49 protein-coding genes and 1 tRNA gene (1 of these 50 running past the window's edge) are annotated in these 57,671 nt (G+C 61.8%); 20 read left to right on the top strand and 30 right to left on the bottom strand.

Annotated elements, in window-relative coordinates; genetic code table 11:
• Nucleotides 1-424: 424 nt before the first annotated feature.
• Complete coding sequence (gene ilvD, locus JWR51_RS22790) at nt 425-2,275, top strand: dihydroxy-acid dehydratase (RefSeq protein WP_299753221.1); 1,851 nt, start codon at nt 425-427, stop codon at nt 2,273-2,275.
• A 330-nt stretch (nt 2,276-2,605) separates the two neighbouring features.
• Here ilvD and JWR51_RS22795 read toward each other — a convergent pair whose 3' ends face one another.
• The 6 genes from JWR51_RS22795 to JWR51_RS22820 form a co-directional block, all read right to left on the bottom strand.
• Complete coding sequence (locus JWR51_RS22795) at nt 2,606-3,043, bottom strand: hypothetical protein (protein WP_299753223.1); 438 nt, start codon at nt 3,041-3,043, stop codon at nt 2,606-2,608.
• Nucleotides 3,044-3,138: 95 nt separating this feature from the next.
• Nucleotides 3,139-4,008 carry an aldo/keto reductase gene (locus JWR51_RS22800; protein WP_299753225.1) on the bottom strand — a complete coding sequence of 290 codons (870 nt, stop codon included), beginning with the start codon at nt 4,006-4,008 and terminating at the stop codon, nt 3,139-3,141.
• Nucleotides 4,009-4,045: 37 nt separating this feature from the next.
• Nucleotides 4,046-4,471, bottom strand: coding sequence for a DUF1178 family protein (locus tag JWR51_RS22805; protein WP_299753227.1), 426 nt, complete (start codon nt 4,469-4,471; stop codon nt 4,046-4,048).
• Nucleotides 4,472-4,526: 55 nt separating this feature from the next.
• On the bottom strand, nt 4,527-5,357 hold the full coding sequence (locus JWR51_RS22810) for a carbon-nitrogen hydrolase family protein (protein WP_299753229.1): 831 nt from the start codon (nt 5,355-5,357) through the stop codon (nt 4,527-4,529).
• 135 nt (nt 5,358-5,492) lie between these two features.
• Nucleotides 5,493-5,747, bottom strand: a complete 255-nt coding sequence (gene grxC / locus JWR51_RS22815; RefSeq protein WP_299753231.1) for a glutaredoxin 3 — start codon at nt 5,745-5,747, stop codon at nt 5,493-5,495.
• Nucleotides 5,748-5,780: 33 nt separating this feature from the next.
• Nucleotides 5,781-6,578 (bottom strand): ComF family protein, encoded by a 798-nt coding sequence (locus JWR51_RS22820; protein ID WP_299753233.1) that lies wholly within the window; start codon nt 6,576-6,578, stop codon nt 5,781-5,783.
• Nucleotides 6,579-6,623: 45 nt separating this feature from the next.
• Between JWR51_RS22820 and JWR51_RS22825 the strand changes: the two genes are divergently transcribed.
• From JWR51_RS22825 to JWR51_RS22840, 4 genes are all read left to right on the top strand, one after another.
• Nucleotides 6,624-7,460 carry a methyltransferase domain-containing protein gene (locus JWR51_RS22825; RefSeq protein WP_299753235.1) on the top strand — a complete coding sequence of 279 codons (837 nt, stop codon included), beginning with the start codon at nt 6,624-6,626 and terminating at the stop codon, nt 7,458-7,460.
• A 73-nt stretch (nt 7,461-7,533) separates the two neighbouring features.
• A complete protein-coding gene (locus tag JWR51_RS22830) occupies nt 7,534-8,202 on the top strand; it encodes a GntR family transcriptional regulator (protein ID WP_299753237.1) in 669 nt (222 codons plus the stop codon).
• An 86-nt stretch (nt 8,203-8,288) separates the two neighbouring features.
• A complete protein-coding gene (locus JWR51_RS22835; RefSeq protein WP_299753239.1) occupies nt 8,289-8,879 on the top strand; it encodes a biotin transporter BioY in 591 nt (196 codons plus the stop codon).
• Entirely contained in the window at nt 8,879-9,313 is a 435-nt protein-coding gene (locus JWR51_RS22840; protein WP_299753241.1) for a DUF1284 domain-containing protein, read from the top strand. Before JWR51_RS22835 ends, JWR51_RS22840 begins: the two co-directional genes overlap by 1 nt.
• Nucleotides 9,314-9,386: 73 nt before the next feature.
• On the opposite strand, the gene JWR51_RS22845 is transcribed toward JWR51_RS22840, so the two are convergent.
• The 5 genes from JWR51_RS22845 to JWR51_RS22865 all read right to left on the bottom strand — a co-directional run bounded on the left by JWR51_RS22845 (nt 9,387) and on the right by JWR51_RS22865 (nt 16,477).
• Nucleotides 9,387-9,962 (bottom strand): CarD family transcriptional regulator, encoded by a 576-nt coding sequence (locus JWR51_RS22845; RefSeq protein WP_299753243.1) that lies wholly within the window; start codon nt 9,960-9,962, stop codon nt 9,387-9,389.
• Between the two features lie 457 nt (nt 9,963-10,419).
• Complete coding sequence (gene fdxA, locus JWR51_RS22850) at nt 10,420-10,758, bottom strand: ferredoxin FdxA (protein ID WP_299753245.1); 339 nt, start codon at nt 10,756-10,758, stop codon at nt 10,420-10,422.
• A gap of 214 nt (nt 10,759-10,972) precedes the next feature.
• Nucleotides 10,973-11,380, bottom strand: coding sequence for an RNA-binding S4 domain-containing protein (locus JWR51_RS22855; RefSeq protein WP_299753247.1), 408 nt, complete (start codon nt 11,378-11,380; stop codon nt 10,973-10,975).
• Nucleotides 11,381-11,383: 3 nt separating this feature from the next.
• On the bottom strand, nt 11,384-14,473 hold the full coding sequence (locus JWR51_RS22860; RefSeq protein ID WP_299753249.1) for a helicase-related protein: 3,090 nt from the start codon (nt 14,471-14,473) through the stop codon (nt 11,384-11,386).
• 1,224 nt (nt 14,474-15,697) lie between these two features.
• Nucleotides 15,698-16,477 (bottom strand): DUF3108 domain-containing protein, encoded by a 780-nt coding sequence (locus JWR51_RS22865; RefSeq protein ID WP_299753251.1) that lies wholly within the window; start codon nt 16,475-16,477, stop codon nt 15,698-15,700.
• Between the two features lie 223 nt (nt 16,478-16,700).
• Here JWR51_RS22865 and rpmB point away from each other — a divergent pair, with 223 nt between their 5' ends.
• Together rpmB and JWR51_RS22875 are read left to right on the top strand one after the other, a co-directional pair.
• Entirely contained in the window at nt 16,701-16,988 is a 288-nt protein-coding gene (gene rpmB / locus JWR51_RS22870; RefSeq protein ID WP_299753253.1) for a 50S ribosomal protein L28, read from the top strand.
• Between the two features lie 271 nt (nt 16,989-17,259).
• Nucleotides 17,260-17,946, top strand: a complete 687-nt coding sequence (locus JWR51_RS22875; protein WP_299753255.1) for a queuosine precursor transporter — start codon at nt 17,260-17,262, stop codon at nt 17,944-17,946.
• 154 nt (nt 17,947-18,100) lie between these two features.
• Here the strand turns inward: JWR51_RS22875 and JWR51_RS22880 are convergent, their stop codons facing one another.
• The 5 genes from JWR51_RS22880 to JWR51_RS22900 all read right to left on the bottom strand — a co-directional run bounded on the left by JWR51_RS22880 (nt 18,101) and on the right by JWR51_RS22900 (nt 23,720).
• Nucleotides 18,101-19,090 carry an esterase-like activity of phytase family protein gene (locus tag JWR51_RS22880; protein WP_299753257.1) on the bottom strand — a complete coding sequence of 330 codons (990 nt, stop codon included), beginning with the start codon at nt 19,088-19,090 and terminating at the stop codon, nt 18,101-18,103.
• Entirely contained in the window at nt 19,087-20,976 is a 1,890-nt protein-coding gene (gene cobT, locus JWR51_RS22885; protein WP_299753259.1) for a cobaltochelatase subunit CobT, read from the bottom strand. The genes JWR51_RS22880 and cobT overlap by 4 nt, the downstream gene beginning before the upstream one ends.
• A 14-nt stretch (nt 20,977-20,990) precedes the next feature.
• Nucleotides 20,991-21,731 carry a class I SAM-dependent methyltransferase gene (locus tag JWR51_RS22890; RefSeq protein WP_299753261.1) on the bottom strand — a complete coding sequence of 247 codons (741 nt, stop codon included), beginning with the start codon at nt 21,729-21,731 and terminating at the stop codon, nt 20,991-20,993.
• Between the two features lie 132 nt (nt 21,732-21,863).
• Nucleotides 21,864-22,844, bottom strand: a complete 981-nt coding sequence (gene cobS, locus JWR51_RS22895; protein WP_299753263.1) for a cobaltochelatase subunit CobS — start codon at nt 22,842-22,844, stop codon at nt 21,864-21,866.
• 246 nt (nt 22,845-23,090) lie between these two features.
• Nucleotides 23,091-23,720: a DnaJ domain-containing protein gene (locus JWR51_RS22900; RefSeq protein WP_299753265.1), complete on the bottom strand. Its 630-nt coding sequence runs from the start codon at nt 23,718-23,720 to the stop codon at nt 23,091-23,093.
• A 45-nt stretch (nt 23,721-23,765) separates the two neighbouring features.
• Here JWR51_RS22900 and JWR51_RS22905 point away from each other — a divergent pair, with 45 nt between their 5' ends.
• Nucleotides 23,766-24,056, top strand: a complete 291-nt coding sequence (locus tag JWR51_RS22905) for a BolA family protein (RefSeq protein ID WP_299753267.1) — start codon at nt 23,766-23,768, stop codon at nt 24,054-24,056.
• A 166-nt stretch (nt 24,057-24,222) separates the two neighbouring features.
• Here the strand turns inward: JWR51_RS22905 and aroB are convergent, their stop codons facing one another.
• Together aroB and JWR51_RS22915 are read right to left on the bottom strand one after the other, a co-directional pair.
• Nucleotides 24,223-25,335, bottom strand: coding sequence for a 3-dehydroquinate synthase (aroB, locus tag JWR51_RS22910; protein WP_299753269.1), 1,113 nt, complete (start codon nt 25,333-25,335; stop codon nt 24,223-24,225).
• A gap of 10 nt (nt 25,336-25,345) precedes the next feature.
• On the bottom strand, nt 25,346-25,924 hold the full coding sequence (locus JWR51_RS22915; RefSeq protein ID WP_299753271.1) for a shikimate kinase: 579 nt from the start codon (nt 25,922-25,924) through the stop codon (nt 25,346-25,348).
• A gap of 288 nt (nt 25,925-26,212) precedes the next feature.
• On the opposite strand from JWR51_RS22915, the gene JWR51_RS24080 reads away from it, so the two are divergent.
• From JWR51_RS24080 to JWR51_RS22935, 4 genes are all read left to right on the top strand, one after another.
• Nucleotides 26,213-26,473 (top strand): hypothetical protein, encoded by a 261-nt coding sequence (locus JWR51_RS24080; RefSeq protein ID WP_366525642.1) that lies wholly within the window; start codon nt 26,213-26,215, stop codon nt 26,471-26,473.
• Complete coding sequence (locus tag JWR51_RS22925; protein ID WP_299753273.1) at nt 26,470-27,375, top strand: site-specific tyrosine recombinase XerD; 906 nt, start codon at nt 26,470-26,472, stop codon at nt 27,373-27,375. Before JWR51_RS24080 ends, JWR51_RS22925 begins: the two co-directional genes overlap by 4 nt.
• 5 nt (nt 27,376-27,380) lie before the next feature.
• Complete coding sequence (locus tag JWR51_RS22930; protein ID WP_299753275.1) at nt 27,381-27,623, top strand: hypothetical protein; 243 nt, start codon at nt 27,381-27,383, stop codon at nt 27,621-27,623.
• A 104-nt stretch (nt 27,624-27,727) separates the two neighbouring features.
• Nucleotides 27,728-28,681 carry an acetyl-CoA carboxylase carboxyltransferase subunit alpha gene (locus JWR51_RS22935; RefSeq protein ID WP_299753277.1) on the top strand — a complete coding sequence of 318 codons (954 nt, stop codon included), beginning with the start codon at nt 27,728-27,730 and terminating at the stop codon, nt 28,679-28,681.
• 272 nt (nt 28,682-28,953) lie between these two features.
• Here JWR51_RS22935 and JWR51_RS22940 read toward each other — a convergent pair whose 3' ends face one another.
• Nucleotides 28,954-29,922: a peptidylprolyl isomerase gene (locus JWR51_RS22940; protein ID WP_299753279.1), complete on the bottom strand. Its 969-nt coding sequence runs from the start codon at nt 29,920-29,922 to the stop codon at nt 28,954-28,956.
• A 456-nt stretch (nt 29,923-30,378) separates the two neighbouring features.
• Between JWR51_RS22940 and secA the strand changes: the two genes are divergently transcribed.
• Nucleotides 30,379-33,147 carry a preprotein translocase subunit SecA gene (gene secA / locus JWR51_RS22945; RefSeq protein ID WP_299753281.1) on the top strand — a complete coding sequence of 923 codons (2,769 nt, stop codon included), beginning with the start codon at nt 30,379-30,381 and terminating at the stop codon, nt 33,145-33,147.
• A 74-nt stretch (nt 33,148-33,221) separates the two neighbouring features.
• Here the strand turns inward: secA and JWR51_RS22950 are convergent, their stop codons facing one another.
• Nucleotides 33,222-34,088, bottom strand: coding sequence for an aldo/keto reductase family oxidoreductase (locus JWR51_RS22950; RefSeq protein ID WP_299753283.1), 867 nt, complete (start codon nt 34,086-34,088; stop codon nt 33,222-33,224).
• Nucleotides 34,089-34,181: 93 nt separating this feature from the next.
• Between JWR51_RS22950 and JWR51_RS22955 the strand changes: the two genes are divergently transcribed.
• Nucleotides 34,182-35,087: a LysR family transcriptional regulator gene (locus tag JWR51_RS22955; protein WP_299753285.1), complete on the top strand. Its 906-nt coding sequence runs from the start codon at nt 34,182-34,184 to the stop codon at nt 35,085-35,087.
• 18 nt (nt 35,088-35,105) lie between these two features.
• Here the strand turns inward: JWR51_RS22955 and JWR51_RS22960 are convergent, their stop codons facing one another.
• The 3 genes from JWR51_RS22960 to JWR51_RS22970 form a co-directional block, all read right to left on the bottom strand.
• The gene (locus tag JWR51_RS22960) at nt 35,106-35,747 is read right to left on the bottom strand and encodes a hypothetical protein (RefSeq protein ID WP_299753287.1); all 642 of its coding nucleotides are present in this window, start codon (nt 35,745-35,747) and stop codon (nt 35,106-35,108) included.
• Complete coding sequence (locus JWR51_RS22965; RefSeq protein ID WP_299753289.1) at nt 35,692-36,492, bottom strand: murein L,D-transpeptidase family protein; 801 nt, start codon at nt 36,490-36,492, stop codon at nt 35,692-35,694. Before JWR51_RS22965 ends, JWR51_RS22960 begins: the two co-directional genes overlap by 56 nt.
• Nucleotides 36,493-36,719: 227 nt before the next feature.
• Nucleotides 36,720-37,715, bottom strand: a complete 996-nt coding sequence (locus tag JWR51_RS22970) for a murein L,D-transpeptidase family protein (RefSeq protein WP_299753291.1) — start codon at nt 37,713-37,715, stop codon at nt 36,720-36,722.
• A 983-nt stretch (nt 37,716-38,698) separates the two neighbouring features.
• On the opposite strand from JWR51_RS22970, the gene argJ reads away from it, so the two are divergent.
• The 4 genes from argJ to JWR51_RS22990 are packed head-to-tail and all read left to right on the top strand — an operon-like array spanning nt 38,699 to nt 41,315.
• Nucleotides 38,699-39,934, top strand: coding sequence for a bifunctional glutamate N-acetyltransferase/amino-acid acetyltransferase ArgJ (gene argJ / locus JWR51_RS22975; protein ID WP_299753293.1), 1,236 nt, complete (start codon nt 38,699-38,701; stop codon nt 39,932-39,934).
• Nucleotide 39,935: 1 nt separating this feature from the next.
• A complete protein-coding gene (locus JWR51_RS22980) occupies nt 39,936-40,685 on the top strand; it encodes a GNAT family N-acetyltransferase (RefSeq protein WP_299753295.1) in 750 nt (249 codons plus the stop codon).
• Nucleotides 40,682-41,089, top strand: coding sequence for a (deoxy)nucleoside triphosphate pyrophosphohydrolase (locus tag JWR51_RS22985; protein WP_299753297.1), 408 nt, complete (start codon nt 40,682-40,684; stop codon nt 41,087-41,089). The genes JWR51_RS22980 and JWR51_RS22985 overlap by 4 nt, the downstream gene beginning before the upstream one ends.
• 25 nt (nt 41,090-41,114) lie before the next feature.
• Nucleotides 41,115-41,315, top strand: coding sequence for a Flp family type IVb pilin (locus JWR51_RS22990; protein WP_366525643.1), 201 nt, complete (start codon nt 41,115-41,117; stop codon nt 41,313-41,315).
• Between the two features lie 8 nt (nt 41,316-41,323).
• On the opposite strand, the gene JWR51_RS22995 is transcribed toward JWR51_RS22990, so the two are convergent.
• Together JWR51_RS22995 and JWR51_RS23000 are read right to left on the bottom strand one after the other, a co-directional pair.
• Nucleotides 41,324-42,805 carry a M48 family metalloprotease gene (locus tag JWR51_RS22995; protein WP_299753299.1) on the bottom strand — a complete coding sequence of 494 codons (1,482 nt, stop codon included), beginning with the start codon at nt 42,803-42,805 and terminating at the stop codon, nt 41,324-41,326.
• On the bottom strand, nt 42,802-43,587 hold the full coding sequence (locus JWR51_RS23000) for a thermonuclease family protein (RefSeq protein ID WP_299753301.1): 786 nt from the start codon (nt 43,585-43,587) through the stop codon (nt 42,802-42,804). The genes JWR51_RS22995 and JWR51_RS23000 overlap by 4 nt, the downstream gene beginning before the upstream one ends.
• A 219-nt stretch (nt 43,588-43,806) precedes the next feature.
• Between JWR51_RS23000 and JWR51_RS23005 the strand changes: the two genes are divergently transcribed.
• Nucleotides 43,807-43,883 (top strand) — tRNA-Arg (locus tag JWR51_RS23005).
• 304 nt (nt 43,884-44,187) lie between these two features.
• A complete protein-coding gene (locus JWR51_RS23010) occupies nt 44,188-46,446 on the top strand; it encodes a hypothetical protein (protein ID WP_299753303.1) in 2,259 nt (752 codons plus the stop codon).
• 612 nt (nt 46,447-47,058) lie between these two features.
• Here JWR51_RS23010 and JWR51_RS23015 read toward each other — a convergent pair.
• The 5 genes in view from JWR51_RS23015 to brxC are tightly spaced (at most 17 nt apart) and all read right to left on the bottom strand, a layout consistent with a single transcriptional unit that may run on beyond the window.
• Entirely contained in the window at nt 47,059-48,018 is a 960-nt protein-coding gene (locus tag JWR51_RS23015) for a hypothetical protein (protein ID WP_299753305.1), read from the bottom strand.
• Nucleotides 48,018-50,084, bottom strand: coding sequence for a protease Lon-related BREX system protein BrxL (gene brxL, locus JWR51_RS23020; protein ID WP_299753307.1), 2,067 nt, complete (start codon nt 50,082-50,084; stop codon nt 48,018-48,020). The genes JWR51_RS23015 and brxL overlap by 1 nt, the downstream gene beginning before the upstream one ends.
• Complete coding sequence (pglZ, locus tag JWR51_RS23025) at nt 50,047-52,650, bottom strand: BREX-1 system phosphatase PglZ type A (RefSeq protein WP_299753309.1); 2,604 nt, start codon at nt 52,648-52,650, stop codon at nt 50,047-50,049. The genes brxL and pglZ overlap by 38 nt, the downstream gene beginning before the upstream one ends.
• The gene (pglX, locus tag JWR51_RS23030; protein WP_299753311.1) at nt 52,647-56,192 is read right to left on the bottom strand and encodes a BREX-1 system adenine-specific DNA-methyltransferase PglX; all 3,546 of its coding nucleotides are present in this window, start codon (nt 56,190-56,192) and stop codon (nt 52,647-52,649) included. The genes pglZ and pglX overlap by 4 nt, the downstream gene beginning before the upstream one ends.
• A gap of 17 nt (nt 56,193-56,209) precedes the next feature.
• Nucleotides 56,210-57,671 carry the 3' end of a BREX system P-loop protein BrxC gene (gene brxC, locus JWR51_RS23035; protein WP_299753313.1) on the bottom strand. 2,165 nt of this gene lie beyond the right edge of the window, so only the last 1,462 of its 3,627 coding nucleotides appear in the window; its start codon lies beyond the right edge, outside the window — the gene reads right to left on this strand; its stop codon occupies nt 56,210-56,212.

Genomic DNA, 57,671 nt, shown 5'->3' on the forward strand with positions numbered 1-57,671 from the left:
CTTCGACGTGATTTCGGAAGGCGCAATCTTCGGCGGGTGGTAGACGGCCATGGCTGTTCCTCATGCGATTTGGTGCTTTGAAAGCATTACGCAGCAATATGATGTTTAGTTACACATACATCGCGACTTTCCTCGGCAAGAAGGCAATTTTTTGTGTTTGGGGAGATGGAATAAACGGCGAAGGCAGATGCCTTGGGCAATCCTGCTGTTCTCTCTTGCCTTTTGTTGATTGGAATCCCGCGCCACCTTAACGCATGAACCGCCGCAAACCCCTTGCAGCGTACCGGATTCGGCTTACCTGATAGTGACAGTCCGCAGCGTTTGATTTAGGACCATTCCAAAAAGCAGGGCATTGCCCGTCCGTCTGGCGGAATGGGTCCGCCGCAGACATTGCCGCAAACTGCAGGACGTCGAGGATAACACCATGCCAGCCTACCGTTCGAGAACCACCACCCACGGCCGCAACATGGCCGGCGCCCGCGGCCTTTGGCGCGCGACAGGCATGAAGGATTCGGATTTCGGCAAGCCGATCATTGCCGTCGTCAATTCGTTCACGCAGTTCGTGCCCGGCCACGTCCACCTCAAGGACCTCGGCCAGCTGGTGGCGCGTGAAATCGAAGCGGCCGGCGGCGTCGCCAAGGAATTCAACACGATTGCCGTCGACGACGGCATCGCCATGGGCCATGACGGCATGCTCTACTCGCTGCCGTCGCGCGAACTGATCGCCGACAGCGTCGAATACATGGTCAATGCCCATTGCGCCGATGCCATGGTCTGCATCTCCAATTGCGACAAGATCACCCCCGGCATGCTGATGGCCGCCATGCGGCTGAATATCCCGGTGGTCTTCGTCTCCGGCGGCCCGATGGAAGCCGGCAAGGCCATGCTCAAGGGCAAGCTGCAGGCACTCGATCTCGTCGACGCCATGGTGATGGCCGCCGACGAGAAATATTCCGATGCCGAAATCGCCACCGTCGAGGAAGCCGCCTGCCCCACTTGCGGCTCCTGCTCGGGCATGTTCACCGCCAATTCGATGAACTGCCTCACCGAAGCGCTCGGCCTTAGCCTGCCCGGCAACGGCTCGACCCTGGCTACCCATTCGGATCGCAAGCGCCTGTTCCAGGAAGCCGGCCACCTGATCGTCGACTTGGCCAAGCGCTGGTACGAGCAGGACGACGCCACCGCCCTGCCCCGCACCATCGCCACCAAGGCCGCCTTCGAAAACGCCATGGCGCTCGATATCGCCATGGGCGGCTCGACCAACACCGTGCTGCACATCCTGGCCGCCGCCCATGAGGGCAAGGTCGATTTCACCATGGAAGATATCGACAAGCTCAGCCGCAAGGTGCCGGTCCTGTGCAAGGTCGCGCCCGCCAAGAACGACGTGCACATGGAAGACGTGCATCGCGCCGGCGGCATCATGTCGATCCTGGGCCAGCTCGACCGCGCCAACCTGATCAACCGCAGCGAGCCCACCATCCACTCGGCCACCATGGGCGACGCGCTCGACAAGTGGGACATCTCCCGCACCAATTCCGACAGCGTGCGCAATTTCTTCATGGCCGCCCCCGGCGGCGTGCGCACCACCGAGGCCTTTTCGCAATCCAATCGCTGGGCCGAACTCGACCTCGATCGCAAGGACGGCGCAATCCGCTCTGCCGAATACGCCTTCTCCAAGGATGGCGGCCTCGCGGTGCTGTCCGGCAATATCGCCATCGACGGCTGCATCGTGAAAACCGCTGGTGTCGATGACTCGATCCTCAAGTTCACCGGCCCGGCCCGTGTGTTCGAAAGCCAGGACGCCATCGTCAAGGCACTGCTCTCCAACGAGATCAAGGCCGGCGACGTCATTGTCATCCGCTACGAAGGCCCGCGCGGCGGCCCCGGCATGCAGGAGATGCTCTATCCGACGAGCTATCTCAAATCCAAGGGCCTGGGCAAAGCCTGCGCCCTGATCACCGACGGCCGCTTCTCCGGCGGCACTTCGGGCCTCTCCATCGGCCACGTTTCTCCGGAAGCTGCCGAAGGCGGCACTATCGGCCTCGTGCGCGAAAACGACACCATCGAGATCGATATCCCCAACCGCACCATCACGCTCTTGGTCAGCGATGACGAACTCGTGCAGCGCCGCCACGACCAGGACCGCCTCGGCTGGAAACCTGCCCATCCCCGCAAGCGCAACGTCACGCAGGCGCTCAAGGCCTACGCCGCTTTTGCGACATCAGCGGCCCGCGGCGCGGTGCGCGATCTGGGCGAGTTCGAGGACTTGTTCTAGGCGCCGGCAGTTCTAGCGACCGAGCGATACCGCAACCGAACAGTCAGTCGGACACAACTGACTCCACAACCACAGCCCTTCCCCCGGACTTGATCCGGGGGCCTCTCCCCACTCACGCCATGCTGATAGCGCCCCGCGGATCAAGTCGGCGGGAAGTCGCGGAGAATGCGGAGGCAACCTCACGACACTTTCGTGACAATCCCTCTCGCCACCCCGACCATCCCATGCTAAACGCCCCTCAGCCGAAGGTGGTCTGCCAAGATTACCCGCTGGTTAGGTTCGATGGCGGGGATTCCACCCTCCCCATCGAACCGACCTAAAATCCAAAAATCAGCACGGATTGAGCAGGAACACCCGGTCGTCGCTGTCGGCGAGATTGGGCGAAAAATCCTCGTCGCCTTCCAGCGCCAGGAAATCTCCGACCGTCAGCCTTATGGCCTTTCCCTCGGCCCGCAAGGTGAACTCACCGCCATCTGCTTCGAGCGAGCAGCGGTCATTGGCCGTGCAATAGGCATCGGCGCTATAGCGCGATCCCTGCCGCAGGGTGAATTCGAAGGCCAGCACCGTCCGCTTGCGCTCGACCTGGTCTGGCGACAATTCCAGATTGATCTGACTCACCACCTGATCCGGATGCGCCCGCATGTGGGCGGCGTCATATTTCCGCACATAGCAGCCACCTCCGTTCTCGAAGCTGTCGGAAACCACGCCCGCCATGGCCGGGGCCACGCCGGCCATCATGACTGCTGCAATGCCTATGATCGCCCGCAAAAAAGCCTCCCTCGATGATCGAGAGAGGCTTGCACGGCCTGAAAAGCGAGGCAAGGCGCCCCTTCACCTCCGTTCAGGAATGAGGTCAGGCGATTTTAGCCCTTGCGCCCCACCGCATCCAGCGTCCTGAACTCCGCGTCCGTCAACACAATGCTTGCGGCGGCCACATTCTCTTCCAGGTGCTTCACGCTCCCCGTGCCCGGGATCGGCAACATCACCGGCGAACGCTTCAGCATCCAGGCCAGCGCGATCTGGCTGGCCGATGCATTGTGCTTTTCCATGATGGTCTTGAATTCGACGCTAGTGGCCTCAAGGTTGCCCCCATCGATCGGCCGCCACGGAATGAAGCCGATACCATTGGCCTCGCAATAATCCAGCACATCCTCGGCCTTGCGGCTGACCAGGTTGTACATGTTCTGAACCGTGGTCACCTTGAAGTACTTTTGCGCTTCCTTGATGTCCTCGACGCTGACTTCGCTCAGCCCCACATGACGGATCAGGCCATTGGCCTGCATATCGGCAATCGCGCCGAACTGGTCGGCCCGCGGCGTCACGCTCTCGATCCGGTGCAACTGCCACAGGTCGAGCACGTCCAGCTTCAGCCGACGCAAGCTCTGCGTCACCGCCTGGCGCAAGAATTCCGGCCGCGCCAACTGGTGCCACTGGTCCGGCCCGGTGCGTGTCAGCCCGCTCTTTGTGGCGATGATCGTGCCCTTCGAATAGGGCGCCAACACCTCCCCGATCAGCTCTTCGCTGATATAGGGCCCATAGCTTTCCGCCGTATCGACGAAATCGACATTGAGCTCCGGCAGCCGCGCCAGCGTACGCTTGGCCTCCTCAACGTCGGCCGGCGGGCCCCAAATGCCCTTGCCCGTAATGCGCATGGCGCCAAAGCCCAGCCGATTGACCTTAAGGTCCCCGCCAATGGAAAAAGTCCCCGAACGGGACGCGTCGAGATTTGTCATGATGATCTCCGGGATTTTCGCGCCGAACTGGCGCGGCTTAATTGCTTTCTTCAGGCAGGTCCGGAAGAGGCGCGAATTCGATGCCCTCTTCGGCTAGCGCAATGACTTCGTCCCGCGTTGCCTCGCCATAGATGCCTCGCGCTTCGACTTCCTCGAAATGGATTTTCCGCGCCTCTTCGGCGAACTTGTCGCCGACATAGTCAGCTTCGCTGGTGACCTTCTGGCGATAGGCGCGCAGCAATTCGCGGAATTTGGCCACATCGGGATGCCCTGAACTCAGCGACATCTTTTCGGACCCCGAGCGGGCCACCGCAGGCGCCATCAGCGCCTTGTTCACCGCGTTGGAGGCACAAACCGGGCACTGAACAATGCCGCGCGCCTGCTGCTCATCGAACGCCGCAGCGTTCTTGAACCAGGCGTCAAAATCATGCGCATTGGCGCAGTGGAGCGAATATTGAATCACGAAACCAGGCCCTTGCGGGCCACGAGGGCCCCACCCCATAGATAGGCCTCGCCCATCATACCGGCAAGACCGGCGCCACGCTAAAAGCCCGCGCATTGGCCAGCGCCGGAATCCGGCCCCGCGCCTCCTCCACCGCCGCCAGATCAATCTCCGCCAGCAACACGCCCGGCTCGTCATGATCCAGCTCGGCAATCACCAGCCCCCACGGGTCGATCACCAGCGAATGCCCATAGGTCGCGCGGCCATTAATATGCTGCCCGCCCTGCGCTGCCGCGATCACATAGCTGCCGGTCTCGATCGCCCGCGCCCGCAACAGCACATGCCAATGCGCCTGCCCTGTCGGCACGGTGAACGCCGCCGGCACCGCCAGCACCTGCGCCCCGGCATTGGCCAGTGCATTGAACAAAGCTGGAAACCGCATGTCGTAGCAGATCGCCAGCCCTAGGGTGATCTCGTCGACCTGCGCCGTCACCGCCGCCTCGCCGCCCCGATAGGTCGCGCTTTCCTTGTAGGCATTGAGCCCCGCTATGGTCGCGTCGAATAGATGGATCTTGTCATAGGTGCTGACCACCGCGCCATCCGGCCCGAACAGCACGCTGCGATTGGCAAACCGCCCATCCTCCAGCGCCACCGCCAACGACCCGATATGCAGGAAAATCTGGTGCTCCCGCGCCAGCGATGAAAGCTGCGCCAAGTACGGATTATTCTCGAACGGCCCCGCTACCCGCGCCAGCCCCTCGCGGTTTTCCGCAAAGGCCATGGTGACTTCCGGCGTTAGCACATACCGCGCGCCCGCTTTTGCTGCCTCCGCCACCATCGGCCGCAAAGCCGCAAGATTGGCCTCCGGCTCCGGCCCCGACCGCATCTGAATGGCAGCGATTTTCATAAACGGATGCTTCTCATCTGACGCTGGACGCCCCACCCTCACCGGGTCATCCCCGCGAAGGCGGGGACCTCCGTTTCCGAGCCACACTCACCAAACAGGGGTTCCCGCCTTCGCGGGAATGACCCTGTATATACGTTATGCCTGCAAGAGTTCATCCAGCCCGCCAGCTCGGTCCAACGCCGCCATATCGTCATACCCACCCACATGGGTCTCGCCGATGAAAATCTGGGGCACGGTCCGCCGTCCATGCGCGCGCTCGGTCATCGCGGCGCGCAGATCGGGGTCCAGAACGGTAATTTCGGTATAGTCGGCGCCCTTGTCCGTCAACAGCGACTTGGCCGCGTGGCAATAGGGACAGGTCGGGGTGGTATAGATCTCGATCTTGGCCATGTTACTCTCCGAAAGTAAGCCTTGTTGATCCATCTATATGGGCATTTCTGCGCCAATGACAACGCGGGCAAAAGAGATGACGTCAACTTCACTGGCCCCGCCCTTGAGCAACGTCCGCGTCACCGCCTTGACGGTCGAGCCCGTCGTATAGACATCGTCCACCAGCACCACCCGCCGGCCACGCAGCCGCGCCAGCAGGTCCGGATGCACGGCAAATGCCCCGGCGACATTCCGCGCCCGCCCATCGCTGCTCAACCCCACCTGCTGCCGCGTCCGCTTCACCCGCCGCATCAGGTGCAGGTCCACCGCTACCCCCGTCAATTTGCCGATGGCGGCCGCCAGTTCTCCCGATTGATTATAGCGCCGCTCGCGCTGCCGGCTCGGATGCAGCGGCACCGGCACCAGCAGGGCATCATCGCCCCACAATTCATGCCCCGCCCCCACCATCAGCCGCGCACAAAACCGCGCCAGCTCCGGCCGGTCCCCATATTTCAGTCGCGAGACGATCGTCCGCGCCACCTCATTATAGATCACCGCCGCCCGCGCCCGCCCGAACGGCGGCGGCTCCGCAATCGCCTCCGCCGACAAGGCATCCGGGCCGAGCGACACCTCGAAGGGCAGCCCGAGAACGCGGCATAGCGGCGCGGTGATCGGCCGCAATTTGGCAAAACACGCCCCGCACAGCCCGTCGCTGGCAGCAATCGGCGCCTCGCAACTCAGGCATACCGGCGGATAGAGCTGATCGAGCACAAAGCCGCCCACCAGCCGCATCCCACCGATCACGCGGCGGTGCAGCGCCTCGGTTTTGACAACCTCGTCCGCTCTCTCCATAAGCTGCCATACTGCCACCGCAACCCAACGCTGTCGCCCCCGCCCATGGCCCTGCCACCGAAAATCTTCGATCCCGCGCTGATCGCCCGCCACCTGGCGCGCCGCAGCGGCGACGACTTCGTCATGGACTTGGTGCTGAGCGATCTCGAGGAGCGCCTGCTCGCCCTGATCCGCGATTTTCCCCGCGCCCTCATCATCGGCCCCGACGTGTCGCGCCTCCCCGCCAGCGGCCGCACCGCCAAGGCAGAGTTCCCTTTCACTCGCCTCGCGGCTTTCACCCCCGATAGCGACCTACCGCCCCTCCCCAAGGGCGAATTCGATCTGATCGTCTCGCTGCTGCACCTGCAGGCCGTCAACGACGTGCCCGGCTATCTGGCCCAGCTCCGTGCCCGCCTTGCCCCCGATGGCCTGCTGATGGCCGCCGCCCTGGGTGGCAATACGCTGACCGAACTACGCGAGGCTTTCCTCTCCGCCGATGCCGAAATCTCCGGCGGCGCCAGCGCCCGCGTCGCCCCCTTCATCCAGGTCCGCGACGCCGGCGCCCTGCTGCAACGCGCGGGTCTGGCCCTGCCGGTCGCCGATGTCGAAACCCACATCGTGCGCTATTCCAGCCCCTTCGCCCTGATGGCCGAGCTCAAATCCCTCGGCGCCGCCAATCCCCTGGTCGACCGCTCTCGCTGCGCCGCCACCCGCGCCCTGCTGAGCGCCGCCGCCGAGGCCTATGCCCGAAAAGACGCCGATCCCGATGGCCGCGTCCGCGCCACGCTCGAACTCATCTGGCTGTCCGGCTGGCTCCCCCACGAAAGCCAGCAGCAACCCCTCAAGCCCGGCAGCGCCACTGTGAGCATGACCAAAGTTCTGGGCAACAAGGCCAAATCCTGATCGCCTTCGAATCGGCTGGGTGAAACGCCATTCGAACCTCGACGGCATGGACTTGCTGAATTATCTATAAAATATGACCACTGCAAAAGACGAAACCATCTCCGCTCGCATCAGCAAGGCTCTGGCCGACCGCATTGTGGCGGGGACCATCGCCGCAGGGTCCCGTCTTCGCCAGGATCATATTGCCGAAGAGTTTGGGACCAGCCATGTGCCGGTCCGCGAAGCATTTCGCCGCCTCGAAGCACAAGGGCTGGTCGTCAGCGAGCCGCGACGGGGCGCCAGGGTCGCCGGTTTCAGTCTCGATGAGGTCAAGGAGGTCGCCGAGATGCGCGCCGCCCTTGAAGTGTTGGCGCTACGTCAGGCCGCGCCCCACCTGACGAGGGCCATTCTCGACACTGCCGAGGACGCCATCAAGGCGGGCGACAAGGCAGCCGACGCGCAGGCCTGGGAGGCAGCCAATCGCGCTTTCCACCGTATAATCCTGACGCCGTGCGCCATGCCCCGCCTGCTCGGATCCATCGATGACCTGCACACCGCAAGCGCGCGGTTCCTCTTCTCGGGATGGCGCGCCGAGTGGGAGACCCCAACGGATCGGGATCATCGCGCAATTCTCGACGCCCTCCGATCCGGACAGCTCGACCTGGCGGCGGCGGTGTTGGGCCGTCACGTCCAATGGACCGGGCAGAAGGGCGGAAATACCGCTGTTTCCCGGCCTGCCACCGCACCACGCCGCGCCTTTTAGGCAGCGCAGTTGCCAAGCCGGCTCAAATGTGAAATCCATTTAGCGATAGAACCGACAAATTATCTATAATTTTATCAGGATACGTCATGAGCCATCAGCCTGCCGCTCCAAACTACACGCCAGCCTTCAGTCCCCTAAATATCCACAGCCGCTCGCTTGCCTGGCAGCTCGGGGCGGTCGTCGCCGGCACGGTGTTCCTCGCGGCGTCCTCCTATGTCGAAGTGCCGATGATCCCGGTGCCGATGACCATGCAGACATTCGCCGTCGCCCTCGTGGGCGCGCTCTACGGCTGGCGTCTTGGCGCAATCACCATCATCGCCTGGCTACTCGAAGGTGCGCTTGGCTTGCCGGTCCTGGCGGGCGGCGCTGCAGGCTTTCAACATTTCCTGGGCGCGACCGGCGGCTATCTGTTTGCCTTCCCGATTGCCGGTGCCGTGGCCGGTTGCCTGGCCGAGCGCGGCTGGAACGGCAAACGGCCAGTTCTGGCCTTTGTCGGCATGCTAGCGTCCAACGCAACCTGCCTTGCTCTTGGCGGGACCTGGCTCGCCGTCATGATCGGCGCTGAGCAGGCCTTGACCTTCGGCGTTACGCCGTTCCTCGTCGGCGCCGTGTTGAAGTCGGTGCTCGGTGCGGCCGCGCTGATGGCGCTCGATCGCAGCGCGTCCCGCTCGGCCTGATGACCGTTCGTCTGCGGCCGCATCACCTGCTGTGCCTGCTGACCTATGTGGGGAAAGGCTATACGCCCGCATTCGTCGTCAATTACGACCGCATCGCCAAGCGCCTCTCCGCCGGGGAGGCAATTGAAATCGTTGCGGGGCCTGACGACGTCTGCGCTCCCTTATTGTGTGAGCCGGAACAGCACTGCTGGAACGACAGCGTCACCGAGCGGGACCGGCTGGCCGCGCGCGATGTCGGCGAACTGCTGCGGCGTGAGGAGCCAATCGCCGCAGGAACCAGGCTTGTGCTGGATGAGGATGCGATTGTGCAGATGCGGCAAGGCTTTGCCACCGGCGCCATTCGGCAAGCGTGTGCGGGCTGCGAATGGTCTGAGTTCTGCACCGCCATTGCCGCGGGCAGCTTCGAGGACGTACGGGTCACGATGCATTGCTAGCGAATGGCTCACAGATACAAACAAAAAGGCCGGCGTTTCCGCCGGCCTTTTCAATTCCAAATTCTGGCGAAATTTACGCCGCGGCTTCTTCGTCCGTGGCCGTATCGGCTTCCACGGCATCGGCCTTGGTGCGCTTGGGCGACTTGGCCAGGTTCCGCTGGATCAGCTGAATCGCCTCGGTCAGCGTCAGCTTGTTGACGGCGCTGATTTCGCGGCTCATGCGGTCCATCGCCTGCTCGAACAGCTGGCGTTCCGAATAGGACTGCTCGGGCTGCTCTTCGGAGCGATAGAGATCGCGCACGACTTCGGAAATGGCGATCAGGTCGCCGGAGTTGATCTTGGCTTCATATTCCTGGGCACGACGGCTCCACATGGTGCGCTTGACGCGCGCGCGGCCGGTGACGGTGGTCAGCGCCTGGGTAACCATGTCTTCTTCGGCGAGATGACGCATGCCGACGGACTTGATCTTGGCGACAGGAACGCGCAGGGTCAGCTTGTCCTGCTCGAAGCTGATGACGAACAGCTCAAGCGTCAGGCCCGCAACTTCCTGCTCTTCGATCGCGACGATCATCCCGACACCATGGGCGGGATACACGACGAATTCGCCGGTCTTGAACCCAAGACGCTGCGTGGTCTTCTTGGCTACCATGAGATAACTCCTTGTTGACGCCCCGATGGACAGTTCCTGGCGGGAAGGACCGTCCACTCCGTACTGTTCAATCCCCGTTTCCGGGGCACTGGACGCAGTCAAGCACTCTGGCCGCCCCGGTCCGCTTTCCGGCGCGCTCAGCATCTGGTGATGTTTGTCAAAAAAAATGTGCCTGATGGCACTCTGGTGACGGGCTTGGCTGCATGTAGACAGACCATAGCACAAAATTTCAGCAGAATCAAAAGGAACGAATCAACACCTAGTGTGTCCCGTTCCTGAACAATCGCGTCCTTGCTCGGACCGATCCCACAGTCGGCATTAGGGCGAAGAGTTTCGGGTCAGGCCGAGCCGAGAATGGTGCTTCGGGAGAACCGGAGCGGAGCGTACGTTCTGTACGTGAGCACCGGAAGCGGACCGGAGCGCCATTCGCAGGCCGGCATCACCCGAAAATCGAGCCCTAATCGCCTTCGCCGGGGGTTTCCGAGAAATACTTTTCGAACTTGCCGTCTTCGCCGTCAAACGCCTTGGCGTCGGCCGGGGGATCGCGGCGTTCACTCAGGTTGGGCCAGACCGAGGCAAACTTCGTGTTGATCTCGAGCCATTTATCCAGCCCGCTCTCGGTGTCGGGCTTGATCGCCTCGGCCGGGCACTCGGGCTCGCAGACGCCGCAATCGATACACTCGTCCGGATGGATGACGAGCATGTTCTCGCCTTCGTAAAAGCAGTCGACCGGGCACACTTCGACGCAGTCGGTATATTTGCACTTAATGCAATTGTCGGTGACGATATAGGTCATCTGGCGGGCGGTTCCCGAGCGGAACATGAGGACTGGGGCTTGCTGGTCCGGTTGCTAAACCCTTTTGGCCTCTGCTGCAAGGCTCAGACCGGGTCGCTTTTGTCGCGGTTCGGGCCGCCGGCGCAACAGTGTTTCAAGCCGGCTTTGTTTGACGCCATCAGGCTCACGCCCGCGCCCCCGACAAGCCTCATGGCCAGTCAACCGCCCCTATTCATTATTCATCGTCCTTCAATCGATCCGTCTCTCGACGCTCTTTCTTCGTGGGTCGTCCCGCCCCATCATCGCGCTGGGCAATCGCCGCCCCGTACGGCGACCGCTCGGCCTTGGGCAGCACCGGCGGCGACAGGTCCTCGTACAATCCCTGCGCTTCGCTCGCTGGGCCCCGCCGCATGCCGGCGTCCAGAATCTTCCACACCACGATGCGGTTATGGATCGCCATGGTCAGCACGTCGCCGGCGCCCACCTTATGGTCGCTATCGACGGTCTTTTCGGAGTTGACCCGAATCGCCCCGGTTTCGATGATCTTTTGCGCTAGCGTGCGCGATTTGATGGCGCGCGAAAAGAACAGGAACCTGTCCAGCCGCTCCTTGCGGATAGGCGGTGTGGTTCCTGTCCCTGCCAATCGCTACTCGGGCTTCTTGTTGCGCAGGGCCGCCAGCGCCGCGAACGGGCTGTCGGGATCGTAGACCACCTTGCGCTCGTCGCGCACGGGCCGGTTATTGTCCTGCTTTGGCGCATCGCCCCGCGGCTTGTCGAACTTCGGCCGTGCCTCGGCCTTAGCGCGATTCTCGAACCGCGCCTTGCCGTTGAGATGCTGGGCCTTGGAAAGATCCTGCACTTCGCCCTCGGGCCGCCGATTGACCACCCGCTGCGGCGGGGCATCAGCCGGGCGGGTCCGGTCGGGACGCGGACGTTGCGGCCGCACAACCTGCACTTCGCCTTCTGGCCGCGTCGGGCCACGACGGGGGCCACCATGACGCTTGGCATTGTCCTGCGTGCGCTTGCCGCCCGGGAACCATACTTCGTCGAATTCCGGCTCGGCCGGCTTGGTATCCACAGGCGCCGGCTCTGCCACAACGGCTTCAACAGGCGCCGCCTCGATAATCGTCGTTGCCGGAATATCGGCCTCGACCACAACCACATCAGCCGGAACCGCCTCGACTTCGGCCGCGCCCGATGGCTCGACTTCGCTCGGATTGTCGACCAGCGTTTCTTCCAGCGCCGGCGCTTCCGCGCTGGCCTCAGCCGGAGCCGCCACAGCCTCGACGGGCTTTGCAACCTTGGGCGTCTTGCGCAGGCGATAGCCCAGCGACGTCAAAATGGACGCAAAGTCTTCGCCCGAGCAGCCCAGCAGCGAGGTCATCTCGACCGTCACCCGGAACCCATTGCCCTCCGCGGCGCCGGCTGGCGGCTCGCCCTGGAACCGGCTCGGATCGACCGCGATCAGCGGCCGGATGATATCGGCCAGCCGCTCCAAAATGTCGACGCGCACCGCTCGCTTACCGGCCACCTTGAAGCCCGCAACCTCATAGAGGCGCTGGTCGACTTCCGGATCGATCAGGAACGACGTCCGTCCGCTCAAAACGATATGCGGCAGGTCGGTCACGCCCGGCTGGCGGATGCCGCCATTTTTCAGCGCGAACAGAATCAGCGCCAGCTCTCGCGGCGCCGGCTTCAGGCTCAGCGGCAGGTAGATGTGATAGGCGCCGAACTTGATGCCCAGCTTGCGCATCTTGCCGCGCACGTCCTGGTCGAGGTTCTTGACCTCGTCGCCCACTTGCCCGCGGGGAATTAGCCCCAGGTTCTCGAACAGCTGGAACGCGATGCCGCGCGCCGGCCCTTCGATATCGGCGGGAGCCTCCAGGCTCATCACCTGTTCCAGCACCGTATTGATATGATGGCGCAGCCACAGATTGAGGCGGTCCTGCACCGCGATCAAGTCCGGCCCCGTCAGCGACTCGTCCGCCAGGATCAACAAGCGCGGCCGCAACAGCGCATCGCCCTCGACCAGCTCGGCGACGATATCGCCCTTCCAGCGCATGCGCCCATCGGTCGCCAGAACGAATTCCTCGTTCGGCGCCCCCGCCAGCCGGTCGGCCCGGTGGTGGATTTCGGGGGCCACGACGTGGTCCGCTGCCGTCCTTATGCCCTTGACGTCGACGTCGCCGTCATTGCGCGCCAGGGTAAAGCGGAAGCCTTCGAGCGTGCCGATGAGATGGCCTTCCAGCCGCACTTCGCCACGTTCATTGATCTCGGGAGATGCCATGCGTTTGTCTTTCAGGTGTCGGAGCAGCACGCTGGTGCGGCGGTCGACGAAGCGCTGGGTCAACCGCTCATGAAGAGCATCGCTCAGCCGATCTTCGATATCCCGGGTCTTTTCGCGCCAATGCAGCGGGTCCGCAAGCCAGTTTTTACGGTTCGCCACAAACGTCCATGTCCGGATCTGCTTGATCCGGTTGCTCAACGTGTCGATATCGCCGCTCGAATTGTCACAAAACCGGATTTGCTCGGCCATCCAGTCGGGGCTAACCGCCTGCTTTCGCATCAAATCAGAATAAATTCGCGTGATGATTTCGCCGTGCGCCGCCGGTGAAATCCCCAGGTAATCCGGGGTCTGGCACACTTCCCACAGCAGCTTTGCACCCGTCATGCCTCGCGCTAGTGCCCCCGCCTCATTGCGCGAAACGAACTCCAGCGCCCGCTGATCGGTCGCTATGGGCACCCGTGTCAGGCTGCGCTGGTCGGGGGACCGCTCCAGGGAATTGAGCAAAGCGGGGATAGACGAAAAATCCAGCTCATTGTTGCGCCATTGCAGCACTTTGATTGGATCGAAATCGTGCGTTTCCAACGCCACGATCATTTCTTCCTCGAACCCCTCGGTCCCCGCCGTCACCCCGAAGGTGCCATTGCGCGCATGCCGCCCGGCTCGCCCGGCGATCTGCCCCAGCTCCGCTGGCGTCAAGGGCCGGCTTTGGTGACCGTCGAATTTGGTGTCGTCCGCAAAGGCCACGTGATGGATATCGAGGTTCAGCCCCATGCCAATGGCATCGGTCGCCACCAGGAAATCCACGTCGCCATTCTGGTAAAGCTCGACCTGCGCATTGCGCGTGCGCGGGCTCAGCGCGCCCATCACCACCGCCGCCCCACCGCGCTCGCGCCGGATCAATTCGGCAATCGCGTAAACCTGCCGCGCCGAGAACGCCACGATGGCCGAACGCTCCGGCTGCCGCGAAATTTTTTTCGAGCCCGCATAGGTCAATTGCGAAAACCGCGGCCGGTCGATGATCTCGACATGCGGCAACAGTTTCTTGATCACCGGCGCCATCGTCGCCGCGCCCAGCAGCAGCGTTTCGTTCATCCCCCGCGCATGCAGGATGCGATCGGTGAACACATGCCCACGGTCGAAATCGATCGCCGTCTGGATTTCGTCGATCGCCACGCAATCGACCTTGATATCGGTTGGCATCGCCTCGACCGTACACACCCAATAGCGCGGCCGCGCCGGCACGATGCGCTCCTCCCCGGTCACCAGCGCCACCGCCTGTACGCCGACGCGTTCCATCACGCGCTGATAGACCTCGCGCGCCAGCAGGCGCAGCGGCAGCCCAATCATCCCCGTGGGATGAGCCAGCATGCGCTCGATGGCAAAATAGGTCTTGCCGGTATTGGTGGGGCCGAGAATCGCCTTGAGCGAATGGTGCGGTGCAAAAGTCATCGTCGCCAATGTAGGGCGTGGGAGCGCCGGATAGAAGTGGTGGAGACACACGTCCCACAACGGGACGTAACATGCGACCGAAATCCGTGTCTGTTTAATGACAGAACGAGACAAGAACAAACCGAAACCGAATCGGCGTGACTCGCTGAGTCTGGCTTTGTTCTGGGCTAGCTGTGGTGGGTCTAATCCAAACATACCCACTAGCGTCCCTGATGCTTCCCCCGCCGCGCGGCGAAACCATCAAAACCCGTTCAACATCGTTACCAAGCCCTTAACAAAGCCTCGAATCGGCCTCGCACGGCCCGAACATAAAGAGATCGTAAACAGGCTAAGCCTCTATTTTTCTTGTGCATTTAGATGCAGTTCCAAGGCAGCGCGCCGCTCTCAAAACCACAAATTGAGGAAGTCCGCGCTTGACCGTCCCAAGACGGGACGCCGCCATTGTGCCCACCGCAGGTCCCCCCCTCCTACCTCCCCCATCATGGGGGAGGTTTCTCTCCACTCTTGGAACTCGATCCTGCACTACCTCCGGCAGACACCTCCCCCATGATGGGAGAGGCTGGGAGGGGGTGGCCGTTTAGCCCCAACCTCCCATTCCGGCACACTCCCCACCTTCAACCCGTCGCCTCGTTAACCCCCGCACCAAACCCGGAACGAACACGGACCGAATCGGGCGAACCACCCCAATGCCCCTTCGTTCACCCCTCCCCCTAGTGGTCCCTGGTGCCGCCACCCACTAACCACTCACCGTCCACGAAATTCCGTTCGGAATCCCTCCAAAACCCGTTCATCTTCCTGATCAAACAGTGAATTTCGCGCTCCCAACGCCCTTCCTAACGCCCCCTTAAAGTCCCATTCCCGTTTCCACGGCCGCCCATCATCTTTGTCCCCAGGCCTTCCGGGCGCCTTAAATTACAAAATTGACAATAAACCCTTTGACCGTCCCAAGCCGAGACGGCTCGCGCCTGATTGCTCAAGTCATGGAAATACAGCCCGCTGAGCCGCGGGCCGAGGCTGATCGCCAAATCGACCATGAGGAACGCTACGCAACTGGGGCAGGAGCGCTACGTCACCGAGGCGATCACGCGCAGTAGACGCGTCGAGATTTGCGCTGGGAGAGACGAAAATGGTGGGTTTGGAGAACCGGAGCGGAGCGTGCACGTGAGCACCGGAAGCGGACAAACCTGCCATTTGCAGGCCGCCCCAGTGCAAATATCGATGCGTCTACGGTTTCATCGAGGTTAGGACCATGGAGAGATCCCCCACGCTGGTATTGAGCAGCACGCGGTAGGGGATGAAATATCCCGTCTCGCCCAGCGGCGCATACCAGATCAGGATGCGATCACTGTCGGCCAGATAATTGGTCATTTCCGAAGTGGTGAAATGCCCCGATACGGGCTGGTAATCCATGTTGCACAGGATCACCGGGCCCTGATAGCCGGTGCGCGCAGACGTGGCCTCGTCCTCGGCGGCAAAGGCCATGACGATATTGAAGCGCTCGACGCCGGTGAAAATCTTGAGATTGCGACGGCACAGGCTCTTGTCCAGTGTGCCGCCCTTGATCACGAAGCTCGATAGCACATCGCCCACATTGGTCAGGTGGCTGCGCTCGATCGGCACGCGATTGTAATTGTCGATCAGCGGCGGATCGACCCGGAATGCCGTCACGTTGTGACCCGCATAACTCACGTCGACCGTGAAGGTATCGCCCTTCACCTTGGTCTGCAGGTCGAATTCCTGGCTGGTCAGCTGCGAGCCGCCGGATGACCCACTGGCGGTGACGCTCGCGGTCCCACTCGCCACCAGCGATCCCAGCCCCGCCACATTGGCCTTGAGGTCCAGCGCATAGCGCGAGCCGTCATCGCTCAGGTCGACATTGACATTGGCGACGTTGATGCCGCCGACCGTCACCACATAGCTGGCCGTGGCATTGACCTCCGCACCCAGCGCCGGCAGCGCGAGGGCAGTGAATCCGAGGACGCAGGCAAAGCGGGACAAGGTCAAGATGGATCGTCTCTCAGCACGCGGGGAAGGCGGCGCGAATCAGCCAAGAGGGAAAGGTGCCTGCGCTTATCCCCCCTTGCAAGCCGATCGCGCCCGTTTGAGCCCGCTTCGCCTTGACGGCGGCGCCCGTTTTCTCTAAAGACGCCCCAGATTTCACAACAATCGAGGCCCGTCGCGGACTTGTCCGCCACGCAGGACCTTTACACAAATAGGATATCTTCCAATGGCACGTCGCTGCGAACTGACTGGCAAAGGCGTGATGACCGGTAACAACGTGAGCCATGCGCTCAACCGTACCCGTCGTCGCTTTCTGCCCAACCTTTTGAATGTCACCCTGCTGTCCGAGACGCTCGGCCGCCCCGTCAAGCTGCGCATCTGCGCTGCGGCGCTGCGCACCGTCGAGCACCGCGGTGGCCTCGATGCCTTCCTGCTCAAGCAGGACGATGCCGATATGAGCCCGCTGGCTCAGGGCCTCAAGAAGGAACTGCGCGCCGCCCTGGCCGCCGCTTAATTCTTTCACTTTCAGTTTTGACCGCGCGGCGCCCCCCGGTGCCGCGCGGTTTTTCTTTTGCCTCACCTCGCCCCTTCGGGGAGAGGTCGGCGCGCAGCGCCGGGTGAGGGGCCTTCCTTCTGCACTGCATCTAGTGAAGCCCCTCACCCTAACCCTCTCCCGAAGGGGCGAGGGGACGACTTCCCACTCTGGTGCAAAACCCTTGCGCCTGTTAATGAACGCTTCCCGCCCCGGTCTTTTGCTGGACAGCGGATAACTGAGGTACATTCTGATGTTCACTCGCCTCCTGGCGGCTATTGCCGCCATGGTCGTGGTCGTTGCCGCGTCCAACGTGCTCGTGCTGTTCCCGCTGCAGGTGCAGCTTGGCCCGGTCAACCTGGCCGATCTGTTGACCTGGGGCGCCTTCACCTTCCCCTTTGCCTTCCTCGTCACCGACCTGACCAACCGCTTCGACGGAGCCCGTAGTGCCCGCCTCGTGGTCTTGGTGGGCTTTCTCGTCGGCCTCGGCCTGTCCTTCTACCTCAGCTATCACCCACTGCCCTGGAACCCCGAGGGCACGCCAGCCACCACCCAGCGCATCGCGCTCGCGTCGGCCGCCGCCTTCGTCACCGGCCAATTGCTCGACATCGCGGTGTTCTCGCGCCTGCGCGCCAGCCGCGCCTGGTTCCTGCCGCCTCTGGCCGGCTCGCTGTTCGGATCGGTGATCGATACGACGATCTTCTTCACCATCGCCTTCGCCCCCACCCTAGCCGGCGTTGACGCACTCTTCGGCCTGGCTGATGGCTCCTTGGGCTTCCCCGCCCCCTGGCTCGGCATCGGCCCCGAAGTCCCCCTCTGGACTTCGCTCGCCACCGGCGACTTCCTCGTCAAGTTCCTCGCGGCTGTACTGCTGCTGGCGCCCTATCGCGCGCTAATGGGTAAGCTCATGCCTCGACCGGCGACGACGGCGCGGGCGTAAGCCGACAGAGGCGGCGCTTGGAGTGGCCCTGCACTCACCCCACCCACCGTCCTTCCCGCGGACTTGATCCGCGGGCCACTCTCAACGCGGCACAAGCGGCAAGTGGTCCCCGGATCAAGTCCGGGGACAGTGCGGTGTTTGTTTAGCTATTCGCTCAATCTGCTAGAGCAAACTCGAGGAGCAAATTCCGCTCCCAATCATTGAAATTGTTGTCCGACCCAATCACGATCCGCGTCTCCCCATCCGGCGCAGTGTGCACCGCCACCTGCTCCATATTATCGATCGCCCCGCCACTCGCCTGCAGCAGCACCTCACCCTTCATCAGGTTCCCCGGCCGCACGTCAGCTGCCGGCACCAGCCGCAGCGTCATGGTGAAAGCGAGAAACGACACCCCCCGCTCCAGCACCAGCAAATCCCCATTCGGCAAAAACGCACAATCGGTCGGGTTCACATCCGGGCTCGATTGATAGCTCAGCGGCCCCTTGTCGTTCTGCCCCAGGAGCCACGCTACGTGCTGGCCGTCATCGTCGATCACGCCCTCGGTCAGCAGCAGCGTCGAGCCGGCAATCGGGGAGCCATCCGGCGCGATACACACCGCTTCCAGCGATTCGTTGGTGCGCGTATCGGTCAGCCATTTGGGGATTTCGATTTCCTTGGCCGCCCCGCCCGGCACGCCATCCGTCAACGCAAATTCCGCCACCCGCGTCAGATGCTCGAACCCGACCCGCACTGCCACCGGCACGCCATCGCGAACCACCGCGGCAATCGCCTCGGCATCGCGGCTATACTGCCGCGGCAGCGGCGCGCCCTTGGAATTCTGGATCGGCTCGATGCGTACGCCGATAAAGCCGAACAGCCGTCCGGCCTCGTCATACGCCAATTGCCCGGACACGAAATTGCCCCGGTCCGACACCATGGCCACCTTCTGATCGGTGCCCGTAACGGCCAGCCCCGACAGCCCGCCAAACGTATCGTCCTGGCTCACCATGGCGATACCGCCGCGCCAGATCAACTTGTCGACCTGCCCGTCCAGCGCCACGCCGCGAAAATCGGTGATCTGCACCGCCCCGACTGTCAGCTCCGCCGCATCGGCCCGGCAAATCGCCAGGCCGACAAGCGCCAGCGCGACAGCGCCGCGGATCATCCGCGCCGTCCCCGTCGCATCTGGGCCGGCGGTTCCTCATCGAACAGCGAGGCCAATTCGTCGGTCAGCGCCCCGCCCAATTCCTCAGCGTCCAGCAGCGTCACCGCGCGGCGATAATACCGCGTCACGTCGTGCCCGATGCCCACCGCCACCAACTGGATCGGCGAGCGCGTCTCGATATCCTCGATCACCTGCCGCAAATGGGCTTCGAGGTAATTGCCAGCGTTCACCGATTGGGTGCTGTCATCTACCGGCGCACCATCGGAAATCACCATCAGGATCCGCCGGCTTTCCGGGCGCGCCATCAGCCGCTTGCGCGCCCATTCCAGCGCTTCGCCGTCGATATTTTCCTTGAGCAGCCCCTCGCGCATCATCAGGCCCAGATTGCGCCGCGCATGCCGCCACGGCTCGTCGGCCGCCTTGTAGATGATGTGACGCACGTCGTTGACGCGCCCCGGATTGGCCGGCCGATTGGCCTCCAGCCACGCCTCGCGGCTCTTGCCGCCCTTCCACGCGCGCGTGGTGAAGCCGAGGATTTCCACCTTGACCCCGCACCGCTCCAGCGTGCGCGCCAAAATATCACCGCAGATCGCCGCAATGGTGATCGGCCGCCCGCGCATCGAGCCCGAATTGTCGATCAGCAGCGTCACGATGGTATCGCGGAAATCGGTGTCGTTCTCCACCTTGAACGACAAAGCCTGCATCGGATCGGTGACCACGCGGGTCAGCCGCGCCGTGTCCAGCAGGCCCTCTTCCAGGTCGAACTGCCACGAACGGTTTTGTTTCGCCATCAGCCGCCGCTGCAGCTTGTTGGCCAGCCGCGCGACCGCGCCCGCCAGGTTCTCCAACTGCTTGTCCAGCAGCGCCCGCAACTGGTCGAGTTCCTCGGGCGGGCACAGTTCGCTCGCCTTGACGATCTCGTCGAACTTCTGCGTGAAGATCTTGTAGTTGAACTGATTGCTGAGCTGCGTGCCGCCGTCCTTGGCCGGCGGCGGCATCGGCGCGTCCTCGCCCGCTTCGGACGCTGCGTCCTCGTCGGTGTCGGCCATGTCGCTGTCGATGCCGTCGACGTCACCGGTTTCCTCGGTGTCGCCGGCGCTCTCGTCCTGTTCAGAATCCGACTGCTCGTTCTCGCCTTCGCCCTGCTCCGGCGACTGGTCTGAACCCTCGGCCTGGTCCGGCTCCTGGTCGTCCCCGTTTTCCTCGTCCGAGGCGTCAGGGTCTTCCATTTCGCTTTCGGGCATCAGGTTCAGGTCGCGCAGCAGCGCCTTCGCGACGCGCGAGAAGTCGTCCTGATCCTCGAACCGGGTCATCAACTTATCGAGCGACTCGCCGCCCTTTTCTTCGATTTCGGCCCGCCACAGATCGACCAGCTTGTGCCCCGATGGCGGCACCGGCACGCCCGCCAGCTTCTCCCGCAGCAACAGGCCCAGCGCCTCGGCGATCGGCGCATCGCCGCGATCGTTCACTTCGGCAAAATTGGCGCGGAACAGGCGGTCTTCCAGCATTTCCCCGATATTGCCAACCATTCCGGGCATGCGCACACAGCCCAGGGCCTCGACCCGCGCCTGCTCCAGCGCGTCGAACGCCGCTCGCGCCATCGGATCGATCGGCGAGCGCTTGCGGTGCGTATCGGGATCGTGGCTGGCCAGCCGCATCGCCATAGCGTCGCCCTGCCCGCGTGCGACAGCAATGTCGCGCTTGGTCGGCAGCCGCGGCAGGTTCGCCAGCCGCGCCTTGTCGCTGGTCAATAGCGGCCGGTCGGCGGTGAAGGTCACTTCCAGGTCCGGCTTGCCGCCAATGGCGCGCACGGTCGCCCCCATGGCGGATTTGAACGCCTGGGTCTGGTCTGGCTTATTGGCTTTGTTGCGCGGTGGCTGTGCCATGAAAAAACGTCCGGCTAGAGGTTGGTCTGCGGCACATGTGCTGCCATCAGCAGCAGCATGGGACGCACGATTTCGTCGGCGAGGCCAGGATTGGCCTCAAGGTCGGCAGCGGTTGGGCTCCATTCGTCCATGGCATCGACAACAAAGCCAGCCCGCACCAGAGCATTCACCATTGTGGAGATCTTGCGGTGATATTTGACGATGCCGTCGACCACCCAATCGGTCACCCGCTCGCCCTCGCGCGCATAGTCGCTCAGCGCAAACACCCGATAGCCTTCGCCATCGCTGAGCCATTCGGGATTGCCGCGCGCAGCGAAAATCGGATGCTCGGTGGAAAACACGAACGAGCCGCCCGGCACCAGAGCCGCCTTGATCCGAGCGCACAACGCATCGAAATCGGCCAGATAATGCACCGCCAGCGACGAATAGATCAGCTCGAACTTGCCCTGCGGCTGGTAAGTCTCGAGATCCGCCTGCTCATAGACAATTGGCAATCCCGGCCCACGCTCCTGCGCACTCGCCAGCATCTTGCTCGACAGATCCACGCCAACGACTTCGGCCGCGCCCTGCTCCACCGCCCAGCGGCAGAACGCCCCGAACCCGCAGCCCAAGTCGAGCACCCGCGCACCGTTCAGCCCCGGCAGCATATCCCCGAGCGACGGCCATTCGGGGGCGCCAGCCAGTCCCATGCGCGAACGCGGAAACTGGCTGTAACCCTCGAAAAATGCCTGATCGTCATAGATATTCTGGGCCACGGTGCCATCCGGTGCGGAAGCACCTCGCTTCCAGTCTCCACGGAGTCATTCCCGCGAAGGCGGGAACCCCTGTTTGCTTGAGCATCCCAAAACGGAGGTTCCCGCCTTCGCGGGAATGACCCGGTGGGTAATTTAGACCGCGACCGCCAGGTTCGCCGACGACTCGGGAAGGTCTTCCCCAAACACGCGCTGATAGAACTCGGCCACCACCGGGCGTTCCAGCTCGTCGCACTTGTTCAGGAACGTCAGGCGGAACGAAAACCCGATATCGCCGAAGATCTCGGCATTTTCGGCCCAGGTGATCACCGTACGCGGGCTCATCACCGTCGACAGGTCGCCGTTGATGAAGGCCGAGCGCGTCAGGTCCGCGAGACGCACCATGTTCGAGACGGTCTTCTTGCCCTTGTCATTGGCCGCATAGCTCTTGGCCTTGGCCAGGACGATGCCGACTTCCTTGTCATGCGGCAGGTAGTTCAGCGTCGTCACCAGGCTCCAGCGGTCCATCTGGCCCTGGTTGATCTGCTGGGTGCCGTGATAGAGGCCCGACGTATCGCCCAGGCCGATCGTATTGGTGGTCGAGAACAGCCGGAACGCCGGATGGGGCACGATGACGCGGTTCTGGTCGAGCAGCGTCAGCCGGCCCGCCACTTCCAGCACGCGCTGGATCACGAACATCACGTCCGGGCGGCCGGCGTCGTATTCGTCGAACACCAGCGCCACATTGTTCTGCACCGCCCACGGCAAAATGCCGTCGCGGAATTCGGTAATCTGCTTGCCGTCCTTGAGAACGATCGCGTCCTTGCCGACGAGATCGATACGCGACACATGGCTGTCGAGGTTCACGCGCACCATCGGCCAGTTCAGCCGCGCGGCGACCTGCTCGATATGCGTCGATTTACCGGTGCCGTGATAGCCCTGCACCATGACGCGGCGGTTGTAGGCAAAGCCTGCCAGGATCGCCAAAGTGGTGTTGCGGTCGAACAGGTAATCCGGATCGAGCGGCGGCACATGGGAAGTGCGCTCGGCATAGCCGCGCACCACCATGTCGGTATCGATCCCAAACAGGTCGCGGGCCTTGTAGTCGGTGTCGGGCAGGTTGGTAAATTCGCTCATGGCAGGGCTCTTGGCAGCAAGGACTTAAGGGCGGGGGGACAGACGAAAGTGCGGGCTCTATAGCAGCAATGTGACGGCCGGGGTAGCCGGTGACACGCATAACTCGGTGGCTTCAATGACACGCCCTCGTGGTTCGAGGGCTGAAGCGCACCTCACCATGAGGTCTGTTGATAATGAGTACCCAGTAGCCCTCATGGTGAGGTGCGAGTTCTTCACGAGCCTCGAACCACGGGGGCGTGGCAACATCTACTTCGCGACGAAGCCGGCCTTTTTGAGATGCGCATAGGCCGCAATAACGGCACGCAGGCGATCCTCGGACGACTTGTCGCCGCCATTGGCATCGGGATGGTGCAGCTTGACCAGCGTCTTGTAGGCCTTCTTGATCTCTTCGGACTTGGCCTGGCCCAGAATGCCCATGGTTTCCAGCGCACGCCGGTCCTGCTCATGCAGCGGCCGCGAGCGTTCCTCAGCCGGCTTCTGTGCCTGCCGATGCCTATACTTGGCGAACACGCCGAACGGATCGCCATATTTGTCGCCGCTTCCGAGCCCTGCCGTCTTGGCGGTCGCGGACTTGCGCGCCCCGGCCTGTCCGGTCGCAAAGCTGGTGCGGGCCTCGGGCTGGGGTGGCGTATGCAGCGCTTCGTCCAGCGCCTCCTTGTCCATCCCGGCAAAGAAGTTGAAGGTTGCATTGTACTGGCGCACATGCTCGAGGCAGTAGTTGAAATACTCCCCTGCACTGCGACTACCCTTGGGCGCCTTGTGCGTGGCCGGCTTCTCGCATCCGTCCCAATCGCACGTAATGGCCGCGGGTTCGGGTTTTACGTCGCGACGCGACCGGATACGGATATTATCGAAGAGCTTGGAATCGGATTTCATTGCGCCTAGCTACTTGCTCAAATTTACTCAACAGATCGCCAAACCATGTCCATGACAGACACAATCACTGACAAGCTGACCCGGGCGTTTATGCCCACTCATCTCGAAGTCATCGACGAATCCCAACAGCACCACGGTCATTCCGGGTGGCGGGAGGGTGGTGAAACCCATTTTCGTGTCAGAATCGCGACCCGCCATCTTGAGGGCAAGTCGCGCGTGGCGCAACACCGCGCCGTCATGGAAACACTCGACGCCGAACTCAAAGCCAGCGTCCACGCCCTCGCCATCGAGGTTTTGCCCGTCGATGGCCCGTTCGAATTGCCTACCGCCGTCTAGTTCTTTCTCCCTCGCCCCTTGTGGGAGAGGGACAGAAATTCTGCGTCCAGCAGAATTTCAGGGTGAGGGGTGCTGCGCCCTCCATACACTCAAGGCCTGCGGGGGTATAGCACCCCTCATCCGCCCTTCGGGCACCTTCTCCCACAAGGGGAGAAGGTAAGGCAGATCAACCGCGCATATCATCCAAAAACCCGCTCACCGCAACCGGGTCCACGCCCTTCTCGATAAACGCCTTCCCGATCCCGCGCGTCAAAATGAACGTCAGCGCCCCGCGCGAGACCTTCTTGTCCTGCGCGATCGCCGCCATCAATGTCTCGGTGCTGCCGAGCGTACCCGGAATGTCACCCAATATAGTGGGCAGGCCGCTCTTTTTCAAATGCGCCACGATCCGCCCGGTATCCTGGCTCGGCGCCAGCCCCAGCCGGGCCGAAAAGCCGTGCGCAAGCACCATGCCGATGGCCACGCCCTCGCCATGCAGCAGCCGGTCGCCATAGCCGGTGTCTTTTTCCAGCGCATGCCCGAACGTATGCCCCAGATTGAGCAACGCACGTACACCCAACTCCTTCTCGTCCTCGATGACGACGCGCGCCTTGTGCAGGCAGCAGCGCGCAATCGCTTCGCCCCGCGCCGGTCCACCCGCAAAAATCTCTGCCTGGTTTTCTTCCAGCCAGAAGAAAAAGTCCTCGTCGTCGATCAGCCCGTATTTGACGACCTCGGCATACCCCGCCGCGAACTGCCGCGCATCGAGGCTATTGAGCGTCGACAGGTCCGCCAGCACCAGTTTTGGCTGGTGGAACGCCCCAATCAAATTCTTGCCATGCGGCGAATTGATCCCGGTCTTGCCACCGACCGAAGAATCCACCTGCGCTAGCAGCGACGTCGGCATCTGCACGAAATCCATGCCCCGTCGGGTGATTGATGCCGCAAACCCCGCCAGATCCCCGATCACCCCGCCGCCCAGAGCGATCACCAGATCGCCCCGCTCCAGCTTGGCCGCCAGCAGCCCCTCGACTGCGGTCTGCAAATGCGCGAACGACTTGGTGCTCTCCCCGGCCGGCAAGATAATCTCGGAATGTCCCAGCCCCGCCGCATCCAGCGATGCCAGCAGCCGCGGCAATTGCGCCTTGGCGACGTTCTCGTCAGTGATGATGCCGTAGCGCCGCCCCGGAAACCGCTCCGCCAGGATCGCGCCCGCATCATCGAGCAGTCGGTCGCCGATCAAAATATCATAAGCCCGCTCACCAAGCGCAACGTGAACGGTATGGGCAATCTCAGCCATCAAGAATCTTTCAGCTTTGGAGATGAGCGAGAACCGCCTCGATCAGATCGGCCGCCACCACGTCCTGCGGCACATCGCGCGACACCACGGTCACATCGGCCTCGGCATAGATCGGATAGCGATCCTCGATCAGTTTTTGCAATGTCGCCCGTGGATTGGCGGTCTTCAGCAGCGGCCGGTTGGAGCGCCGCGACACCCGCTGGAACAGCAGGTCGAAATCCGCCTTGATCCACACCGACACCGCGCCCGCCTTGACCTGCGCCCGCGTCTCGGGACTGACGAAGGCGCCACCACCCGTGGCCAGCACAATATCGCGATCCTTGAGCACCCGCGTGATCACTCGCGTTTCGCCGGCGCGGAATTCAGGTTCCCCGCGCTGCTCGAAAATCTCGGGGATCGTCATCTGCGCGGCTTTTTCGATTTCGTCATCGCTGTCGAGAAAGGTGCGGCCCAATTGGCTGGCCAGCCGCCGTCCCACCGTGGTCTTGCCGGCGCCCATCATCCCGACCAGCACCAGGGGTCGCCCATCCAGCAAGTCGATCAGGTCTTGGGCACGCGCGTGGCGCTCTGCCGTGTCGGGTCTGCTCACAAGACGCTCCGCATGTGTCTTAAGCGTATCAAGCGGGGTGGACCGTGTCTGTCAAGAACTTGCCTCGTCATACCCTCGATACGATCCCTACCAGTTCGAAAGCTTTTGATGCCATATTGCGCCAAGAGGCTGTTTGGAAATTCGCTCTGGCGAGTCAGATGCGGTGGTTTTCGAGAACCGGAGCGCAGCGTACTTTGGTACGTGAGCACCGGAAGCGCAGAAAACCGCTGTAGATGGCCGCCAGAGTGAATTTGCAAATAGTCTCGTAGTTTTGCGGTCGGGATTGCCATGCCCACTCTTATTCGCCTGATTATCACCCTACTATTCCTGGCCGGTCTCGTTTACGCGGGCATGTTCGTGCTTGTGGCTTTCGTCGAGCCCAAGCCCAAGGAAGTCACCATCCGCATTCCGGCACGCGACCTGCTCAACGAAAGCGCCCCCGCCTTGCCCGGCAGCACCACCCCGGCCGAGCCGCCATCACTGGTCGCCCCGGCCCCGCAGCCCGCCCCCGAAGCCACGGGCCCTGCCGCGGCCATTCCCGAAGAATGAGCGGCGGCCACCTGATCTCGGCGTTCCTCGAAATGATGAGCGCCGAACGCGGTGCGGCCAAAAACACCATCGAGGCCTATCAGCGCGATCTTGCCGATTATTCGGGCTTCCTGCTCGGCCATCAGCAGACCCTGCTCACCGGCGGCCGCGAACATGTCGCTTCCTATCTCGATCACCTCAAGCGCGACGGCCTTTCGGCCGCTTCCTCCGCCCGCCGCCTCTCGGCGATCCGCCAGTTCCACCGCTTCCTCTGCGCCGATGGCATGCGTGGCGACGATCCCACCCGCATCATCGCCAGCCCAAAAGCCCGCCGCCCCCTGCCCAAGGTGCTCAGTATCGCCGAGGTCGACACGCTCCTGACCACCGCCGAAGCCCAGGCCAACCGCGATGCCTCCCCGCAAAAACAGGCCGCGTCCCTCCGCCTCTATCTCCTGCTCGAACTGCTCTATGCCACCGGCATGCGCGTATCCGAACTGGTCAGCCTCAAGCGCTCCGCCGTGATGCGCGATGCCAGCTTCCTCACCATAACCGGCAAGGGCAACAAGGACCGCGTCGTGCCCGTCAATGACCGCGCCCGTGACGCTATCAAGATCTATCTCAAAACCCTCGAACCCGGGCCCTGGCTCTTCCCCGCCAATAGCGCCGAGGGCTATCTCTCCCGCCAGCTCTTCGCCCGCGACCTCAAAAAGCTGGCCGTCGATGCCGGCATCAGCTCCGCTCGCGTTGCGCCCCATGTGCTTCGCCACGCCTTTGCCAGCCACCTGCTGCATGGCGGGGCCGATCTGCGCGTGGTGCAGATGCTGCTCGGCCACGCCGATATTTCAACCACCCAGATCTATACCCATGTGCTAGACGAGAAGTTGCGCACCCTCGTGGAAACGCACCATCCTCTCGCGGAGTAGTTTGCATGACCAATCCCATCTGGATCGACCTGACCGCCACCGACACCAATTCGGTCATCATCAACGCCTCCCACATCGTGGGCATTTCCTATGGCCCCCGCCGCGACCATTCCGGCGAGATCATCAACGATCAGGTCATCGTCAACCTGACCGCCCCGATTGCGCCCTATGGCGCCTCGGTTCACATCACCGAAACTGTGGATGAACTCCGCGCCGCCATTGCGGACGCGACCCACAAGGCGCGCTAAGCTTGACACTGCATTGCGCGGTCGCCACTTTGCGGCCACTTTAGGGCGCAACAGCAGCGGCCCTATGGACGGGTCGCGTAACAAGACCCAAACGGGCAGGTGGAATGCAGTCTTATCTCGATTTCGAAAAGCCGGTCGCCGAGCTTGAAGGCAAGATCGCCGAACTCAAGGCGCTTGCCACGACCGATCAGGCCGTCAGCATCGACGAGGAAGTCAACCGCCTCTCCGCGCGCGCCGACGAGGCGCTGGTCGATATCTACAAGCGCCTGACGCCCTGGCAGAAGACCCAGGTCGCCCGTCATCCCCAGCGCCCCCATTTTTCCGATTACATCGCCGGGCTGATCACCGAATGGGCGCCCCTCGCCGGCGACCGCAAATTTGCCGAGGATTCCGCTATCCAGGCCGGCCTTGGCCGCTTCAATGGCCAGTCCATTGCCATTCTGGGTCAGGAAAAGGGCAACTCCACCGAAAGCCGGCTGCGCCATAACTTCGGCATGGCCCGCCCCGAAGGCTATCGCAAGGCCGTCCGCATCATGGACATGGCCGACCGCTTCAATATCCCTCTGGTGTCGTTCGTCGATACCGCAGGCGCCTATCCGGGCATCGGCGCCGAGGAACGTGGCCAGGCCGAGGCCATTGCCCGATCGACTGAAAAGTCACTGGAGCTGGGCGTGCCGAACCTCGCCATCATCATCGGTGAAGGCGGCTCCGGCGGCGCCATCGCCATCGCCACCACCAATCGCGTGCTGATGCTCGAACACGCCATCTATTCGGTGATCTCGCCCGAAGGCGGCGCCTCGATCCTGTGGAAAGACGCGGCCCGCGCCCAGGACGCCGCCACCAATATGAAGATCACCGCCACCGACCTGCTCGGCTTCGGCGTCATCGACGGCATAATCCCCGAGCCTTCGGGCGGCGCGCATCGCCAGCCCCAGTTCGTCATGGACGCCACCCGCAGCGCCATCACCACCTTCCTGTCCGACTTCGCCGGCAAGGGGCGCCTCGAAACCCGCGAACACCGCCGCGAAAAGTTTTTGGCTATCGGGTCGACGTTTTAGATCACGCCGCAATCGCTATCGCTTCTGGCACAAAGCCACCCCACCCACGGTGTCATACCGGCGTAGGCCGGTACCCATCCTGAGATAACGCCACAGCCGCAAGATGGCTGTGTTTATCCCGCGATCTAGCGGCTCGCGCCACGATCTCGGGATGGGCCCCGGCCTGCGCCGGGGTGACACCGAGAACCGGGAGGCCTTCGTGTTGCCCCCAACCACCAACAAAAAAGCGGGGCCCGAAGCCCCGCCTTTCAATCTTGAGCTGAACGCCCAGCTTATTGGGCCGGCGCCGCATCACCCGCGGACTCCGTCGCCGCCGGATCGGTCTGCGCCGCAACCGCAGCCGCCAGCGCGGCATCCGGAATGTCGATCTTGACGCCGTCCATCAGCTTGGCGACCACGCCGTCAAACGTGCTCATCAGCAACTGCTGCTGCAACTGGCCGCCGATCTGCTCGATCGGGGGAGCGGCGGACTCGCGCTTTTCCTCAAGCTTGATGATGTGCCAGCCGAACTGGGATTCCACCGGCGCCGAAATCTGGCCGACATCGGTCAGCGCGAACGCAGCGTCCTCGAACGGGCCAACCATCATGCCCTTGGAGAAGAAGCCCAGGTCGCCGCCATTGGCCGCGCCCGGATCGATCGACTTTTCCTTGGCGATCGCCGCAAAATCGCCGCCGTCCTTAAGCTGCTGCTCAATGGCATCGGCCTCTTCCTTGGTCTTGACCAGGATGTGGCTGGCGTGGATTTCCGGGGCCGGCTTGAAGGCCGCAACATATTCGGCATACTTGGCGCGCACGGCGTCTTCGGTGACCGTATTGGCGATGGCATCCGAGAAATAGACGCGGCGCAGGGCGCGCTCTTTCAGATAGTCGAGGCGCTGCTGGAACAGCGGGGTCGCGTCCATGCCGGCATCCTTGGCGGCCTTGGACATCACCTTCATGTCGATCAAAACGCGCACGAGGAAGGCGCGCTGCTCGGCCGGCGGCATCTGGCTGAGTTCCTGCGCCAGGTCTTCGGACGCGAAGGAAAGGTCGGCCTCGGTAATGGTATCGTCGCCAACCGTGGCAACCACATCTTCGGGCTTGGGCGCAACCGGGGCGGCTGCGGGAGCGGCCGGCGCATCGGTGGCGGCGGGAGCCGCGGGGGCGGCGTCCTGCGCCATGACCGGCGCAATGGCCACGCTCGCCAGGACCAGCGCCAGCATGCTGACAGTCTGGACGAGGCGTTTGGAAGTATTCGACATCAAAGCATTCTCCTTGCCGGCACCCTGCTGGGGCGCCGATGCTCGTTATGGCCCGCGACGCGGCGGCACCCTGTTTCGGCGACAGGCGGCGGAACAGATCGCGCCGTCGGCCTGCCCCTCGCACGGTAACGGGGCCAAAATGTGCCAGACCAGGTCAATCCGTCGTCATTGCGCCCGGAAAAAACCAGCCTGGCCGGACCATTTCCGGGAGGGCGGCGAAGATGTCGCCCATTTCGGCGACGTTGACAAGACAGGGCCTCGCTCTTACATCAACAGCGCATTTGACGACCATGAGAGACATAGCCGGACCGCAATTCCGGCGCGATCATGGACAACAGACATTCGGGGCGCGGACCGCCCCACCATCGCGCTGATGAGGCTGACTTCCATGGCCGCAAATCCGCCCATAGACTATGGCTTCTCACCGCAGCGATGAGCATCAAAAGGACCTGACATATGGCACTAGCAGCGCTTGCCCGGAGGATTTTCGGTTCTCCGTCGGACCGGCATGTGAAGCGCTTCCACGCCAAGGTCGCCGCGATCAACGCGCTTGAGGCCGAGCTGGAAAAGCTTTCCGATGACCAGTTGAAGGCACGGACGGCCGTATTCAAGGATCAGCTCGCCAAAGGCGCCGATCTCGATGATTTGATCGTGCCCGCTTTCGCCACGGTGCGTGAAGCCTCCAAGCGCGTTCTCGGCATGCGCCATTTCGACGTGCAGCTGATCGGCGGCATGGTGATGAACGACCGCGGCATTGCCGAGATGCGTACCGGCGAGGGCAAGACCCTGGTGGCGACGCTGCCGATGTATCTCAATGCCCTGACCGGCAAGGGCGCGCACCTGGTCACCGTCAACGACTACCTGGTCAGGCGCGACGCCGCCTGGATGGGCCAGATCTACAATTTCCTGGGTCTGTCCTGGGGTGTGATCGTGCATGGCCTGACCGATGCCGAGCGCAAGGCCGCCTATGCCGCCGACATCACCTATGCCACCAATAACGAGCTGGGCTTCGATTACCTCCGCGACAACATGAAGTACACGCGCGCCCAGATGGTGCAGCGCGGCCATGCCTATGGCATCGTCGACGAAGTTGACTCCATCCTCATCGACGAGGCGCGCACGCCGCTGATCATTTCGGGACCGTCCGACGATCGCAGCGAGCTCTACACCACCCTCGACGCGCTGATGCCGATCATCGGTGACGACGATTTCGAGCTGGACGAAAAGCAGCGCGCAGCGACCTTCACCGATGCCGGTGTCGAGAAGCTGGAAGCCGCGCTGACCGACAGCGGCCTGATGAAATCGGGCTCGCTCTACGACATCGAGAACGTCGCTTTGGTGCATCACGCCAATTCGGCCCTGCGCGCCCACCGCCTGTTCCGCAAGGATAAGGACTATATCGTCCGCCAGACTCCCGAAGGCGGCGAAGTCGTCATCATCGACGAGTTCTCTGGCCGCATGATGCCGGGCCGCCGCTATTCGGAAGGCCTGCACCAAGCGCTGGAAGCCAAGGAACACGTCAAGATCCAGCCGGAAAACCAGACCCTGGCCTCGATCACCTTCCAGAACTATTTCCGCCTCTACAAGAAGCTGGCCGGCATGACCGGTACGGCCGCGACCGAAGCCGAAGAGTTCGCCGACATCTACAAGCTCGACGTCGTGACGGTGCCCACCAACGTGCCGGTGCAGCGCCAGGATGACGAAGACGCCATTTTCCGCACCGCGGCCGAAAAGTTCGACGCTATCGCCGACCTGATCAAGCAGTGCCAGGATCGCGGCCAGCCGGTGCTGGTCGGCACCACCTCGATTGAAAAATCGGAAATGCTGGCCGACCTGCTGCGCAAGAAGAATGTCGGCGAGATGAACGTGCTGAACGCGCGCCATCACGAGCAGGAAGCCCATATCGTGGCTGATGCCGGCCTGCCGGGTGCCATCACCATCGCCACCAACATGGCCGGTCGCGGCACCGACATCCAGCTCGGCGGCAACCTCGAAATGCGCATCGAGCGCGAGACCGAAGGTCTTGAGGGCGCCGAGCGCGATGCCAAGATCGAGAACATCAAGGCGACCATCGCCACCAACAAGGCCAAGGCGATCGCCGCTGGCGGCCTGATGGTGATCGGCACCGAGCGCCACGAGTCGCGCCGCATCGACAACCAGCTCCGCGGCCGTTCGGGCCGTCAGGGCGATCCGGGCCATTCGGCCTTCTTCCTGAGCCTTCAGGACGACCTGATGCGCATTTTCCCGGTCGACTCCATGGATTCCATGCTCGGCAAGCTCGGCCTCGAGCAGGGCGAAAGCATCACCCATCCGTGGGTTACCAAGGCTATCGAGCGCGCCCAGGGCAAGGTCGAAAGCCGCAACTTCGACATCCGCAAGAACATCCTCAAATACGACGACGTGATGAACGATCAGCGCAAGGTGATCTTCGAGCAGCGTATCGAAATGATGGATGCCGAGGACGTCAGCGACACCGTCAAGGATATGCGCCACTATGTGGTGGAGGCCATTGCCGCCAAGTCCATTCCACCGCGCTCCTATCCCGAGCAGTGGAACATCGAGCAGCTCACCGCCGCCGCCAAGACCTATCTGAACGTCGATGCGCCGATCGAGGCTTGGGCCGCCGAAGAGGGCATCGACCAGGAAACCGTCGAGGAGCGCCTCCTCGACCTGGCCAATGCCGGCGCCGCCGCCAAGGCCGCGCAGTATTCGCCCGACATCATGCGCCAGGTGGAAAAGTCCATCCTGCTGCAGTCGATCGACGGCCTGTGGCGCGAGCATCTGGTGACGCTCGATCACCTCTCCAAGGTGGTCGGCTGGCGCGGCATCGCCCAGCGCGATCCGCTCAACGAATACAAGCAGGAATCCTTCGAACTGTTCGAAGCGCTGCTGACCAACCTGCGCGAACTGGTCACCACCCAGCTCAGCCACATCCAGCTGCAGATCCGCCAGCCCGAGCCCCTGCCGACCCCCGACCTGTCGCGCCTGAGCGAAGTCCATATCGACCCCACCACGGGCGAGAACGACGCAACCAGCGACGTAACCGGCACCGTGCCGGGCACTGCCTTCGCTGCTGGCGCCTTCGCCGATGGCAGCCAGGACGAGAGCGACGCCGACACCACGCTGCGCCCGATCGATCCGGCGCTGCTGGTGGGCGTATCGCGCAACGCCCCCTGCCCCTGCGGTTCGGGCAAGAAGTTCAAGCACTGCCACGGCGCGTTCTAGGCGCTGCTGGTTTTACCAATGAAAAAAAGCCCGGACCGCTGGTCCGGGCTTTTTTCATGGCAACGGCGCCCAACTTAGGCGCCCGCAATGCCGTTGAGAGCAGCGACTTCGGCGGCAGGCAGTTCGAGGGTGGCGGCGGCGAGGTTCTCGTTGAGGTGGGCCACGGAGGACGTGCCCGGGATCAGCAGGATGTTGGGCGAGCGCTGCAGCAACCAGGCCAGCGCGACTTGCATTGGCGTTGCGCCCAACCGGGCAGCCACGTCGGACAGGATGGTGGACTGCAGCGGATTGAAGCCGCCGAGGGGAAAGAACGGCACATAGGCGATATTGGCGCGGGCCAGATCATCGATCAAGACATCGTCGCCGCGATGGGCCAGGTTGTATTCGTTCTGCACGCAGACGATCTCGGCCATGGCGCGGGCTTCGGCGAGCTGGTTGGCGGTAACATTGCTGAGCCCGATATGGCGCACCAGGCCCTGTCGCTGCAGATTGACCAGCACGCCGAGGGTTTCGGCGATCGAGCCTTCGGCGGGGCCCATGGCGAACATCACACGCAGATTGACCACGTCCAGGGTCTCGACACCCAGATTGCGCAGGTTGTCATGCACCGCCTGGGTCAGGGCTTCAGCAGAAAAAGCGGGGTTCCAGGAGCCGTCCGCGCCGCGCGTGGCGCCGATCTTGGTGACGATGGTCAGATTGCCGGAATAGGGGTACAGCGCCTCGCGGATAATCTGGTTAGTGACGTGGGGGCCGTAAAAATCGCTGGTGTCGATGTGGTTGACGCCGGCTGCCACGGCCGCCCGCAGCACGGCCAGGGCCGCATCGCGATCCTTGGGCGGGCCGAAGACGCCCGGTCCCGCCAGTTGCATGGCGCCGTAGCCGAGGCGACTGACGGTGTGGCCACCCAGAGAGTACGTACCGGCGGTTTCGATATTGGACATGATCGTCTCCTTCATTTGCCGACTACAGATAGGGCCTCCGCAACCTCGCGATAATCCGCTACAATCCGCACAGGCTGTGCGGAGAAACGAACAATGAAAGCCGACCTTGGGGATCTCAACGCCTTTGTGGCAGTGGCGCGCGCGGGCGGCTTCCGTGAGGCGGCGCGGCTTCATGGCAGCAGCGCTTCGGGACTGAGCGAGGCAATAAGGCGGCTGGAGGCGGAGCTTGGCGTGCGCCTGCTCAACCGCACGACGCGCAGCGTGGTCCCCACCGAAGCGGGGCAGGGCCTGCTGGCGCGGCTTGGGCCGGCGCTGAGTGAGGTGGAGGCCTCGCTCGACGCGGTCAATAGCTTTCGCGATCGGCCGGCGGGCACGTTGCGGCTCAATGTGCCGGTCAGCGCCTCGCGACTGGTGCTCAAGCATATCGTGCCGCCGTTCCTCGCGGCTTATCCCGATATCAGGCTGGAAGTCATCGGCGAGGAAAGCTTCGTCGATGTGCTGGCCGCTGGGTGCGATGCCGGCATTCGCTATGACGACAAGCTAGAGCAAGACATGATCGCGGTGCCGATCGGGCCGCGCGTGCAGCGGTCGGCCCTGGCCGCGGCGCCAAGCTATCTTGCCCGGCGCGGCCGCCCGAAGCATCCCAGCGAATTGCTGGGTCATGCCTGCCTGCGGGGCCGTTTCCCCAGTGGCGCCATGCCGCCCTGGGAGTTCGAACGGGATGGCGAATTGGTGCGGCTCGAGCCGACCGGGCCGCTGATCGTGAGCATCGGCACGACCACCGATCTTGCTGTGGATGCCGCTATCGCTGGGAGCGGGCTGATCTATATCTTCGAGGATTGGCTGCGGCCCTGGATGGACAGCGGGGCGCTGGAGCCGGTGCTCGAGTCATGGTGGCCAAGTTTTTCGGGGCCGTTTCTGTATTATCCCGGACGCCGGCTGGTACCTGCGCCGCTGCGGGCCTTCATCGATTTCGTCAAGACACCGGCATTCAGCTGATGCCGGCCGCGCCTGGTCCTAGCAACCCACCCGCAGTTCCGCATACCCCGTCATCCCATCCGCCCCCGACGACACCACGGCCAGGGTGCATTGCGTGCCCTTGAGGATGGCATTGCCGCCGGCGGTGATGATGGTTCCATCGGTGAACGACACATAGGTCGCTGCCACTTCCGTGACCGCAACAACCGCCGTGGTGCCGCAAATCGGATAACTGTCACCATTGGCGACGAGGAACCGCTTGCCCTGGGGAATACAGTCGGTCTCCGGCCCGGTTGATGCTGTGGTGGCGCCCGGCGTGGCCGCTGGCAGCGCGGCCGTCCCACTGGCAGGCGCCTGCCCACGCCAGTTCTGTTCGAGGATGGCGAGCCGATTACTGAGGTCCTGCAACGTATCGCTGGCCGGCACCGCGATGTCGTCCGGGCGCTGCTGCTGTCCGAACAATTGCAGGCTGATGCGGATCTGGGCGATATCTGTGGCGACGCGGTTCAGGTCGCGCTGCGTATCGGCATAGACCCAGGCCGACGCCGCGATGGCGGCGACTGCCACGAGGCCCACGGCGAACATCAACAGGCGTGGCGATTGCGCTGGTTTGGCGGGCCGGCTCTCAGGCGCGCCAATATCCGATTTCGACACACCCGGCAGTGCCCACTTCTCGTCCAAAGCGATAGTCTCCATTGCAGGTGCCGACCTTGGGCGGAACGCGGTCGGCTTCGAACAGGTCAAAACCCTGTTTGAGGTTCTTCCAGAAGTCCAGCCACGGCTGCGGCTCCAACTGCGCCATATTGGCGTCACTCAGCACGAAGGGCAGCGCCTGGATATCGACCGCCTCCTGTCCACCCAGCAGCGCAGCCTCCACAATAGCATAGATCTGGTCGACATTAGGATCACCCACCGCATAGCAGCCGACCGACGAGCACCCGCCATGCACCATCAGCGCCGACCCGGTTCGGTCCAAGCTTTGGTCATAGGCATTGGGAAAGCCCAGGTTGAACGCCAGGTGATGGCGCGAATTGGGGTTTAGCTGCTTTCGCCCGACCCGGTAAAAGCCCTCTGGCGCCTGGTTGTCGCCCTCGCGCAGCTTGGGGCCGAGGCGGCCCGAATAGTTGCAAATGTCATAGGTCCGAAAGAGCTCGAACGTGCTGGCCTCGCCCCGCATCCACACTTCCAGCCGCTTCTCACGCTTGAAGATGCGGATGAAGGCCGGATTGCCCAGCGCAAAGCCAGCCGTATGCAGATCGGCGACCAGCACGCTGCGGTCGTAAACGGGCTCGATCTGCGGCGTGGGCAGTGACGGCGGCGCGGACATACGGTTCACCAGGAGGGGCAGCCCAATACCGAGCATTGCCAGCGCAACGAGCCCGAGCAGAACCGACAGTCCCGATCCTATCGGTTTGCGCTCGACCATGCCCTGCTCCTGCGTCCCTCAGGATGTGCCGCACGATCGCGCCGGAAAGATGGCTGGCTGCATTGGCCAAAGCCAGCCCCCTCATCCGCCCTTCGGGCCCCTTCTCCCACAAGGGGAGAAGGGGATAGCGCCGAAAGCTCTCAGTCGTCACCCCTCTCCCCTTGTGGCAGAGGGACCGACATTTCTGCGTTCAGCAGAAATGTCAGGGTGAGGGGTGGCTGCCTGCCCTAGCTCCGCACCAACGGCGGCATCGGCACCGGAGCCGGCTGCCCGGTGATCACCGGCGCAACATCCGGCTGGCCGCCGAACATCGAACCGATCCCACCAAAAATCCCACCCACAGCGCCGGTCACCGCCGCGCCGCGCGCCTTGATCGCGGCTTCGGACGCGGCCTGCTGCTCGGCGCTCTGGATATGGTTGGCCACGGCGGCTTCATCCGCGGCCTGCTTGGCGAGCAACGCCGCGCTCGCTGTCACCACCGGGCACGCGCCCATGGCATCGAGCGGCCCGCCCGTGGTCGCGTTGAAAATATATTGCCGTTCGCACACGTCCCAGGTCGGCGGCGCCTTGTTCAACTCGAACAGGTCGTAGCCTTCCTTGATGTCTTTCCAGAACGGCATGTTGGGGTCCGACGCATGGGCGGCGAGGTTCGCCGCCGTCATGCGGAACGGGAACAGCTGGAGCTGGAAGCTCGGATTGCCACCCTTGAAGCTTTCGCGCGCCAACACGTAAATCTCCGCAATACCTTCATCGGTCATGGCGTAGCAGCCGCGCGACGAGCAATCGCCATGCATCATCAAATCGCTGCCGGTACGGCCCCAGGAACGGTCGAACTTGTTGGGGAAGCCGGTATTGAAGGCCAGGTAGTAATTGGACTTCGGATTCATCAGGCCGGGCGTGATGGTATAAAAGCCCTCTGGGCTCTGGCGATCGCCTTCCTTGACCTTGGGGCCGAGGCCCCCGGAAAAGGCGCAAATCTGGTACGTCTTGAGCAGACGGTATTGGCCGGCGGTGCTGCGTTTCCAGACTTCGACGACGCTTTCTTCCTTGAAAAGGCGTACCACCATGCCCTCGCCGGGCGTGGAGCCGATGGCCTTGATGGCGGATACTAGGCCGCTGTTCAGCGGCTGATTCTGCCGGTTGTCGCCCTTGACCAGGCCGCCGCAGGCAGCCAGGAAAAAGCCGACCCAGGCGAGGATAAGGATCGTTGCAAGCTTGTGCAAAAGGGACGAGTTCAAGGTAATTGCAGCCCGATAGTGAAAGAGTTGATTTACCCCTACGCCGTGTTGGTTAGCGGAGGATGAGAACTCGTGGTTAACCAACAGTTACCATGCTCGGCAAACCCCCGGTAGCGGGGCGATAAACAATTCAATGCCGAATTTTTGATTGTAGAATCCTGTGATTTTTCGGCATCGGCGCCTGGCTGGGGCCCTCCCTACCCACCGTCCTTCCCGCGGGCTTGACCCGCGGGCCTCTCACCACCCCACTGAATTCAGTGAGAGCTGCCAGTGCCCCGCGGGTCAAGCCCGCGGGAAGACCGAGTGTGGGGTGAGCATGGCGATGAAGCCACCACGCTAGATAGACCGCGCCGAGGTCCCAAAGCTACCTGCCAAACACACACCGCTCCCCACCGTCATCACCGGGCTTGTCCCGGTGATCCATCTCTATGCCTCCCGCGCCCGCGGCAGGCTGGATTGCCGGAACAAGCCCGGCAATGACGGCGGCGCTGGGTTGCGTCCGCTAGGAAGCGATTGCAGGCAAACTTCTACCCCTTAGCCATCTTATCCCCGCCCCCCAAAACCCACGCTATCCTGTCCTCACATCGCCCACACCAGCGGGACCGCGACGAACGGTCCGTGGGGAGCAGATGGGGAGCACGGGGTCGCCCAGGCTCAGGCGTGGATCGCTGACAACCAGCCGGATGACGGCTCGGACCATGGCTGCCACCTTGGCACATGGCGCCGGGCCGGAGCATCCAATCCGAAAGGGCGGCTGCTCGATGCGCGCGCCCAAAGTCCCATCGTTATGCGGCGAGACGCTGTCTCGCTTTACCACAAAACTCATGAGGCACGTCTCGCCGCATGCCGCCGACCCGATCAGTAACCGCCCGGTTCCCCTGCGCGGCGCTTTGGCACGTCCCGTCTTGCGAATGCCGTCTCTTTCGGGCACATCGAACACACCAAAAAATCCCAGCAAGGCTTGCCCCATGGCCCACCCGGTTTCGCCCCTCGCTCCCAAAACCTATCCGGACCTGCCGCCCATCGCCGGCGTCCGCTTCGCCACCGCCGAAGCCGGGATCAAATACAAGAACCGCACGGACGTCCTGCTGGTCGCCCTCGATGCCGGCACCACTGTCGCCGGCGTGGTCACCAAATCGAAATGCTCGTCGGCCGCCGTCGATTGGTGCAAGACCAACCTGCCGGGCGGCACCGCCCGCGCCTTGGTCGTCAACTCCGGCAATGCCAATGCCTTCACCGGCGCCAAGGGCCAGAAGTCGGTCGAGCTGACCGCCGACTTCGCCGCCAAGGCCATTGGCTGCGCCCCTGCCGAAGTGTTCCTCGCCTCCACCGGCGTGATTGGCGAGCCGCTCGACGCCAACAAGTTCGCCGGCGTGCTCGACCAGATGGCCACCCGGCTCGGCGACGCCCCCTGGATGGACCCCGCCAAGGCCATCATGACAACCGACACCTTCCCCAAGCTGAGCGGCGCCACGCTCGAAGTCGACGGCTCCGAAGTGCGCATCAACGGCATCGCCAAGGGCTCGGGCATGATCGCCCCCGATATGGCCACCATGCTGTCCTTCGTCTTCACCGACATGCCCATCGCCGCCCCCGTGCTGCAGGCGCTGCTCGCCCGCCACGTCCAGACCAGCTTCAACGCCATCACCGTCGATAGCGATACCTCCACCTCCGACACCCTGCTTGCCTTCGCCACCGGCCAGGCCCGTGGCGTCACCCCGATCGTGTCCCTTGACGATCCCCGCGCCGAAATCTTCGGCGAGGCCCTGCGCGACGTGCTGTTCGATCTTGCCATCCAGGTGGTGCGCGACGGCGAAGGCGCCACCAAGCAAGTGTCGATCCACGTCGAAGGCGCCACCAGCGACGCCAGCGCCTTCCGCATCGCCAAGTCGATTGCCGATAGCCCCTTGGTCAAGACCGCCATTGCGGGCGAGGACGCCAATTGGGGCCGCGTCGTTATGGCCGTCGGCAAGGCCGGCGAGCCCGCCGATCGCGACAAGCTCGCCATCCGCTTCGGTGACCTCTTGGTCGCCAAGGACGGCGAACGCGCGCCCATCTACGACGAAGCCGCTATCAGTGCCTACATGAAGAACGAGGATCTCGAACTCACTGTCAGCCTCGGTCTCGGCGCCGGCAAGGCCACGGTCTACACGTGCGATTTGACCCACGGCTACATCACCATCAACGGCGATTATCGGAGCTGAAATGAGCATTCCGGACGTCGAAGCCATCGAACGGGCGAGCCTCTTGGCCTGGCCCGGCATTGAGGAAAAATGGGACGGCTCGTGGGTCAGGCGCGCCGCGGGCGGCTATACCAAGCGCGCCAATTCCATTCAGTGCTTTGACCCGGACGACTTCGAAGACGCCGACCTGCGCGTCATTTCGGCCAGTTCTTGGATGGTGATCCGAAAACTCAATCCCGTCTTCCGCATCACGCCCCTGTCCAGCCCCGAGCTCAATGCCACCCTCGATGAGGCCGGCTGGGAGGAGATTGATTCGAGTCACCTCTTTGCCATGGAGCTTGGCGATCACGAGGCTGACAAGGACGCGGAATTCCTGCCGGTACTGGATCCGAAATTTCTGGCGGCCTCGCAAAGGTTGCGGGGCTACAACGAACAGTCCATGACCGGGCTGAAGAACCTGCTGGCCGCATTCAAGGTGCCCGCCGTTGGCGTCGTGCTGACGCGCGATGGGGAGGCAGTCGCCTCCTCGATCATGGCGGTTGCCAATGGTATCGTCCTGACCGGCAACGTGGTCACCGACAACACCCGCCGTCGCCAGGGCCTTGCTTCGGCGATGATGCACTCGGGCCTGGCCTGGGCCAAAACCCAAGGCGCCCATACCGCCGCCCTCAATGTCCAGACTGACAATGCCGCGGCCAAGGCGCTCTACACCGGCCTCGGTTACACCCACCAATACGATTACAGCTATCGCGTGCCGGGCGGCCGCAAATGAGCGAGTACCCTATCCTGCTGGTCGTCGCCTGCGCCCTCGTCGATGCCGACCGCCGTGTCCTCATCGCCCAGCGTCCGCCGGGCAAGTCCTTGGCCGGTCTCTGGGAATTCCCGGGCGGCAAGGTCGAGGCCGACGAAACGCCCGAAGCCGCCCTGATCCGCGAACTCGAGGAAGAGCTTGGGGTTTCTACCAAGACTGCGTGCCTGGCTCCGGTTTCTTTCGCCAGTCACTCTTACGAGAATTTTCACCTGTTAATGCCACTTTACGCCTGCCGGAAATGGCAGGGACAGCCGCAGGCTAGGGAGCACACCGCACTCAAATGGGTGCGGCCGCAATCCCTGCGCGACTACCCCATGCCCCCGGCCGACGCGCCATTGATCGCCGCGCTCTGCGACCTTCTCTAAGCGCCGAACGAGCCCGGGGACAGCCATGCTGCGGACTGCGATTGCACGATTTCTGCGCGACCAATCGGGCGCCACGGCCATTGAATATGGCCTGATCGCGGCGCTGATTGCCGTCGCCCTGATCGGCACCATCGGCATCCTGGGCACCAACCTGACCGCACTCTACGCCGGCGGCACCGGCAGCGCCGCCACCACTATCGGCGCCGCCGCCAACAGCATTCCCTGATAGCGGCGCTACTGCAGCGCCACCACCTTGTACTTCTGCCCCACAACGATCGGATCGCCGGGGAACAGGTCGTTGATGATGTAGAACAGTTCGGTGCCGCGATTAAGCCCGGCCATCTGCTTGGCCAGCGAATCGGCACTGTCGCCGGCCCGCGCTACCACGATCTTGATGCCCACCTTGCGGATCTGCGCCAGATCGGTCGCATCGGTCCGCCGGAAGCTCTTGAGCGTCGCCTCGGCGCCCTGCGCAAACCGCGCACTGTCCGCCTTGGCGGCAAAGATAAACCGATAGACCTGCCCGTCCAGCCGCATCACCGAGACCCGGAAGAACCACTGGTCGGTCTGGGCGATACCCGACGCCATGTCGACGCCGTTAAAGCTCTGCGTGGTCACGCTGTCGGCCTTGAGCCCGGCGATCCAGCCCGACTTCAAATAATCGGCCAGCCCCACATTGGAGCCGACCTCGGCGCTATCGAAGCGCACAGCCTCGCCGTCGCCAGCCACCCCGACCACTGCGTTCTGCGAATTCTGCAAGGTATACCCCTGCGGCACGGAGAACGTATACTTGCTGGCACTATGGATGAACCGCCGCCCAACGATGGAGCCCTGCGACACGCTGTCGCCAAACGTCAGGCCCGCAATGCTGGCCAGGTAGCCTTCGCGATCCACTTCGCCGACGCCCGCGGCGCCGAACATCTGTGTCGCCACCTGTACCGCTTTCTGGATGCGGTCCGGCGTCGATGGATGCGAGGACAAAAATCCCTCGCTCTGGTTCTGGCCCACGGAGAACGTGGCGAAGCGGCTCATCACGCCCAGGAACCGTGCCGCCGCCTGCGGATCGTAGCCCGCCTTGCCCGCGTATTTGATGCCTTCGCGGTCGGCCTCAAGCTCCTGGTTCTGGCTGAAGGCCGCCAGCGACTGCTTGGAGCGATCGACCGCCTCGTTGGCCCCCGCCTCGCCGCCGAACACGCCGCTGATCACCCGATCGACGATCTCGGTGGTCCGCGTCCTGTTGGTGCGCGCCCGCGCATGGCGCAGGGTCACGTGGGAAATTTCGTGCGCCAGCACAGCCGCCAGTTCGCTGGTATCGGAGGCCAGCGCCAGAATGCCGCGCGTTACATAGATATAGCCGCCCGGCAGCGCGAAAGCGTTGACTTCGGCACTGTCGAGGATGGTCACCTGGAACTGCGCATTGGGCTGGTTGGCAGCCGCCAGCAGCCGCCCGACGATCCGCGCCACCATGATCTCGGCCGGCCGGTCCGAATAGACCCCGCCATAGGCCGCGATGATGCGCGGATGCTCGCGGCGCCCGATCACCACGTCATCGGGATCGGTACCCTCGGGCACCACTGTGGGTGCCGGATTATCGCCGGTCTGCGTCACCGCAATACCGCCGGTGCTGGTCAGGGTCGTGCAGCCGCTCAGCGCCAGCAGCGAAACCGCCAGCACCGAATTGCGCAACCCAATAGCAATGCCACCCAGAAGGTTCATCGTGTGGCCAAAACCTCGATCTGTTCGGGATGGGTAATTTCGATGCGTGGACCATCCCGGTCATCCACCCACCCCCTGATTCGCACCAGCGCGCCTTCGAACCCCATGGGATCGATACCCGCCGCCACAAATAGACGCAACGCTGGCGCTTCGATCACCGCGGTGAAGTCCTCGTTCCAGAACCGGCCGAAATTAAGATAGAGCCGCCCGCCCGCTTGGTCCGCCAGCAGCACTCGCCCTTCGACCAGTTCGTAGTGACCGGCAAGAGCGAGCAAATCGGCTGGCTTGTCTGCCGCCCGCACGCTGTAATAGGGATCGCTCCAGATGCCAAGCCCGGCCATGCGCGCCCGCCCTTCGGCGGCGTACAATTGATCGAGACATGCACGATTATCCGGAAACGAATAGACCCGCACCATACCTTGCGCGACCATCTGCTGCTGCGCCCAGATTTCGCCCCCAGGCGCTTCCACGAACACATGCGCCAAAGCCCGCTCGTAGCGGTCGATTTCCTCGCCGCCGTAGCCCAGCCGCACGGTTTTGTTGAGCACCAGCGCCGCAAGCGCCGCCTTGGATTCCTCGCCCTTGGGCCAGGTTGGAAAGCCCTCGCGCCCGAGCGGCAATTTGGGCGCCTGCGTGCCGATCAGCCGCACCACGGTGCCGCTGTCGAGCACCACCGTGTCGCCGTCCGTCACCTGCACGACCACGCCGCCCGGCGCGAAGCGCAGGTCCTCGCATGCCAAAGCCGCCGCCGAAACTGACGACAGCGCCGCGAGCGCAGCCAACCGAACGATGCTGGACCTGACCAATGGAGCCCCGAAAAACAATTCGTTCACCATGCACCCAAATAAGGCAAAAAGGGATTAACGAGTTGACAATGACCCACCCAAAAGCCCCCACTGGGTGTTTCTCCCCATATGTTGCCTCTTTGCCGCTACCGCATTGCGGTCACGCGCGAAGTTCTGGTTTGAACTGCGCCCAAGTTTTGCTATTCAAGGCCCCGTGGTCCCGTAGCTCAGCTGGATAGAGCACAGGATTCCTAATCCTGGGGTCGTGGGTTCGAATCCCGCCGGGGTCACCACCACTTGTCGCCCGGTGTCGGGCCAAATCATAACTGAGTCGATTCCAAAAACTTTTGAATCGATTCCAAAGGCAGTTGAGTCGACTAAGTCATTGCCGGCGCATCGTTTACGCTGAAATCCCCAAGATTATTTTCGAAATGGGATACCCGGTATTTCTGGCGCCAAACGCCGGTTTTGCGGGGTTTTCCGGACCAGCTGGCGCTTGCTGACGGACGGAAATCGAAATCCTTCTCGCCGCGTTAGCCTGTCGTAAATCCGATTCGGCCAAATCCCCCGCGTTTTTAATCCGAACGCGAGATGCCGATGCCCAAGACTGCCTCCCTCACCCCACGCATGATTTCGGAGTTCTGCCGGCTACGCTTGGCGAAGATCCTGGAACCCGAGGAGAGGGAGGCGATCACAAGATACCTGGTGGACTTGCTGGAGCTCATGGCCTTCCCGCCGTATCGAGGGAAATGGGTCGAATGGGCCGAGGTCGCCGTAGCGTCCGGCGTGGACAAGGGGCGGCTGAACGGTGCCAGACACCAACTCCAGCCGGTATTCGACGCCGTCTCGCGCGCCGTTGCCATGCATGAGATCACACCAGCTACGCGGAGCATGCCAGCCAAGCTATCGAAGGTGGGTAGCCCGTCGAAAGCAGCCGGACGAAAGCGTGGCCCCAAGCCGCGCCCGATCGTAGAATTTCCCGAACCGCTCTGGACCGAGTGGGAAGACCCGGTGACGCTGTCGGAGGCTTTGGTTCTCCACATGCGGCGACACGGTGACAGTGTCCGCCACCTGTTCTTGGCGCTGGAGTCAGCTGGAAATGCCCAGGACCAGCGGACGTTGATGAAGTGGTGCACCGGGCAGCTGCTGCCGCGGACGGTCCAGAGCTTTGCCGTGCTCGCCGCGATCGAAAATCGCTATCGCCTCCCGCAAGGCTACTTCAAATCCAAGCTGTCCCACGGCGCCCGGGCGACCTATGGCCAACGCCTCGAGGGCATACCGGCAGCGGAACGGCGCCGGCTGGCGTGGCATCTCCCAGACGATTTCCTCACCCGATCGAAGGCCGAGCAAGACGAGATCCTTACATGGGTGCGACGCGTCATCATTTCCGGGTCGACGGATTACCGGCGCTACCAAGCCGAAGCCATGAAGCAGAGGTATGCCGTCCGCTTCACGGCGTTCCAGGGCCGCCCACGCAAGCCTTCCGCCGTGGCCAACGATCACGACAAGGATGACGAGCTCGACGCCGAACTCGAGTCGGCAGTTGTGGATGCGCCGGCGGCGCTGGACCGCGAGATGAACGAGCTACTTCGCTTCAAGACGGCGACGCTGACCGCCTTTGGCTTCCAGCGGAACGGTGTCTGGAATGGCGAGACCGCTTCGCAGAAGGTCGAGCATCTCGGCCTGATGTTTGGGGCGCTGGCGTCCGACCCGCGCAGCACCGTGAAAGGTTGCGGTGTGCCTCTCGATAGCCTGTGCTTCGCCATGTTGGTATTCCCTGCGGTCTGGGACTGGTATCTGCAATGGCGCGAGCGGCGCCGCGGCTTCTACACCAAGTGGGAGGTCGACATGTTGAGCGTTGTCCTCGGCATGACGCGCACTGACACCGGCTGGATCCGGCAGACGCCGTCGCTGGCCGATCGGCTACGCCCGATCCCGGGCTTGGTCTCGAAAGAGGACATCGACGGCGCCAGGGAGAACTGGGACGCCGCATGCGACAGTTTCCACAAGCATGCCCGGCATCGGATCAAGGAAATCCAGCGCGTGGCCCGCATCCATCGCGACCCGTTCGAGCCGATTCTGCCGGTTCTTGAATCCGCCAGCCCGGTCGGTGAATACCGCAAGATCACCGAGGAGATCGTACGCCTGATGCCAGACGAGCGCCGATACCCACGCGCCACCGCGGAGGCCGTCAGGTCGTTCCTGCTGCTTCGCCTGGGCATGCACCTGGGTCTGCGGCAGCGGAACCTGCGGGAGCTACTGGTGTGCCCTCGTGGCCGTGTGCCGACCTCGGAGAGGCACCTCGAGGACAAGAAGAGGGGCGAACTGCGATGGAGCGACCGTGACCAGGGCTGGGAGGTGCTCATCCCTGCTGTCGCCTTCAAGAACTCGACGTCGTCGTTTTTCGGATCGAAGCCATTCCGACTGGTGCTGCCCGACCTGGCCGGCCTCTACGACATGATCGACGCCTACCTAGACCGCCATCGTGCCCGCCTCATCGGCAATGCCGCCGACCCCGGGACGTTCTTCGTGAAATCGGTAAAGAAGACCAGCGCCGACGCCTCCTACAACCAGAACACGTTCTACGAAGCCTGGCGCCTGACCATCCAACGGTACGGCATCTACAACCCCTACACCGGCCGCGGGGTCATCCGGGGCCTGCTCCCTCATGGGCCGCACAACGTCCGCGACGTCCTGGCTACCCACATCCTCAAGCAGACCGGTTCATATGAGCAGGCCAGCTACGCCATTCAGGACACGCCCGACATGGTGCAACAGCACTACGGGCGTTTCTTGCCCCAGGACAAGGCGGCGATCGCGGCCAAGATCCTCAACCGTGTGTGGGAGGCGGCGTGATTGGTTCGAGCCCTAAAGCCTCCAAAGTACCCGCGAGGTCATTTATAGTGGCTTCCGCGCCTTCGATACCGGGCTTAAGTAGATTCTGCCGGCTTTGGTTTTCGTCACTACGACGGGGACCATTTTCACCCGCGAATGGCTGATAACTATCTCTTCCTTGTGTTGGGGTATGCGTGCCACCAGAGGTTGGATGAGCGGACCGTTCGAGGCGTTCCGCTTCCGATGGTCGAGCCGGCGTGCCTGATCGCGCTTCTGCTTTGCTACGGCCTGGTCATGCTTCTTTGCGGCAGCCTCGTTGCGTTCCTTAGCAACCTTAAGCCCCAGATTAGGGGAACTCCCGTCCGCACGTTCGGGAACGAGAAGCGGCTTGGCGTTCTTCCGCTTCCCGCCCCCACGCTGCTTAAAAGTGAACCAGCCAGACGTCGGGCCGACTACCGTACTTCCGCCCAAATATCCGCCCTTGCCCATCAAAGCCCTCCAGCAATGAACGATGACAATAGCAACTTTCTTTCTTAAATCCACCCATCCTCAAGATTAGGAAACTGCCAACGATAGGTCTCTACTTAGGCGTCCACGTTATTCTTTTATCCGCCTTCGGGCCGTTCGCGAGTATTAGCAGCCCACACAAGACCACAGTGCGACGGCTGCTGCCCGCGAGCCGCCAAGATCGACCGTGATTTGCTCGCGGCCCATCCGGAAGACGAGTTCTGAACTGGCCTCGAAGGGTGTCTGGAACCCCTCCTCTTCGCCACCGCCCAATAAAGTCAAAACGTTCGGATTACGGACCTCGACGCCAGCTATGGGGAAAGTCGTGCCATCAAACAGTATGTCTGCATCGATTCTAGCGCCTTCCTCGAAGTTCCAATCCTTGTTGTAGAGGTTTAGTTGGAAAGCCTCGTTCCCATTGGCGTAGACCATCAACGCAACCTTGGCGTTTACGTCCTTGGTCATCAAGCAACCGCCATCCGGATCGTCCTTAATGGGCGCACCTGTCCAGCCTGCGACGGAAAATTCGCCGGGCTTCGTTGACGACGCTCCGCTGGCAGCATCTGACAAGTCGGTGATCTTAGGTTCCGAACCATCTGTCCTGAACTGAAGGAGGTAGGCATCGCCCGTCGAATCCACCCCCTGGCAGCTTATCGTCATCGGCCCGTTGTATGGATTGCTGTAGGCGCAACCACCAGTGACGTCCGTAGCTGTCGGCGGGACACCTTCGATACCGAGGTTCAGAATTACCTTGTCTAGACTCTGGAGCTGACTATCGGCGTCGGGCTTGGCGCCTTCCATGCCGCTGAAGGTCATGACGACGCCCTTGTCGCCCACCGTGACGGTAAACCCGGTTCGCCCTGTCTTGTAGATCGATTGCAGTATCAACCCATTGCAATCGTCCGAGAAATTGTTCCCAGCTGCCACTAGACGCTCGCAGTCCCCGGACAGGGAGGCCATGCCGGTCAAGTTGCTCAGGTCTTGGGCGGCGGTGGGCGTAGAAGATAATACTAAGGCGCCAGCAGCTACGCATAGCCAATGAGTGAGCATCTTCCGGAAAAGCCGATCGCTGAAAATGGAAGCCATCAATCGATGCCCATCGCCTTGAATACCGCGTCCACCGGATCGGCATAAAACGAGGTCTGAAACTTGGTGAACAACTCGGCTGGCACCGTGGCGATGTCAACCGCACTGGCCATTGGAAGCAATATCCGCTTCGCCCCTGCGTCGAACGCCACCTGCAAGCACTCGGCGAGGTTTTCCACGGGCACGATGTTTCCTCCCAAGCTCATGTCGCCAAGAACCGCCATCTGGCTTTGCAGGGGCCTTTTGAGGACGCCGGAGCAGTAGGCCACGAACCCGGCCAACGTGATCGCACGTGGCGCGCCCGTGTTGTGGAGCTCGACCATGTGAAGGTGGAAGTCATGGTCGTTGACCCGAATGCCGGAGCTGATCCGCTGCCCGTTTGCCTTGAAGTAGTCGAAAGCGACCTTCAAGGCTTCCCTCGATCCTGCATTTGACCCCAGGCCGGACGTGGTCAACTTGCCAGATCCGGCGGTAGTCTGGGTTTCGATGCGGTAGAGACCGAGATGCCCGCCGGCGCCGGTAGCGATCGTATGCAAGGCTCCGGGGCTGAGAGCACTGTCAGAAATCAGCTTTCCACCGCCCTGCTCGGGAACTGGAACGAAGGTTTCCTCCAGCGTCTCCTGGTCAATGTAGGAGAAGTGGACGTCGAAGAACTCCATGCCGCCGATCTTCTTCAGCTGCTCTTTCACCCGGCGCCTGCCCTCAAGGGCGTAGGCGAGGCAGCGGCGGACTGCTTCCTTGTCGAAGTCCCCGCCGGGATGCAGCAGCTTCAACAATCCGGATACCGTGCGCTTCACGGCGATGGTGTCGCGCTGGTTCAGGTTGTTGCCGAGCTTGAAATAGCGGTCGATGGCGTCGGAGAAGTTCCGCTTCCGCATCTCGCGCATGTATTCTGCCAGGTAGTCCGTGATCAGGCCGAAGCGATTGGTGAAAAACTCCGGACGCATCTTCGGAATCTCCCAGCCCGGGATGTAGGCATGAAATCGATCGAAGAAAGCGGAATCGATCATGACCTCCGGAAACGGTGCCAAGAGATGGCTGGTCTTGATGAGGTTGTCGACATTGCTGATGTTGCCGACGAAGACCATGGAAGCGGAGGCCGCAACGGCGTCGCGACCACGTGCGAACGAGCCGGAGGCCATGAAGTCCTTCATGATCTGCACGCCGTCCTTGTCCTTGAACGAGATGCCGGCGACCTCGTCAAAGGCGACCACATCCCAAAGGCCGACTAATCCCACGGCACGGCTAGACATATTGTAGAACAGGTTCGCCACGGTCGTCTGGCCGCCGGAGATCAGGATGCTGTTGGGGCTGCATTCCTTGTAGACATGGCTTTTCCCGGTGCCCTTGGGCCCGAGTTCGCAGACGTTGTAATTGTTCTCCACGAACGGAACGAGGCGCGTCAAAAGGTGCCACTTGGCCCGCTCGTTGAAATGAGAAGGCTCCATACCGGTAGAGCGCAGGAGGACATCAAGCCACTCGCTTTCCGAGAATGCCTTCCGACCTTCAAACAGCTCGCCCATGTCCATGTTGGGCATCTGGATCGGCTTGATGTCGCTAATGCTGAAGGGCGACTTCTTCTGCCCCTCCTCGAAGAAGTAGTGGATTGTGACGATCGACCAGATTCCGCCGGCGAGCAGCTTTTCGTACTTCTTGACGTCCGACGATGAAATGGACGCGTCCTTCACGCCCAGGTTCGACAACAGCGCCTCATAGATATCGCGCTTTTCGTTTAGGCGAACGGTGACCTTGTCGATAACTTTGTAGCTGCCGCGCTCCCGGATCTTGGACTTCACCTTTTCGGCTTCATCCGGACGAACGTAATTTTCCGAAAGGATGCGCTTCACGTTCTCCATGCCGTCGCGAATGGTCGCCTCGTCATCCGAAGCGCAGTACATCCCCAGGAGGTATTCGAGTACGTAGACGGGGACGTTCGCCCCCTCCTTCAACAATTTCGTAAGATCCTTGCGAACGACCTTGCCGGCGAAGTGACGGTTCAGCAGGTCATCGATGCTGCTGCCGGACGGCTCAGAAATCGTTGGAGAAGGCGAGGTCAATGACGACATCGTTACGCACCACTTCGGTTCCGTCCACGGCGTTGCGGACGATGAGATTGTACTTTCCGGCCTTGTCGAAATCGCGGTTGGCCAGGGTCAGCCAGACTTCCTTCTTCCAGTCCTCGTTCATCTGAGGACTGGTGCTGTCGAGCGTCACCGTCATGACGTTGGAGATTGGTTCGCCGTTCGCATAGATGCCGACCGTTACACTGGCCGCTTTGACGCGATCCGAAACCGGCTCGGTCTGCAGTACCGTGATGCGTCGCCGGCTCGAGGTGATCTTGGTGTCATGGCCGAACAGCGTGAGCCGGACGTTCCGCGTCTTGGTATCCTCCCGAGCCTTGCCGTACTTGTGGCTGACCTTGATGATCGGGACACAGATTTCCTGCAGCATGGCACCGCCATGAACGAACCGCGCACCTCCGACGAAGTGGAACAGATTGGCGCCCTTGGGCACCCAGAACTCCGTGTCGTCCCGGACGTTGGAAGTGGTCGACATCTTGCCATGCCAGGCGCGATCGCTCTCGCCCAGGTTCTTGCCGATCACGTACCGCTTCTTCGACTTGGTGGCATCGTCAGACTTGATGTCGATAGCGTTGCGTTCGACCTGGGAAGGCGGCGTCTCCTGGAACAGGAAACCATGGTCGGCGGTAATGACGATGTTGTTGCCGTTGAGGCTGTTGACGATGTGTTTCACCAGGGCGGTTATGTCGTTGATGGTGTTGCGAACCGCTCGGAATGTCTCCTCCTCGTTCCCCGTATCGGCAGTTTGGTCTATCTGGTTATGGTAGATGTAGACGACCTTCTTGCCCTCGACGAAGGCGCGCCCATCGACCTTTTTCATGGCCATGATGTCTTCGGCCTTGATGGCAACGCCAGCGTGTTGGGCCAGGATCTTGTTTCGGTTCTCGAGCCCGGATGAGGACTTCCCGTCCACCAGGACGTTAGCGTTGGCCGCCATGGTCAATGCCATGTGAGGAAGCAGCGATGCCATCCCCAGCGCCGTGTACGAGGGCAGGACGCTAAGCTGAGACGAGAGTTGGGCGGTAAGGCGCTCGGTGCCGTTCAACTGGGTCGCGAGCTCCTGTGCCGCTTCATAGCGGAAGGCGTCGCTTATGATGACGAACGAACGCCGCTCGTCGCCCTTGTCGATGTGAGGCTGGACGTGGGCATTGAAGAACCGTGCCTGGCGATCGACGCCCGGTACGTGCCACTCGGTCGAGATCATCGTTTCGGCAAACTTGCCCCATGCCAGGGCGAGCTTGGCAACATAGCCGTTGCAGTAGATATCCTCGATCGATGCACGCAGGGGCTTTACGATATCCCAACCCTCGCGCTCGACCTCGTCCGCGGCCTCGCAGAACAAACGGTAGAGCTGGTCCACCCGATAGAGTTTGGTTTCGTAGGCGGTCCAGAATTTCTCCGCGCTTGGATAGGCGAAACCGTGCGGATAGTCGCGTCGGAATGCGAACAACTCTGCAGCGTGCACCAGGGCATCGTACACCCGGGACAGCGTGTGGCGTGGTGCCTCCGGGGCGTTGCCCCATTTCGGATTGGCCCAGTATCCATCCTGTCTGATCGAGGCGAGCTCGTTCACTTCGGCTACGTCCACCACCACCTTGGTCTCGGTGATGCGGCGGGCCAGCTGGCTGGCGATGATTTTTTCGCCCACCAAGAAGGTCTTGGCGTTCTTGAGAACCTCCACGTCCACATTCTGGAGGATGTCACCAAGATGTAGGGCCTCGGCGACCTCGGAAGAGATAACGTCGTAGCTCTGGTGCCGAAGTGCGCTATCACGCCAGCGATCCAAGAGCACAATTGCGTTCGCTACTCCGGCGTTCGGCAGCATGAGGTGCTTAATTCCGACAGGCGTACTGCCGTTCAGGGCCCGTCCGAAATCCGTCGCCATTAGCCGGATCGCCAGGGTGCGAAGCGACGGTTCCATTTCCGTGTACCCGAACGTGCGCTGGCACTCGGCCCAGAAAACTTCATCCACACCGTACTTCTGGAACTCGTCCCAGACGGCGGGCGAGGCAGCGAGGTCGCGAGCAGCCGCTACCTGCTCGAAAACGGCCATAAGCAGTTGAAAGAATTCGGTCTGGCCGGACTTCAACAGCACGGCCATGATCTTCAGGTCAATTTCGATCTCGCCATCGGTCGGCAGGATCAAACGCGCAAGGCGGTCCACCCGGTCCTGGCTGGCGAAGAATTTTGACCTGGCGGCGATGTGGTCACGTAGCGAGGGGCGCTGGAGCCCCATGTCGCGAAGAAGGATGCTCGATCGATCAGCGGAGAACGAAGCCGCGTAGTGCCTGATATCGAGGAACCAGTCTTCGTCGACAGGCGGGCGTTGGCCGGTCGCGTAGATGAGGTACTTGTTGTCCGGACGGCCCAACTCGATCTCGATCTTCTTCTCGAGTGGCGCGTAGTCGGCGACGTTCACAATCTCAACGTCTGACAGCTCCAGGTGGGACAGGGCATCGATGAACTCGCCATCAATATCCTGCCAGAAGACCAGCCTGTTGCTGTCGAACAATCGTGAAAGGCTTTCGCCAAGGCGTTGGTTATCTGTCACTCGTCGCCACCGCCGGTGATGACCTTCACGTCGGCCAGCAGGTCACCAAACTTGCCGTAGTTGACCTTAACGCCGTCATCGAGATTCAGCGTGATACGCTGATCGGCGTAATGATGGAGTTTTTCTTCGAAACGTCGCAACTCTTCTTGCTGCTTCAGCAGCTTCGAACGCTCGTTGCCAATTCGTTTCCGTTCTACGCTCGATAGGGATGAAGACAGGAAGTCCGAAGCCAGTCGATCGAGACGATTGGACATAAGCGACTGCAACGGCACAACATATTCCAAACGCATACGGGCCAGCGTGCTCCCGTTGTAGCGGTGCATATATACCAACGCCTCGAACGCCTTCTCCTTGCCGCTGGAAAAGAGCCAGTATATGGGGCGCCTCCGATAGCGCCGAATGTGGTCCTTAAAGAAATCGCGGCTGAAAAAGCGACGAATAGTTTCGACGGGCACTTCACCGGACTTTGGACCCAACGCCTGCGCTAATGTTCGTGCGCTTTCACCCCTACTTTCAGAAGGCCACGCGACGCGGCAGAATTCCTGAAGTTTGTTTGCGGCATCATCAAGAAACCACTCCCCCTCCGTTATGGGAACGATGCCGTCATTATCAGGCGCAAAATCCCCGTATGCACCGTGGTCGAACCCCTCATCGCCGGCGCCAGCATACTGCACCCCCGGCGCACCCATGCCGAAGCGTCCCATCATGCACCCAACAGAATATGAAATCAGATCCTTAATCTCGGCGTTTGAGTCAAAGACACTAAGCGTAAGGTCCTTATCAAGAACCTGATCGTCCATCTCTCCGCTCAAATTGTACGCCAAGATAAAGGCGGCGTTATTCATCGTCTCCAAGGTGCGTGCTCGTTCTCTTCGATTCGCAATTGTGGCGCTCCTTGAGACTAGTTCCGCAGCAAGATTATCTTTTCCAGACAACAGGGGTTGACCACCGAAATTCCAGGACGTTTCGCGCTCATCCCAGTCGTGCCTTGCAATCGCAACTAACTCCTCAATTGTATGCTGACTGAAATTTTCAACTGACGTGGGAATTGGAAAGCGCGCAATTTGTCCAACACCAAAGTGCACAGTCGGGCAGAGTATCTGCAGGAATACTTCGGCAACTTTGGAGCTAAGCGCACCTAAGTAGAGCAGATTGGATTCGCTGCCATAGATCATGGGCCCGGCGTCTGTAGGAAGAAATCCGGGGTCGACAAGACGGCAGGAAAAGCTGGAAATGGAAACGTCGTTCCAAGACACGCCCGGTTGTCCATAAAAGCCTTCGTTCCGGACAGCGGATTTCGGCTTCCCATTCACATCTACAACGGCCTTTACGGCACTGCCGTTATGCTCCCAATTCACCACGTAGTCATTGTTCCCGTACCACCTGCGGTAATCTCCGCCCTTCGTGATAGGAAACCATTTCTCGCCGCCAAACGGCCTAAAGTCTGCCAACGAAATTTCGTGCCAAAGACGGTAGAAAGTATCTGTACCGCTGGCGCTGAACCCCTTTTTAGCAGCATCACCAATGAAGGTTCCGACCCCGAAAGCGGCGAGTGTGGCGGCTGAGGTCCAATACGCTATGGGTGCGGTTGGAACTTTCGTCAGCTCAGAAACTGACTTCCCGTATCGTGGATTGGAAAAAAAGGATTGTGACAGCACCTCGTTGCTGTGAACCTGGCCGGGACGATCAAATAGTCGAGTGTAGGTCGCTTGATAATCCGAATGGAGGCCAGCCCGGGCCGAGAAGGCAGAAGTGCCGAAATCCGAACCAAATGCGCCGCGACCAATATGAACCAAGCTCGTAAAGGGAGCTGCCTCGTATATCAGCCTCCGAGTTTCCTCAAATGAGGAAAGAAACATCCAGTTTTGGAATGCAATAAAACTTACGTATCCAGACTTAGCAGCGACAAAGTCAATTCCGCGTTCAAAAAACATAGAGTACAGATCATTTTTGGACTTTGGATAATTAACATTTGAGAAATTCTTCAACAAAGTACAGTAGTAATTACTTCCCATATACGGCGGATTTGCAGCAACGGCGTCGTATGAATTTGATAGAATTTCTGCCTGCAGTAACAAAGGCGCAAGATTTGAAATAATTAAATCTAGCTTTGACTTTCCAACAAGGTCGTTTACGACAAGTTTATCCAGACAATTCTTCAGATTGGCGAGTATCTCTGCGGTTTGTTTTGTAATTTTGACGAGAGAGCCGTATGTCTTCGCCCCGGCAAATAAATTTACTACTTGCGTGATGCTTTCACGCATATCTTCTGTTAGGGCGGCGTTTTTCCCCGTCTCGCTGCTTTTGTTTTCTGCACCATTGTCCGAGGAATTTGACAGCAATCCCAAGACTTCAGCGAAATTTACATTCTTACTGTCACGAATAGCAACGATTGAAAGGCGAACTGGGTCAATTGTGGATAGTATATTTCGGTCATCTACTCGGGCCTTCATGAGCAGTGCAAACGCTGACATCTGCGCCGCGCGCTCATCAATGTCCAAACCGTAGAGATTATTTTCCAATATCAAGCGCGGTATCTCGCGCGAGCGGTAGCCGCGCTCCAAGTACATCTCTTTAAAAAGGTCATAAGCCTCCACCAGGATGTGGCCGGAGCCGCTGGCTGGATCAAGAAAAGTAATTGTCTGTGGGTCCAGAGATCTTGGAGTCTCTGTCTCGATCTGTTCCTGTACGTTGGCGGGTTGTGCATTTGGGGCGATGAAATATTGCATCTTGTGGCGCAGCGGCGACGCCGGATTGCTATCCAACCACTTCGCGCCTAGCGAGTTCTGAACCATGTACTTCACTATCCAGTTTGGTGTGAAGAGCTGGGTGGCCGCCGGAATGTCTTCCGACTTGACCACCTTGCCGATTACCTGATCTTTTTTCTCTGAAATGTAGAACTGATAAAGCCATCCGATGATTTCGATGTGCCGCCAGTCGGTCTCAGGCACGCGGTCGACCATCTGCCGGATAATGGAATCAGAGTGGAGGAGGTTATCGGGAAGCAGCAGCTCGGTCTCGTCGTTGATCTTTTCGAACAGGAATGGCATGGCCGCGTGCAAGGCATTGCACTGGGCGACTAGCAGTAGACGATAGAGTTCTTCATCCTTCGAGCCGTCCAGCTTCAGCGCGACGACGGCCTCTCGTTTCAGTCCGGGGAAGTCGACACTGGCGGCTTTTTCAACAATTTCAGGTGTTGCGGCGCCAGCCGGATGACTGAGGACGCGGAGACCATGGTCTAGGTAGTCGTGAAGCTCCATATAGCGAATGGCGGCGAACCGATTGAACCAGGTATAGGCCACCTCATCCATAACCTGCTGGTATCCGCGGATGCGGATTTTCTCGTCCAGATCCAGGCGTTGGCGTGCGATGGAGATGGGGAAAGGTTGGCCGTTGATGATGGCGACGCTACCTTCGGTGCGGACCTCCGCATTGCCCGCCTCGGTGATGCCGAATTTGGCCGCCCGCGCTTTCACTGCCGCGATAAACTCGCGGCGAGCCTGGGGGGCATAAGACTTCAAAACACCGGTATTGATCGCCATTATGGATGGTCTCGTTTCTAGCGGATTTCGACGCGTTCGTTGTTCTTCAGGGCCGCAAGAAGACGGTCTTCAAGCGCCTTGAGAAATTTCTCCGCTTCTGCTGCGGTCTCGATGAATTCGCCTGCCTTAAGGAGGTCGGCAGTCCGCAGGATCGAGCGTTTTTTCACCATCGGGGCAATCCGCGTATCGACCAACCGGGGTGCCGGGCCTGCTGGCTCTGACATCCCAGGAGTTGGTGGCGTCGGCGCGGGTGGCTTCCTGATCTGGGCGCCTTCCAGCTCGACCAAATCGAAAGCCTCGTCATAGGCCTCCTTGGCTTGGTTCTGCAGCTGGTAGATATGCGCGATGCTTTCCTGAGCAGCGATCTGCTTTCGGATATTTTGTAGGGGGCGCAGTGCCCGGTTGCTGAAATCGCCCGACAGATGATGCCGGTTGAGCTCCGCCTGGACGAGGCTAATGCGCTCGTCAACCTGTTGGAAGGCGTGGTCACGGCGCGAGGTCACCAGCGTCGTGTTCACTTCGTCTATCTTGGAGGTTAGCGCAGCACCCTCGCGGATCGACCCGTAGGGCTCCGGCATGGCCAGGATCGCAGCGATACGATCCAGCGCGACGGTGGCGGCGTCATCCTTCCGGAGCTCCGCATCATTGGCCTTGAAGCGGTCCAGTGCGGACCGCATGTCGTCCCATGGCTTCTTCTGGTTCGTGTAAAAGCCTTGCACGTCCGCGTAGTCGTCGGCGATGTCGAGGAGGTCTGCCTTGTTGTCGTACAGGTGGCTCAGGAATTCCGACGCATCCTCGATGGCGAGAGCTTTCCGGATTACGCCGTTGGCATCCGCAATTTCGGACTTGCCCGGATAGCTGCCCGTATCGGCCAGCTGCAACCAGCCCTTCAGGTTGACCGACCATTCCGCCAGGAGTTCACGCAACTCCTTGGCAAGACCGTCCTCGTTGTCCGGCCCGACTTTGCTGAACATCGTCCGTCCAAGTTCGCGGACCTTCTGCAGGACGTCGCGATCCACAGTTTTGCGGACATGCACCGTGACGCGACGCCACTTGTTGGGGCCATCGATAGCATCCCAAATTTTCTCGCGCTGGAGGGTGTGCCCGTCCACAGCCAGCGAGAGCTCGCCGAGGCTGATCAAGCGTGCGACCAGCAGGACAGTTTCCCACTCGTTCCATCCAAAGGGACGGCGGGCGAACCGACCCGCGGCGAGCTCGAATAGGACAACCTGCTTGCTGCTGGCCTGCATCAGCTTGATGTACTCGCGGACCTCCGTGATCGCTCCCGAATTGTGGTCACCACCCTTGAGGTCTAGCCCTTCGTCCAGCGTCTCGCGCAAGGCAGCCGGGATCTCTCGACGGGGATCTTCCGATCTGTGGGTCAACAGATCCAGTTTCTTGAATGTGTTGTCTACGAGGTAGTCAAGCGCGTCATCAGCGATGGCTTGGGCGCTACCGCCACTGTTTTCGACATGCTGA

It is taken from the genome of Devosia sp. (assembly GCF_028290625.1).
Taxonomy (GTDB): Bacteria; Pseudomonadota; Alphaproteobacteria; order Rhizobiales; family Devosiaceae; genus Devosia.

Coding starts and splice junctions, on each gene's coding strand:
- grxC (WP_299753231.1), bottom strand. CDS start 5,747: ATGGCCAAGATCGAGATCTATACCACCCCGACCTGTCCCTATTGCCAC.
- JWR51_RS22835 (WP_299753239.1), top strand. CDS start 8,289: ATGAGCCATCAGCCTGCCGCTCCAAACTACACGCCAGCCTTCAGTCCC.
- JWR51_RS22825 (WP_299753235.1), top strand. CDS start 6,624: ATGGCCCTGCCACCGAAAATCTTCGATCCCGCGCTGATCGCCCGCCAC.
- JWR51_RS22955 (WP_299753285.1), top strand. CDS start 34,182: ATGAAAGCCGACCTTGGGGATCTCAACGCCTTTGTGGCAGTGGCGCGC.
- JWR51_RS22980 (WP_299753295.1), top strand. CDS start 39,936: ATGAGCATTCCGGACGTCGAAGCCATCGAACGGGCGAGCCTCTTGGCC.
- pglX (WP_299753311.1), bottom strand. CDS start 56,192: ATGGCGATCAATACCGGTGTTTTGAAGTCTTATGCCCCCCAGGCTCGC.
- JWR51_RS22985 (WP_299753297.1), top strand. CDS start 40,682: ATGAGCGAGTACCCTATCCTGCTGGTCGTCGCCTGCGCCCTCGTCGAT.
- ilvD (WP_299753221.1), top strand. CDS start 425: ATGCCAGCCTACCGTTCGAGAACCACCACCCACGGCCGCAACATGGCC.
- JWR51_RS22875 (WP_299753255.1), top strand. CDS start 17,260: ATGTTCACTCGCCTCCTGGCGGCTATTGCCGCCATGGTCGTGGTCGTT.
- JWR51_RS22820 (WP_299753233.1), bottom strand. CDS start 6,578: ATGGAGAGAGCGGACGAGGTTGTCAAAACCGAGGCGCTGCACCGCCGC.
- JWR51_RS22830 (WP_299753237.1), top strand. CDS start 7,534: ATGACCACTGCAAAAGACGAAACCATCTCCGCTCGCATCAGCAAGGCT.
- JWR51_RS22990 (WP_366525643.1), top strand. CDS start 41,115: ATGCTGCGGACTGCGATTGCACGATTTCTGCGCGACCAATCGGGCGCC.
- JWR51_RS22925 (WP_299753273.1), top strand. CDS start 26,470: ATGAGCGGCGGCCACCTGATCTCGGCGTTCCTCGAAATGATGAGCGCC.
- JWR51_RS22800 (WP_299753225.1), bottom strand. CDS start 4,008: ATGACAAATCTCGACGCGTCCCGTTCGGGGACTTTTTCCATTGGCGGG.
- JWR51_RS24080 (WP_366525642.1), top strand. CDS start 26,213: ATGCCCACTCTTATTCGCCTGATTATCACCCTACTATTCCTGGCCGGT.
- JWR51_RS22995 (WP_299753299.1), bottom strand. CDS start 42,805: ATGAACCTTCTGGGTGGCATTGCTATTGGGTTGCGCAATTCGGTGCTG.
- JWR51_RS23015 (WP_299753305.1), bottom strand. CDS start 48,018: ATGGCTTCCATTTTCAGCGATCGGCTTTTCCGGAAGATGCTCACTCAT.
- aroB (WP_299753269.1), bottom strand. CDS start 25,335: ATGGCTGAGATTGCCCATACCGTTCACGTTGCGCTTGGTGAGCGGGCT.
- JWR51_RS22935 (WP_299753277.1), top strand. CDS start 27,728: ATGCAGTCTTATCTCGATTTCGAAAAGCCGGTCGCCGAGCTTGAAGGC.
- JWR51_RS23010 (WP_299753303.1), top strand. CDS start 44,188: ATGCCCAAGACTGCCTCCCTCACCCCACGCATGATTTCGGAGTTCTGC.
- JWR51_RS22840 (WP_299753241.1), top strand. CDS start 8,879: ATGACCGTTCGTCTGCGGCCGCATCACCTGCTGTGCCTGCTGACCTAT.
- brxL (WP_299753307.1), bottom strand. CDS start 50,084: ATGTCGTCATTGACCTCGCCTTCTCCAACGATTTCTGAGCCGTCCGGC.
- JWR51_RS22900 (WP_299753265.1), bottom strand. CDS start 23,720: ATGAAATCCGATTCCAAGCTCTTCGATAATATCCGTATCCGGTCGCGT.
- JWR51_RS22860 (WP_299753249.1), bottom strand. CDS start 14,473: ATGACTTTTGCACCGCACCATTCGCTCAAGGCGATTCTCGGCCCCACC.
- fdxA (WP_299753245.1), bottom strand. CDS start 10,758: ATGACCTATATCGTCACCGACAATTGCATTAAGTGCAAATATACCGAC.
- JWR51_RS22950 (WP_299753283.1), bottom strand. CDS start 34,088: ATGTCCAATATCGAAACCGCCGGTACGTACTCTCTGGGTGGCCACACC.
- JWR51_RS22905 (WP_299753267.1), top strand. CDS start 23,766: ATGTCCATGACAGACACAATCACTGACAAGCTGACCCGGGCGTTTATG.
- rpmB (WP_299753253.1), top strand. CDS start 16,701: ATGGCACGTCGCTGCGAACTGACTGGCAAAGGCGTGATGACCGGTAAC.
- JWR51_RS22965 (WP_299753289.1), bottom strand. CDS start 36,492: ATGGTCGAGCGCAAACCGATAGGATCGGGACTGTCGGTTCTGCTCGGG.
- JWR51_RS22940 (WP_299753279.1), bottom strand. CDS start 29,922: ATGTCGAATACTTCCAAACGCCTCGTCCAGACTGTCAGCATGCTGGCG.
- JWR51_RS22930 (WP_299753275.1), top strand. CDS start 27,381: ATGACCAATCCCATCTGGATCGACCTGACCGCCACCGACACCAATTCG.
- JWR51_RS22810 (WP_299753229.1), bottom strand. CDS start 5,357: ATGAAAATCGCTGCCATTCAGATGCGGTCGGGGCCGGAGCCGGAGGCC.
- cobS (WP_299753263.1), bottom strand. CDS start 22,844: ATGAGCGAATTTACCAACCTGCCCGACACCGACTACAAGGCCCGCGAC.
- JWR51_RS22845 (WP_299753243.1), bottom strand. CDS start 9,962: ATGGTAGCCAAGAAGACCACGCAGCGTCTTGGGTTCAAGACCGGCGAA.
- secA (WP_299753281.1), top strand. CDS start 30,379: ATGGCACTAGCAGCGCTTGCCCGGAGGATTTTCGGTTCTCCGTCGGAC.
- cobT (WP_299753259.1), bottom strand. CDS start 20,976: ATGGCACAGCCACCGCGCAACAAAGCCAATAAGCCAGACCAGACCCAG.
- JWR51_RS22880 (WP_299753257.1), bottom strand. CDS start 19,090: ATGATCCGCGGCGCTGTCGCGCTGGCGCTTGTCGGCCTGGCGATTTGC.
- argJ (WP_299753293.1), top strand. CDS start 38,699: ATGGCCCACCCGGTTTCGCCCCTCGCTCCCAAAACCTATCCGGACCTG.